Genomic DNA, 57671 nt, shown 5'->3' on the forward strand with positions numbered 1-57671 from the left:
TCGAAGGGCGATTGCGCTGCCGCCGCGACGGGCGCGAGGGCAAGGGAAGCAGCCAGGATCGTTCGGCGCAGCAGGGGCAGGATGGCCATGGGTCTGTGGTCCTCAACTGGTGCAGCGGCGGCGGCGCGCAGCGGTCTCGTTGCTGCCAAACCCGGGCAGACTGACGGACAGGCCGTAGCTGAGCGTGGGTTCGACATCGGTGGTTGCTCTAAATCTGCGGCGGGCGAAAAGATCAACCCTGACGCATTCGTTTTCATAGGCAAGGCCAAGTTCGGCAAAGTTGGTCCGTTTCGCGGTATAGTCGCGCCGGATGACCAGCTCGCTCGACCAGCTTTCGTTGATCTGGTAGTCGAGATTGGCGGCGATCTCGTTCAGATCCTTGGTCTGGTCGCTGCTGCGATCTTCGCGCTGCCAGATGTAGCTGGAACTGAGATCGAGGTCGCCATAGGTCAGCGACAGCCGGGTCTGCGACAGAGCCGGTTCAAAGTCGTTGTCCAGCAGGGTCAGGGTGCGCAGCGCCAGGTTGTTCGAAAAATCGATGTCCACCTGCGCCAGCCAGTCCGAGCGCGGCCCGCTCAGCCCCGATCCGTCCGGGAAGATATCCCAATCGTCGTAGCGGTAGATGCGCCCGCCGGTCAGGGCCAGCGTCAGGCCGTCGGTGGACTGGCGGCTCCAGCGCAGGGCCAGGTTGACGCGGCCGCCGTCCTCGTAGCGGTCCAGTCCCGGAAAGCGGTTCAGGCGGAACAGGTTGCCGGTATCCAGCGTCACGGCCCGGCTGTCGTCGTTGGGCGATCGGATCTGACCCGCGTCGGACCAGGCGAACTGGGCGACCGGTTCCAGCATGTAGGACACGCCGTCGCTGGCCGGGCTGATCATCGGCCAGGACAGGGTCACGGCGGCCTCGGGAATGAGCGCGGTCTGATAGGTGGGATAGCGGTCGTCGTTGGTGATCTGCTTGGCCTCGGCGTTCAGCCGGGTGCGCGCCTGCATCCGCAACCCGTTCCACCCGGTCCAGTCCCGCGCCCAGTCGACCCGGCCGCGCAACTGCGCCATGTCGCGGCCGATGATGTTCTCGTCGGAATCGCGCACATGGAAGTGGCCGATCAGATCCGTGTCCAGCCAGCCGCCGAGAGCGGCCGGCTGATAGCGGTGGTTCCAGCGCAGATCGCCGGACAGCACAGGTTCGTATTCATCCTCGTTGGTGGTGTCGGCGCGCAGCGACTGGTAGTGGGTGACATTGGCCCAGATCCGCTCGTCCTCGCGGGTGCGCAGCAGTGTGATGGCGCTGTCCAGACGGTCCTTCTCGGAATAGCCATAGTCGCGCAAATAGGGATCGTCCGAGGTCGTTTCGAGATCGAAATTCAGCGAGAAGTCATAGGGCACCCGGAATGCCCCGTTGACGAACAGATACCCGCGCGTCTTGCCCGGCTCGATGGAGTCCTGCGATACCGCGCCATCGACGGTGATGTTGCCATTGGCAAACGCCTGCCGGTACCGCGCCTCAAGCGTCGTGGTGTAATCGGTGGCCACATAGGGCGTCAGCTTCAGGTCGGAATGCTCGTTGATGACATAGTAATAGGGCAGCTTCAGGCCATAGCCGAATTCCGTCGTCGAATAGAACGACGGGGTCAGGAAGCCCGACACCCGGTCCTCGGTGCCATCGGGTACGCGCAGGGTGGGCAGGTAGAACACCGGCACGCCCCAGATGCGAAAGCGCGCGTGGTAGAAATAGATCTGTTTCAGCTCTTCGTCGTGGACGACGCGCTTGGCGCGGATTTCCCAAAGGGGCGCGCGGCCATCCTCGCAGGTTTCGCAGCTTGAGGCCGCCACCTGCCGCAGGTCGGAATAGCGGCCCTGCCGGCGCGCCATCTCGGCGCCGGTGATCTGCAACTGCCGGTCCAGGATCAGGCGCACGCCGCTGAGCAGGCCGGTTTCCAGATCCGCCTGCAATTCCGCCTGATCGGCCAGCAGGATCGTTCCATCGGCGTCGATGATGGTGATCGGACCGGCGACGAAAATCCGGTCCGTGGCGCGGTCATAGCGCAGGCTGTCGGCGCGCAACCGGGTGTCGCCGTGGAAGATCTCGACGTTGCCGGTGGCCACCAGCACATCCTCGCCCTCGATCTGCACCAGATCGGCGGCCAGAGAGGTCAACACCGGGGCCGCGTCCTGCTGCGCCCGCGCAGGCCCCGCCAGCCCCAGTCCGGTCAGGGTCACGACCAGCAGGGTCAGCAGGGCAGGCAGAAGGGGGCGTCGCGACACGATGCTCAACCGTCCTCGTAATGCAGCAATGTGGCCAGCGCCATGCAGATGGCGGCGGCGGGTGGCGCCCAGATGGCCACCATTACCGGCAACTGTCCACTGTCGCCCATGACCTGCGCCAGATTGCCGACGAAATGGACCCCGAAACCACACAGCACCGCGGCCAGAACCATCAGCCCGGTGCGGCCGAACCGGGTATGCCGCAAGGTGAACATCGCCCCCACCAGAACCATCGCCAGAAAGCTGAGCGGTTTGGACAGTTCCGCCTGGAACCAGACCCGGTGCGACCGGGCCGAGAACCCGGCCACATCCAGCCGGGCGATGAACTCGGGCAACTCCCAGATCGGGATCGCCGAGGGGGTGCCGAAGCTGTCACGGATCTGGTTGCGGGTCAGATCGGTGGGTACCGAGGTCGCCTGGATAGTCTGGGCCCTTGCCTCGGGATTGCCGTCGGCGTCGAAATCCCAGCGCTTGGCCTGCATCAGCACCCACGCGCCGTTGCCCAGTTCCGCCGAGGCCGCGTCGATCCGGTACAGCGGACGATCCTCGCCGTCGAAGCTGAAGAAGGACACTCCGAACAGCTTGGTGCCGTCCATATTGGCGCTTTCGGCGTGGATGGCCACCTGCTCGCCGGGGCGGCCCTGGCGCAGCCACAGGCCCTCGCGACTGACCGAGACAACGCGTTCCGAGCCGCGGATACGGTTTTCGGTTTCGTTGTATTCCTTGGAAATCGCGGCCACGATCGGGTTGCCGATGGCCACGACCACGCAGCCCAGGGCCATCGCCGCCAGCGCCGGGGCCACAAGGCTGCGGATCGCCGACCGTCCGGTGGCGCGGGTGATGACCAGTTCCGAGGTGCGCGCCAGCGAGATGAACATGGTCACCGCCGTCAACAGCACGATCAGTGACAGGATCTGATACAATACCTCGGGCAGATGCAGCAGGGCCATATAGGCCAGCATTCCGAAGCTGACCTCGCCGGTGTCGAAACGGCGGATGTGTTCCAGCAGTTCCACCAGCCACATGAACAGGGTGAACCCGGCCAGGATCACCGCGAAGGTCGTGAGGAACTTGCGGGCGAAATACAGGTGCAGGATCATGCCCGCCTCCGTCGGCGCAGCCGCGCGCCCAGGGTGCTGTCGGCCACCGCCAGCAGCATCAGGCACAGCACCGCCGCCATCAGGCAGGGCACATAGACCAGCGGCCATTTCGACGGATCGGTCTTGGCGATATCGATGGCGGCATTGTCCACCAGCTTGACCAGCACCACCAGCACGATGGCAAAGGCCACCTGCCGCCACAGGCCGAAGCGGCTGAACCCGCCCAGCATCAGCGCCGCGAAACCCACCACGGCGGCGGTGGCCGACAGCAGCGCCTGGGTGATCCGCAGATGCGCCTCGCGTTGCAGGTAGGCGGCGTTGCGCCGGGTCTGCGCCTCGATCTCGGGGGTGGGGTTCAGCAGGGTCATGGTCGACAGTTGCCGCTGGTCCAGCCGCCGCTGCGCCGGGGCGGTGGCCAGATCGCCGATGGCCACGGTGAAATCGTCGAATACCGTGGTGGCCAGCCGCCCGGTGCTGTGGGTCAGGGTCTGGGCCATGCCGTCGAACATCACCAGCCGCGGCCCGTCCTCGTGCCGCACCAGCAGGGCCTGATGGGCGCTATAGGTGGTCTCGCGCGCGGGCTCGCGGCGGTCGGTGACCAGCAGCCCCTCCAGCGTGCCATCCTGCGAGATGTCGCGGACATAGACGGTGACACCGCGCGTCGGGCTTTGAAAGGTGCCGGGCACCAGCAGCCGGGCCGAGATCGCATCGGCCAATTGGGCCTCCAGGCGGTTCAACTCGCGCGCGGCGGCGGGCACCACCAGATGCGCCAGCAGCGACATCAGCAGCAGCACGATCACCCCGAAGATTGCATAGGGCCGCACCAGCCGGAAGGCGGAATAGCCGGTCGCTTGTACCACCACCAACTCGCTGTCCGCGTGCAGGCGGTTGGTGGTATAGGCGGCGGCCACGAAGCCCGCCACCGGCAGCACGATCAACATGATGCCCGGCACGCTGAGCAGGGTCAGCTGCAGCACCAGCCCGCCGCCCTGGCCTTCGGCCAGATAGCGGTCTAGCAGGATCACCGCGCGGTTGACCCAATAGATCCCGACCAGCACCAGCGCAAAGAAGCCGAAGACCCGCATCAGCTGGGACAGGATATACCGGTCGAAACGCCCCACTCACCACCCTTTCCGTGTTCGTGTCCCCGGTCTTAACCGATCCGGCCGCAATGGAAAACTGGTCTCTGGCCATCGCGGCGCGGCACGATTACTGAAAAGGGAACAGCAACACTGGAGATGCCTCATGACCACCCCCGTCGCCATCCGGTTCGAAGAACTTGATCTGGACAGGATCGCCCTGGCCGAAGGCCGTGTCGTCGTCCTGGTGGGGGCCGAGGCCAAGCTGGATCCGGCAGCGCGCCGGGTCAACAAGCTGACCCGCGGGGCCTTGCTGCGCGCGGTCGAAAGCGCGGGCTTTGCCGATCTGAAGGCCGGGCAGGCGCTGGAAATGGGCTTTCCCGCCAATATGGCCGCGACGGCGGTGCAGGTGATCAAGCTGGATCGCAAGGCCGATGCGCTGTCGGTGCGCAAGGCCGGGGCCACCATCGCCGGGGCCAAGGATGGCAAGCCGCTGCTGATTCTGGCCGGCGCTCATCCGCGCGCCGCAGATCTGTCCTTCGGGCTGGCGCTGCGCACCTATGCCTTCACCGATCACAAGTCCGAGGCCGCACCGGAGGAAGGCGGGGTCTCGGTCATGGTGACGCGCCCCGAGGCGGTGGCCGCCGCCGCCCGCGACATGGCCGCCCGCGCGGAAGGCGTGTTCTTCACCCGCGACCTGATCAATGCGCCCGCCAACATCCTGACCACCGACGATTTCGCCGCCCGCCTTGCCGCCATGCAGGAAATCGGGCTGGACGTGGAGATTCTGGAAGAACCCGAGCTGGAAAAGCTGAGGATGCGCACCCTGCTGGCGGTCGGGCAGGGCTCGGAAAGCCCGTCCAAGGTGGTTGTGATGCGCTGGAACGGCGGGGCCGAGGGCGAACCGCCGCTGGCGCTGGTCGGCAAGGGCGTGGTCTTCGACACCGGCGGCATCAGCATCAAGCCCGCCGGCGGCATGGAGGAGATGACCGCCGACATGGGCGGCGCGGGCGTGGTGGCGGGTGTCATGCGCACGCTGGCCCTGCGCAAGGCGCGCGCCAATGTGGTGGGTCTGGTCGGGCTGGTCGAAAACATGCCCGACGGCAAGGCGATCCGCCCCGGCGATGTCATCACCTCGATGAAGGGCGACACGGTCGAGGTCATCAACACCGATGCCGAGGGGCGGCTCGTTCTGGCCGATGTGCTGTGGTACGCGCAACAGCGGTTCGAGCCGCGTAGCATCGTCGATCTGGCCACCTTGACCGGGGCGGTCATCATAGGGCTGGGCCATGCCAGGGCCGGGGTGTTTGCCAATGACGACGCGCTGGCAGGCGCCTTCCTGAAAGCCGCCGAGGCCGAGGGCGAGGGCGCCTGGCGGATGCCGCTGGACCCGGCCTATGACAAGCAGCTGAAATCCCAGATCGCTGACATGAAGAACGTCGGCGGCCGCCCGGCGGGATCGATCACCGCCGCGCAGTTCCTGCAACGGTTCATCAAGGACGGCACGCCCTGGGTGCATTTGGACATTGCCGGGGTCGCGCGGACCCCCGAGGCGACCGCCTTCGCGCCCAAGGGCGCCAGCGGCTGGGGCGTGCTGGCGCTGGACCGGCTGGTGCAGGACATGCTGGAAGACTGATGGGCGTTGTCCGCTTTTACCACCTGACCCGAAGCCCGGTCGAAAACGCGCTGGCCCGTCTGCTGGAACGCGCCATCGGCGCCGGGCTGCGGGTCGAGGTGCGCGGGCGCAGCGCCGAAAAGCTTGACTGGCTGGATCAGAACCTCTGGCTTGGGGATGAGGCCGCCTTCCTGCCCCATGGACTGGCGGGCGGACCGCAGGACGACCTGCAACCGGTGCTGCTGACCCTGTCGGAAACCCTGTCCCCCGCCACCCGCTGCCTGATGAGCATCGAGGGCGCCCCGGTGGGGGAGGGGGAGGCCGCCGCGCTGGATCGGACCTTTATCCTGTTCGATGGCGGCAATGCGGAGGCGCTTGGCCACGCCCGTGGACAATGGAAAGCCCTGACCGCCGCCGGCGCCGAGGCCGAATACTGGAGCGAGGAAAGCGGCCGCTGGGAACGCAAGCGCTGATCGCGCGGGCAGGGGGCCGTCAGCGGGTCAGCACCATTCGGTCGCCGTTGATGGTGATCTGCTCGAACCGCGACAGATAGGACATGCCCAGAAGCGAGCCCGGCATGTCGCCCCGGCTGACCTGCGCGGGCACCTTGGTTTCCACCTGTCCGGCCAGTTCGACCCGGTCCAGCCAGACCCGCGCGGTTTCGATCTGGCCGTTGGCGGTGCGGGCGCGACCCAGAAAGGCCAGCTTGCCGGTGTCGATGCCGACCTTCGCGGCATCCTCAAGGCTCAGCACCATTTCGGTAGCACCGGTATCCACCAGGAAGTTGACCGGCGCGCCGTTGATCTTCAGCGCCATGTGGAAATGCCCGTCGCGCAGCCGGTTCAGGGTGATGGTCTCGCCCTCGGCCTGCACACTCTGTTGCAGGGTACTGCCCTGCCGGATGTCCTGCCACAGCCCGGCCCCCACGGCGATGCCCAGAAAGATCAGCCCCCAAAGCACCGCGTGCCGGGTCATCTGTCCAAGGTTGCGCCGGTTCGCCACCAGCACATAGCTGCCCACCAGCAGCCCCAGAAGAATGAGATAGATCAGCGATCCGATCTGGTCAGAACCCATGTGCGCCTCCAAGCCTGCCCTTTCAGATAGGCACTGTCGCACTCGAAGTCACGTCAGGGTCAGCACCCCGAGGTCGTGCAGGCCGTCCAGCACGAATTGCACCGCCAGCGCGGCCAGCAGCATCCCCAGCAGGCGGGTGACCACCAGAATGCCGGTGCGGCCCAGAATGTGTTCGATCACGCCCGAGATCAGGAACAGCAGCAGCACCAGCCCGATGACGGCGGCCAGCACCAGATGCACCTCCAGAATGCCCAGCCAGCCCGGCGCGCCGCTGCCGGTCAGCAGGACCATCGCCGCCATCGCCCCCGGCCCGGCGATCAGCGGCGTGGCCAGCGGAAACACCGACGGGTCGTGATCGGCATCCGGGGTGCGGCCCTCGCGGCGTTCGGTGCGGCGTTCGAACAGCATGTCCACGGCGATCAGGAACAACATCAGCCCGCCCGAAATGCGGAAGGCCGGCAGCGAAATCCCCAGCCCTTCCAGCACCGCGTTGCCGAACAGGCCGAAGATTGTTAGCACCACGAAGGCGATGGCGCAGGCGCGGAAGGCGATGCTGCGGCGGCGCGCCTTGTCCATACCGCTGGTCAGCGCCAGGAACAGGGGCGACATGCCGATCGGGTCGATGACCAGAAACAGCGTCACGAAGGTGCTGAGCGCAAAGGCGAGATCCATGGGGCGGTCCTGTCCAGACGTGAGGCACGGCGCGGCGGCGGCTCAGCCCCCGGCCTTTTCCAGTTTGTCCTGTGCATCCAGCCACAGGCTTTCGGCGCGGTCCAGCGCCTCCATCACCTCGGCGTATTTCTTCTGCCAGACCTCGGCCTCGTTGATGCGCGGCGCGTCGTACAGTTCCGGGTCGGCCAGCTTGCCGGCCAGCCGGTCGCGCATCGCGTTCAGCTTGCCCAGCCGCTCCTCGCATTTGCGGACCTCGGCGCGCATGGCCATGATGCGGTCGCGCGAAGGCTTCTTCGGCGCAGGTTTCGCCGCAGCGGCCGCGGCCTTGGACTCGGGCTTCGGTTCGCCCGCCAGCAGCATCTTGCGATAGGCTTCCAGATCATCCTCATAGGGCGTCACGCGGCCATCCTTGACCAGCCACAGGCGGTCGGCCACGAGGCTGAGCAGATGCATGTCGTGGCTGACCAGGATCACCGCGCCGGAATAGGCGGCCAGCGCCTCGACCAGCGCCTCGCGGCTTTCCATGTCCAGGTGGTTGGTCGGTTCGTCGAGGATCAGCATATGCGGCGCGTCCAACGTCGCCAGCAGCAGCGACAGCCGCGCCTTCTGACCGCCCGACAGGCGCGCGACCACCGTGTCGGCCTGATCCGCGCCCAGCCCGAACCCCGCCAGTTGCGCCCGCAGCTTCGCCGGCGGGCTGCCGGGGCGCTCGCGGCGCAGGTGGTCCAGCGGGGTTTCGTCGATCTCCAGCTCGTCCAGCTGGTGCTGGGCGAAATAGCCGATGCGCAGCTTCGAGGCGCGCACGATCCGCCCCGACATCGCCGGCAGTCGGTCCGACAGCAGCTTGGCCAGCGTTGACTTGCCCTGACCGTTCTTGCCCAGCAGCGCGATGCGGTCGTCCTGATCGATCCGCAGCGACAGTTTGCGCAGCACCGGCACCTCTCCATAGCCGACCTCGGCGCCTTCCATGGCGATGATCGGCGGCGACAGTTCTTCCGGCGCGGGGAAGGAGAACGCCCGGCTTTTCGCTTCCTCGGGCGAGGCGATGGGCGTCATCTTCTCCAGCATCTTGACCCGGCTTTGCGCCTGTTTGGCCTTGCTGGCCTTGGCCTTGAAGCGATCCACGAAGGCTTGCAGATGGGCGCGCCGTGCGTCCTGTTTCTTGGACTGGGCCGCCAGCACCGCGCGCTGTTCGGCGCGCTGGCGCACGAACTGGTCGTAAGGGCCCTGGTAGAAGGTCAGCTTGCGGTTTTCCAGATGCAGAATCGCGCCCACCGCCCGGTTCAGCAGCCCGCGGTCGTGGCTGATGATGATCACCGAATGGGGATAGCGCGCCAGATAGCTTTCCAGCCAGACCGCCCCTTCAAGATCCAGATAGTTTGTCGGTTCGTCCAGCAGCAGCAGGTCGGGCTGGGCAAACAGCACCGCCGCCAGCGCCACCCGCATCCGCCAGCCGCCCGAAAAGGCCGAGCACGGCATCCGCTGTTCGGCGTCGTCGAATCCCAGCCCCTTCAGGATGGCCGAAGCGCGGCCCTCTGCCGACCAGGCGTCAATATCGGCCAGCCGGGTCTGGATGTCGGCGATGCGGGTCGGATCGCTGGCGGTCTCGGCCTCGACCAGCAGGGCGGCGCGCTCGGTATCGGCGGCCAGCACCGTGTCCAGCAGCGTGGTTTCCGAGGAGGGCACCTCCTGGGCGACGCCGCCGATGCGGGCGCGCTCGGGCAGGCTGATGCGCCCGCCTTCCAGCACCAGCTCGCCACGGATCAGGCGGAACAGCGTGGTCTTGCCGGTGCCGTTCCGGCCGACAAGGCCAACCTTGTGACCAGTGGGAATGACGGCGCTGGCCCCTTCAAACAGGGGACGGCCTTCGACGGAATACGAGATATCTTCGATGCGCAACATGAGGGGCGGTTATCACCGACGCCCGCCCGGCAAAAGGGGGGATCAGCCCCAATCTTCGGTTCCGGGCACCTGGCGCACCTGGCTCAGGGCGTGGGCGACGAAACCGGGGATGCGGCCGGGCAGGACCTCGGCCTCGGACCACAGCGCGGTCAGCGGCGCCATGTCGAAGCGATGGTCGGCCAGCACCGGCACCAGCGCGCCGCGATCCAGCGCCGGGGCCAGCGCCCATACCGGGCCGAACAGCACGCCTTCACCGCCGCAAGCGGCCTCGACCGCCGTGGACAGGGCGCCAAGGCTCAGCGCGCCGTTGCGGCGGATCGAATGCCGGCGTCCGTCGCGCCCGGTCAGGCGCAGCGGCGCGGTCATCTCGCTGCGATGGCGGAACACATGCTGGTGGCCGACCAGATCGGCGGCCTCGCGCGGGGCGCCGTGGCGCGACAGATAGCCGGGGGCGGCCACCAGCATCTGCCGGCACTCGGCCAGCTTCTGCCGTCCCAGCCCCAGCCGCCGCGCCACCGGATCGCAGGTCAGCACCAGATCGGCGCCGGTCTGATCCGGGGCGGGGGCCGGATCGCCCAGCACCAGGTCAATTTCCAGCCCCGGATGGCGGGCACGGAACGACAGCAGCCAGGCCGCCACATGGGCACGGCCAAAATCGGCCGGGGCCGCCACCCGCAGCAGCCCTTTCAGACGCTCGGGCTGCCGGGCGATCCCGGCCTCCAGCATGTCGATCTGGGCCAGCAGACGGCGCAGCGCCTCGTAATACTGGCGCCCGGCTTCGGTCGGTTCGGTCGCCCCGGTGCCGCGTTCCAGCAGACGCACGCCCAGCCGGGATTCCAGCCGGGTCAGCCGCCGCGACACCGAAGACGCCTCCAGATCCGCTTCCCGCGCAACCGCGCGCAGCGAGCCCAATTCGATGACCCTCAGAAACAGGCGTTGATCGAGATATCCGCGGGTCATTCTGCCAAACTGTTGCAATTTAGACAACAAACTGCGTCTGAGTGCTTCATTGTGCAAGAAAAAACGCAACACTTGGCGGTTCCGGCGGTGTCTGGCCCAAATTCTGGGCCGGATGCCATTCCGGGCGCAGCATGAAAGCCCGCGCCCGCCATCGCAACAGGTGACTTTTCAACCGCCCGCGCCCGTGTTAGCAGACGCGCGATTTCGTCCGGACACGGCGTCCGGCACGATCCAACCTTCTGAAGGATTTCCCAACATGGCGACCGAACGCACCCTGTCGATCATCAAACCCGACGCCACCAAGCGCAACCTGACCGGCAAGATCAACGCCAAGTTCGAAGACGCGGGCCTGCGCATTGTCGCACAGAAGCGCATTCACCTGACCAAGGCGCAGGCCGGCCAGTTCTATTCCGTGCACGCCGAACGCCCGTTTTATGACGAACTGTGCGAATTCATGGCCTCCGAGCCGGTGGTCGTGCAGGTGCTGGAAGGGGAAGGCGCCATTGCCAAGAACCGCGAAGTCATGGGCGCCACCAACCCCGCCGATGCCGCCCCCGGCACCATCCGCGCCGAATTCGCGGAATCGGTCGGTGAAAACTCGGTCCACGGTTCCGACGCACCGGAAACCGCTGCCGAGGAAATCGCCTATTTCTTCTCGGGTCTTGAACTGGTGGGCTGATCAGACCGCCTGATCACCCCGATTTCGGCGAGGGCCGCGTCCATCCGGGCGTGGCCCTTTTGCTGTTCTGGGGCGGCTTTTGCAGCTGCTTTCAGGGCGTCGAATCGTGCGCGCAGGGCGGTTTTTTCGGCACCCTGGCAGTCGTTCCACGGGCGGCCCTGCAGGCCCATCACCATGGCATAATAGGCAATGAAATGGGGGCGGTGCCCCTGCGCCAGCAGGCGTCCATAGGCGGCGTCGGGACCCAGTTCATGCAGATCCTCGGCGGACTGGATGCCCACCCTGGCAAAGGCCTCGGCCATGGCCGGGCCAAGATTGCGGATCTGGGAAATGGGGGTGGGCATGGGCGCGTCCTTTTACGCTGGGCATAGCCCGGACGCGCCCATGGGGGAAAGGGTCAGATCATGGCCCAGTCGGTGAAGACAAAGCCGGGACGCCGGCTCTCCTGGCCGGGTTTCTGCGCGGGGGTCGGGCGGGTCGGCGCGGCTGTCTTTTTCATGTCGTGTCCTTTCGATCACTCACGGTAACTGAAGCCTCAACGCCGAACATGCGGGGGATGTTCCCCGGCCTCGGGTCAGGCCGCGCCTGAGATAAGCAGAGCAGGCGCCACTCCAAGGGGCACGGGGCGAAAAAGGCTCAGATTGACGCCCAGTCACGAAACTGCACCGGCGGGCTTTGAACGGGCGCAGAAGGCGCCTGCGCGGTCGTCGGTCGCTGCGGGTCGGGCTGTGTGACAGGCGTTGCCATTGGAACCTTCCTTAATCCGTTTGTCCCATTCAATAATTACAGAGTAATATAATTACAAAATCAATGTCAATTTAGACTAATGGTTACCGTTAAGATTTCCAGTCCGGAAAGCCCGACTGTTCCACGGCCGCAACAGGTTGGGCCAAGCTTCTGACAACAAGGAATTTTGGGGGAAGGGTGTCGAGCGGAGCATGGCGCTGGACCAGGGAGGAGCATTGGGACATGCCATCTCCGTCCGACGGGATCACCTTGGCAGATTCGGGGGGCGGCGGACAATGCACTTGCAGCATCGCTCCGCTGTACAGCGGTCACCAACCTGCATTTAGGGCGCATATATTCCCATATGATGATTATTTGTGCGGTTCCGGTGCCGCCGCGCCGCCAAAGGCCATCGCGCAGGGTCGAAACCACCGGACCGGGCGCGCGGGCCGGGTCCGGTCGGGGGGGGCTTTGGCCCGCGTGCCTACAGGTTGTCCGGCTGCGACATGCCCAGAATGTGGAAGCCGCCATCGACGCGGATGATCTCGCCCGTGGTGCAGGCGCCATAGTCCGAGGCCAGGTAGACCGCGGTGCCGCCCACGGCTTCCAGCGTTGCATTCGATCGCAGCGGCGCGTTCATCTCGGTGTTGCGATAGGTCTTGCGCGCGCCGCCGATGGCCGCCCCGGCCAATGTCTTCATCGGGCCGGGCGACACTGCGTTGACGCGAATCCCGTCCGGGCCCAGGTCATTGGCCAGATAGCGCACCGCGCTTTCCAGCGCCGCCTTGGCCACGCCCATCACGTTGTAGAACGGCGTCACCCGGTTCGAGCCCTGGTAGGTCAGGGTCAGGATGGTGCCGCCTTCGGTCATCATCGGCTTGGCGCGCCGCGCCAGTTCGATCAGCGAATAGCACGAGATATTCATCGAATTCAGGAAATTGGCGCGGGTGGTGTCGGAAAACCGACCGTTCAGCTCGGCCTTGTCCGAAAACGCCACCGCATGGACCAGGAAATCCAGCCGGTCCCAGCGCGCCGACAATTGTTCGAAACAGCGATCCATCGAGGCGTCGTCGGTCACATCCACATCGACCAGAAAGTCGGAGCCCACCGATTCGGCCAATGGCGCCACGCGTTTGCCAAAGGCCTCGCCCTGATAGGTGAAGGCCAGTTCCGCGCCCTCGGCAGCCATCGCGCGGGCAATGCCCCAGGCGATGGAACGTTCGTTGGCAACCCCCAGAATGAGGCCGCGCTTTCCGGTCATCAGATCCGCCATAATTGCGTCACCCGTGGTATTTGCTCATGATGAGAGTTGCGTTGGTGCCACCGAAGCCGAAGCTGTTGGACAGAACCGTGTCCAGGTCGACGTTGTCGCGCCGCTCGGTCACGATCTCTTCGGGTTTCAGGGCGGGGTCCAGTTCGGTCACATTGGCCGAGGCCGCGATGAAGTTGTTCTCCATCATGATCAGGCTGTAGATCGCCTCGTGCACGCCGGTCGCGCCCAGCGAATGGCCGGTCAGCGACTTGGTCGAGGCGATGGGCGGGGTGTTGCCTTCGCCAAAGACCCGGCGCACCGCTTCCACCTCGGTCACATCGCCCGCAGGGGTCGAGGTGCCATGGGCGTTGATGTAGTCGATCTTGCGGTCGCCGACGGTGGCCAGCGCCTGCCGCATCGACCGTTCGCCGCCCTCACCGGACGGTGCCACCATGTCGTGGCCGTCCGAGGTCGCGCCATAGCCGGTCACTTCGGCATAGATCTTGGCGCCGCGTGCCTTGGCGTGTTCCAGTTCTTCCAGAACCACCATGCCGCCGCCGCCGCCGATGACAAACCCGTCGCGGGTGGCGTCAAACGGGCGCGAGGCGGTTTCAGGGGTGTCGTTGTACTTCGACGACATGGCGCCCATGGCGTCGAACAGGCACGACAGGGTCCAGTCGACCTCTTCGCCGCCGCCGGCAAAGACCACGTCCTGCTTGCCCATCTGGATCAGCTCCGCGCCATTGCCGATGCAATGGGCCGAGGTCGAGCAGGCCGAGGTGATGGAATAGTTCACGCCCTTGATCTTGAACGGCGTCGCCAGGCAGGCCGACACGGTGGACGACATGCAGCGGGTGACCATGAACGGCCCCATCCGCTTGGGCGCGCCCTTTTCGATCACGGTCTTGTGGGCCGAGAAGAAGTTCGACGTGGACGGTCCGCCCGATCCGGCCACCAGACCGGCGCGGTCGTTGCTGACTTGATCCTCGGTCAACCCGCTGTCCTCGATCGCCTGCTGCATCGCCAGATAGGCATAGGCGGCGGTCGGACCCATGAAGCGCAACTGGCGCTTGTCGATGGCCTCGGTCAGGTCGATCTGCGGGATGCCCGCAACCTGGCTGCGGAACCCGTGTTCGGCATAGACCTCTTCTTTGCGGATCCCGGATTTGCCGTGGTACAGGCTGTCCTTGACCTCTTCCACAGAGTTCCCGATGGGCGAGATGATCCCGATCCCGGTGATGACGACGCGGCGCATGGCGGTCTCCTTGTGGTCGGTTGTGGGCGGGTGGCTCAGCCTTCGGCGGCGGCCAGGCCCACTTTCATGTTGGTGACGGCGCAGACCAGTTCACCATCGGCCAGAACCCGGCCATCCGCCACACCCATTTTCAGGCGGCGGTCGATGACGCGGGTGAAATCCACCTCATAGGTGACCAGCGTGCGATCGGGGCGGATCATGCCCGACAGTTTCACCTCTCCGGCGCCCAGGGCAAAGCCCTGACCCTGCCAGCCGCGCCAGCCCAGGTTGAACCCGGTCAGCTGCCACAAGCCGTCCAGCATCAGGCAGCCGGGCATCACCGGGTTGCCGGGGAAATGGCAGGGGAAGAACCACAGGTCGTCGGTGATATCCAGCTCGGCGCGGATATGCCCCTTGCCGTGCTCGCCCCGGTCGGCGGACACATCGGTGATGCGGTCCATCATCAGCATCGGCGGTTCGGGCAGTTGCGCGTTGCCGGGGCCGAAAAGCTCCCCGCGCGCGCAGGCAATCAACGCCTCCTTGTCGAACGTGGTCGGATAATCGGCCATGGAAGCCTGCCCCTTCGTCGGTTTTATTGTGCTCGCCCCCATTAGCATCTGCTTTCGCCGGGTTTCAAGGGCGGCGGAGCAGCGGGCTGCCCCCTGCAGGCTTGCGATTTCAATTGAAAATAACTCGCAATGCCCTTTATAAAGGCAGCAATGACACAGACGCCGGTTCCCTCGCCCACATCACCCGCCGCACGGGCTTCCACATGGCTCAAGACCGCCGGGCTGCGCCCGACGCGGCAGCGCCTGATCCTGGCCGACCTTCTGGTTGGTGACGGGCAGGACCGCCATGTGTCCGCCGAAAGCCTGTTTGCCGAGGTTCTGGGCCGGGGCGAGCGTGTGGCGCTGGCCACGGTCTACAACACCCTGCGCGCCTTTTGCGAGGCGGGGCTGCTGCAGGAAATCACCGTCGATGGCTCGAAAAGCTATTTCGACACGCGCACCGACGATCACCCGCATTTCTACTGGGAAGACACCGCCGAACTGACGGATGCCCCCAGCGGCGAGCTTGAGATCGCGCGCCTTCCCTCGGCCCCCGAAGGGGCGCGCATCGCCAAGGTGGATGTGGTCATCCGCCTGCGCCGCGGCTGACCTTACCCTTCGGTTCCCCAATGATCCATCGCGCGGCGTGGAGCCGCTGATGATGTCCGGCCTTCTGGATGAAACGGCGACGCTGCTGGCGGCGGGGCTGGCGGTCACGCTGGGCACCAACATGGACAACCTTGTCGTGCTGACCGCGCTGGCCGGTGCGCTGGCCGATGGTGCGCGGCAGGGGCGGCGGGCGCTGTGGATCGCTGCGGCGATCGTTCTGGCCGCGGCCTGGGTCTTGTCGCTGATGGCAGCGGGCCTGCCGGTGCATCACACGCGCTGGCTGGGGCTGGTGCCGCTGGGGCTGGGGCTGTTTGCCGGTGCCCGTGCCCTGCGCGGCGGCGCGACCACCGGCGAGGCGCCGGTTGCGGCGGGTGGCTCGATGGTGGCGCTGCTGCTGGTCAACAGCACCGACACGCTGGCCACGCTGACGCCGCTGCTGGCCGAAACCGCCAGCCCGCTGCGGCTGGCCATCGTCGCGGGCATGGCATTGGGTACAGCGGTTCTGGCAGCAGTGCTGGGCCGGGTGCTGGGCCACGACCGGACGCGGGCTGCGCTGGAACGGCACGGGGCGTGGCTGGCGCCGCTCATCATGATCGGCGTCGGCCTGTACATCCTTGCCGACACCGGCACCGACATGGTCTGACCCGCCGGTCATTGCGTCGCAGGCCGGGTTTCGCTACACCGCGCCAATCCCGCATCCCCGCCAAAGGCCCGCATCCCATGTCCGACCCCCGGAAGCTTTTCATCAAGACCTACGGCTGTCAGATGAATGTCTACGACAGCGAGCGTATGGCCGAAGCCCTTGGTCCCTCGGGCTATGTCACCACCGACACGCCCGACGATGCGGACATGATCCTGCTGAACACCTGCCACATTCGCGAAAAGGCCGCCGAGAAGGTCTATTCCGAACTGGGCCGCCTGAAGGCGCTGAAGGCCGACAAGCCGGACCTGAAGATCGGCGTCGCCGGGTGCGTCGCCCAGGCGGAAGGGGCCGAGATCCTGCGCCGTCAGCCCTCGGTGGATCTGGTGGTCGGCCCGCAAAGCTATCACCGCCTGCCGGATCTGGAAGCCCGCGCCCGCAAGGGCGAGGCGGCGCTGGACACCGATTTTCCCGAGGAAGACAAGTTCGACAAGCTGGCGGACCGCCCCAAGGCCAAACGTGGCCCGACCGCCTTCTTGACCGTGCAGGAAGGTTGCGACAAGTTCTGCGCCTTCTGCGTGGTGCCCTATACCCGCGGCGCCGAGGTCAGCCGCCCCGCCGCCCGCCTGATCGCCGAGGCCGAGGATCTGGTGGCGCGCGGCGTGGCCGAAATCACCCTGCTGGGCCAGAACGTCAACGCCTACCACGGGACCGGCCCCGATGGCGGTGAATGGGGACTGGCCCGGCTGATCCGCCGTCTGGCCGAGATCGATGGGCTGGAGCGTATCCGCTTCACCACCTCGCATCCCAACGACATGGAAGACGACCTGATCGCCGCCCATGGCGATTGCCCCAAGCTGATGCCCTATCTGCATCTGCCGGTGCAATCGGGCTCGGACCGCGTCCTGAAGGCGATGAACCGCAAGCACACGGCGGCGCAGTATGTCGCGCTGATCGACCGCATCCGCGCCGCCCGTCCCGATCTGCTGCTGTCGGGCGATTTCATCGTCGGTTTCCCCGGCGAGACCGATCAGGATTTCGAGGACACGATGGAGCTGGTCCGCACCGTCGGCTACGGGCAGGCCTATTCCTTCAAGTATTCGCCGCGCCCCGGCACCCCTGCGGCCGAACGCAAGGGGCAGGTTCCCGCCGAGGTCGCCTCGGACCGCCTGCAACGGCTTCAGGCGCTGCTGACCGAGCAGCAGAAGGCCCGGCAGGACGCGATGGTCGGGCAAGAGGTCGGCGTGCTGTTCGAAAAGCCCGGACGTCTGGACGGCCAGCTTGTGGGCAAATCCGACCATCTGCACGCGGTCCATGCGCTGGCCCCCGCCGATCTGATCGGCAAGGTGGCCCGCGTCCGCATCGTCGAAAGCGCGCCGAACTCGCTGAAGGGCGCGTTGATCTGACCGGGTCGCGGGCGCGGGTTTCTGCGCCTGCACTGCCATACGCCTGCCATACCTTTTCCAGACGCTTGCCAACCGGCGGGTTTGCCGCCAATGCTGCGCCCGCATCCGCGCTGCCCACCGCACGGGCATCCGGCGCCGGGGGTGGGGAAAACCATGGCGTTGTCGTGACAAATCGCGCACTGCGCTTGCCTTGCCGCCGGGGAGTTGGCAGGCTGACCTCAGGCCCCCTGCAAGGAGACGTCTTTGACCACCAGCATGCTGACCCCGCCCACTGAAGGGGCGGAAGTTCCCGAGGTCCAGGTCGAGTTTCAAGACAACCGTCTGCTCATTGATCTTTGCGGCGAATATGACCGCAACCTCACCCAGATCGAAACCGCCCTGGGTGTTCAGATCCTCCGACGTGGCAACCAGCTTGCTGTATATGGCCCCAGGGACGCGCAGTCGCGCGGGATCGAGGTTCTGGGGGCCCTGTATCACCGTCTGGAGTCGGGCCGCCCCGTCGGCCCCGGCGACATCGACGGCGAGTTGCGGATGACCAACACCCCGGTGCCACCTGAAGAGGGCGACGGCGACCAGCTTGAGATGTTCCGCCGCGAAGAGGTCGAGATCAAGACCCGCAAGAAGACCGTCGAGCCGCGCACCGACGCCCAGAAAGCCTATGTCAAGTCCTTGTTCGACAACGAACTTGCCTTCGGCATCGGCCCGGCGGGCACCGGCAAGACCTATCTGGCCGTGGCGGTGGGCGTGTCGATGTTTATCGGCGGCTACGTGGACCGGATCGTGCTCAGCCGCCCGGCGGTCGAGGCCGGCGAGAAGCTGGGCCACCTGCCCGGCGACATGAAGGACAAGGTCGATCCTTTCATGCAGCCGCTGTACGATGCGCTGAACGATTTTCTGCCCGGCAAGCAGGTCACCAAGCTGATCGAGGAAAAGAAGATCGAGATCGCGCCGCTGGCCTTCATGCGCGGGCGCACCCTGTCCAATGCCTTCGTGGTGCTGGACGAGGCGCAGAACGCCACCACCATGCAGATGAAGATGTTCCTGACCCGTCTCGGCGAAGGTTCGCGCATGGTGGTCACCGGCGACCGCAGCCAGGTCGATCTGCCGCGCGGTGTGCAAAGCGGGCTGCGCGATGCCGAAAACCTGCTCAGCGGCGTCAAGGGCATCTCGTTCAACTACTTCACCGCCAAGGATGTGGTCCGCCACCCGCTTGTGGCCCGGATCATCGAGGCCTATGACGCTGCGGATGCCAGAAAAACCGGTTGAAACTACCCTTGATGCCGACGGATGGACCGTCCTCGATCTCGACGCCCGCGCCAATGCCGCGGCGCGCGCGGTGCTGTCGCATCTGGGCCATGGTCCGGCGGGGTTCGAGATCAGCCTGCTGGGCTGCGACGACGCCCGCATCGCCGATCTGAATGCCGAGTTTCGCGGCAAGCCCGCGCCAACCAACGTGCTGTCGTGGCCCTCGGACGATCGCGCCGCCGACACGCCCGGGGGAGCACCGCAGCCGCCGCAAGGGTTTCTGCCGGATGAGCCGATCGAACTGGGCGATGTGGCCATCGCCCTGGAAACCTGCCTGCGCGAGGCCGAAGCCGCCGGACGCCGCGCCGAAGACCACGTCACACACCTTCTCGTGCATGGTATCCTGCATCTTTTGGGGTACGATCACGAAACCGATGCAGATGCAGCCTTGATGGAAGGGCTCGAGACCACGATACTTGCGAAGCTGGGGATCGCAGACCCATATGCCGAGCAGGGTGGAACCCCTGATCAAAACGGATGAGACAATGAACGACGCAGACGGGTCCAGTCCGGAGACGGCCGACTCGCAAGACGACCAATCCAGCCGATGGGGCCTTTTGGGGCGTGTGTTCAGCCGCGCCGACCAATCCTCGGACGATCATCCTAAAAATGGCCATGCCATCGATGCAGGCGGTCCGAAGGAACGGCCCGGCCTGTCCAACTTGCGCCGCATGCAGATCTCGGATGTGGCGGTGCCCAAGGCCGAGATCACGGCGGTGCCGATGGAATGCCCGCTCAACGATCTGGTGGATCTGTTCCGCGACAGCGGCTATTCGCGGTTGCCGGTCTATGACGGGACCCTCGACAGCCCGATCGGCATGGTGCACCTGAAAGACGTGGCGCTGAAGCATGGCTTCGATTGCGACAACAGCGGCTTCGATCTGCGCGATCTGGTACGCCCGCTGATCTATGCGCCGCCCTCGATGCCCATCGGCGTGCTGCTGCAGAAGATGCAGACCCAGCGCACCCATATGGCGCTGGTGATCGACGAATACGGCGGCACCGACGGCCTGGTGACGCTGGAGGATCTGATCGAACAGGTGATCGGCGAGATCGAGGACGAGCACGACGAGGAAGAGGTTCAGCCCTGGACCGAAGAAGCGCCGGGCACCTTCGTGGCGCTGGCGCGCGCACCCCTGGACGAGTTCTCGGCGGCTATCGGTGTCGATCTGCACATGCCCGACGTGGACGAGGATATCGACACGCTGGGCGGCGTTGTCTTCCTGCTGATGGGCCGCGTCCCGGCGCGGGGCGAGGTTTTGAAGCATCCCGCCGGGGTCGAGATCGAGGTTGTCGATGCCGACCCGCGCCGGATCAAGCGGTTGCGCATTCGCACACCCAACAGCAAACCGGATGCGGGCTGAGCTTTCGGGCCGCAGGCTCTGGCTGGCACTGACGCTTTGCGGGGCGGCGGCGGCGCTGGGGCAGGCACCATTCGGCTGGCCGCTGGTGGCGCTGTTGCCGCTGGCCGGGGGTCTGGGGCTGGCCTTGCCCGCGCCGACACCCCGCGCCGGGTTCTGGCGCGGCTGGGCGCTGGCCTTCGGCTATTTCCTGGCAACCCTGCATTGGATCGTCGAGCCGTTTCTGGTGGACATTGCCCGCCACGGCTGGATGGCACCCTTCGCGCTGGTCCTGCTGGCCGGTGGCATGGCGCTGTTCTGGGGCGGGGCGGCGGCGGCTGCGGTCTGGCTGGGGCGCGGGGCCGGGCTGGGCCATCGGGTGCTGGCGCTGGCCGCCACCCTGCCATTGGCCGAAATGATCCGCGCCGTGCTGTTCACCGGGTTTCCCTGGGGGATGCTCGCCACCTTCTGGACCGACACGCCGGTGCGCATGGCTGCCGCCTGGGGCGGGCCCTATGGCCTGGTGGCACTGACGGTTCTGGCGGCCGGCGGTCTCGCGGTGCTGCTGTTCGAACGAGGGGCCGGGCTCTGGCGCGGGGCGGCGGGACCGGCCGTGCTGCTGGCGGTCTGGGTCGGCGGGGCGGCCAGCCTGCAGGCCTTACCGCCCGTGGCAGGAGATGGCCCGGTGGTGCGCGTGGTGCAGCCCAACGCGCCGCAGCACCTGAAATGGCAGCCCGACATGATCCCGGTGTTCTGGCGGCGCAAGCTGGAACTGACCGGCCAGCCCGGCACGCTGACCCCGGATGTGGTGGTCTGGCCCGAGGTGACGCTGCCCTACCTCTGGGGCAGCGAGTCCGAGGGCAATGCCCAGATCGCCCGCGCGGCGGGCGGGGCGGTGACCTTGGTGGGCGCGCAGCGGTTCGACGGGGCAGAGTTGCGCAATTCGGTCGGGGTGCTGGATGGCGAGGGTCAGCCCCTCGCGGTCTATGACAAGTTCCACCTTGTGCCCTTCGGCGAGTATTTTCCCGGCGGCGCGCTGGCCGCCCGGCTGGGGTTGGCGGGGCTGGCCACCGACATGCTGGGCGGATTTTCCTCTGGTCCGGGGCCGCAGGTGCTGGACCTGCGCGGGCAGGGGCTGGGCCGGGTGCTGCCGCTGATCTGCTATGAAGCAATCTTCCCGCGCCATGGCTTCGCCCCCGGTCCGCGCGCCGACTGGATCGTGCAGGTCACCAATGACGCGTGGTTCGGTGAATTCGCGGGACCGCAGCAGCATCTGGCGCAGGCGCGGATGCGGGCGGTCGAACAGGGCGTGCCGTTGGTGCGCGCCGCCAACACCGGCATATCGGCGGTGATCGGTCCGGCCGGCCAGATGCTGGCCGAGATCCCGTTGGGCGTGGCCGGGGTGATCGACGTGGCACTACCCGCGCCGCTGCCGCCGACCCTTTATTCCCGCACAGGGAACTGGCCGGTGCTGATCGCCGCCCTGGGCCTGACCGCCGGTCTGGGGCTGCGCCGCGTGCGAGGGGCTTGACCTTTCGCCGCCAGCCGCGCACATCCCCGGCCCATGACCGACAGCAATTCCCCCTCTGGCGCCCCGTGGCGCAATTTTTATGGCCGCCGACGTGGCAAGGGCCTGCGGGATAGCCAGAAGGGCTATCTGAACGAAGACCTCGTGGCGCTCTCGCCCGGCAAAGTGGACTGGGACGCCAACCCCGAACGCGTGCCGCTGGATCTGGACGCCATGTTCGGCGGCAAGCCGGTCTGGCTGGAGATCGGGTTCGGCGGCGGCGAGCATATGGTGCATCAGGCGGCCCAAAACCCCGATGTCGGCATCATCGGCTGCGAGCCCTATATCAACGGCGTCGCCATGCTTCTGGGCAAAATCCGCCGCGCCGGGGTCGAGAACCTGAAGGTGCATCCGGGCGATGTGCGCGACATGTTCGATGTGCTGCCCGAGGCCAGCATCTCGCGCGCCTTCCTGCTGTACCCAGACCCCTGGCCGAAAAAGCGCCATCACCGCCGCCGCTTCGTGACGCCCGAGCATCTGGACCCCCTGGCGCGGGTGCTGAAGCCCGGCGCGATCTTCCGCATCGCCACCGATATTCCCGACTACGTGAGGCAGGCGCTGGAGCAACTTATGGCACGGCCCGATTTCGAATGGCTGGCCGAAGGCCCCGAGGATTGGCGCGCGCCCTGGGACGACTGGATTTCGACCCGCTATGAGCAAAAGGCGCTGCGCGAGGGGCGCACGCCGCATTACCTGACCTTCCGGCGGGTCTGAGACCTCCACGCATCCGCTGCGTCCCCATGGACCTTGCGGCACACCGGCGCTAGGAGAAGCGCAACCAGTTTGAGAGGAGCTTTCCGATGTCGTCCCACGGACCCGCCGCCCCGATGACCGCGCACCGCGCGGGCCCGCTGACCGGAACCGCACATGTCCCCGGTGACAAGTCGATCTCGCATCGGTCGCTGATCCTTGGCGCCATGGCCGTGGGTGAAACCCGCGTGACCGGGCTGCTGGAAGGGCAGGACGTGCTGGACACCGCCAAGGCGATGCGCGCCTTCGGAGCCGAAGTGGCCCGCGATGCCGATGGCATCTGGCGGGTGCATGGGGTCGGCGTCAGCGGGTTTTCCGAACCCGAGGATGTGATCGACTGCGGCAATTCCGGCACCGGGGTGCGGCTGATCATGGGATGCATGGCGACCACGCCGATCTCGGCCACCTTCACCGGCGATGCCTCGCTGCGCAGCCGTCCCATGGGGCGGATCACCGATCCGATTGCGCTGTTCGGTGCCCGGAGTTACGGCCGCAAGGGCGGGCGTCTGCCGATGACCATCGTCGGGGCGGCCACCCCGGTGCCGGTGCGCTATGCCACGCCGATGCCATCGGCGCAGGTGAAGTCCGCCGTGCTGCTGGCCGGGCTGAATGCGCCGGGCCAGACCGTGGTGATCGAGAAGGAGGCCACCCGCGACCATTCCGAACGGATGCTGGCGGGCTTCGGGGCGGTAGTGACGACCGAGGACACCGACGAGGGGCGGGTCATCACCCTGACCGGCCAGCCCGAATTGAAACCGCAGACCATCGTGGTGCCGCGCGATCCTTCCTCGGCGGCCTTCCCGGTCTGTGCGGCGCTGATCACCGAAGGCTCGGACGTGCTGATCCCCAACATCGGCCTGAACCCGACGCGGGCGGGACTGTTCGCCACCCTGCGCGAGATGGGCGCGGATCTGACCTATGAGAACGAACGCACCGAGGGGGGCGAGCCGGTGGCCGACCTGCGCGCCCGGTTCTCGGACAGCATGCAGGGCATCGAAGTGCCGCCCGAGCGCGCACCGTCGATGATAGACGAATACCCGATCCTGTCGGTGGTGGCGGCCCTGTCCACGGGCAAGACGGTGATGCGCGGGGTCAAGGAACTGCGGGTCAAGGAAAGCGACCGGATCGACGCCATGGCGCGCGGGCTGGAAGCTTGCGGTGTGACCATCGAGGAAGACGAAGATACCTTCATCGTGCACGGCATGGGGGCGGGCGGCGTGCCCGGTGACGCGACCGCGGCCGCGCGGCTGGACCACCGCATTGCCATGTCTTTCCTGTGCCTTGGCATGGCCGCGCAGAAGCCGGTGACGGTGGATGACGCCGGGCCGATTGCAACGTCCTTCCCGATCTTCGTGCCCCTGATGCGGGAGCTGGGCGCGCGGTTGGAGGATGAAGCGGCGCGCTGACGCGCGGATTTCGTGCCTCCGGCGGGAGTATTTGTAACAAGAAAAAGTGAGCGCCGTCTCGGGAATGCTCTGGGGGAGCGTCTCAGGCGCGAACGGGCTAAGCCTCGAGCGGTTTTGGAAACGGGTCGTGGGCGCGTTTCTGCCAGCTGTCAGGGGGCCTCGGGGGCCGGGGGGGCACTGTCTCCGCCTTCGAACAATTCGGATTGGTCAGTATCGCCGGTGTCCTGACCGGGCAGGTCTGCGCCCGGTGGCGGGCGGTTGTCGAGCAGACCGGCGGCGCGCAATTCCTTGAGGCCGGGCAGGTCGCGGGCGCTTTCCAGGCTGAAGTGATCGAGGAAGGTTTCGGTGACCACGAAGGTCACCGGGCGTCCGGGGGTCATGCGGCGGCGGCCCAGACGGATCCATTCCATCTCGAGCAACTGGTCGATGGTGCCGCGGCTGACGCCGACGCCGCGGATTTCCTCGATCTCGGCGCGGGTGACCGGCTGGTGGTAGGCGATGATCGCCAGGGTTTCGATGGCCGCGCGCGACAGCTTGCGGGTTTCCAGGGTCTCGCGGCTCATCAGGAAGGCAAGGTCCGGCGCGGTGCGGAAGGCCCAGGCTTCGCCCAATTTCAGCAATTGTACGCCTCGGCCTTCGTAGCGTTTTTGCAGATGCACCAAGGCGGTGACCGGGTCGGAGCCATGGGGCAGGCGGCCGTAAAGCTCCTTCAGGGTGACCGGGGCGGCAGAGGCGAAGAGCACCGCTTCGACCATCCGCTCCTGTTCGCCCATGGGCGGGGCCGTGAACAGGCTGGGGTCGTCCTTCGGGGCGTCCTCGGTCATGGGTCATCCTTTCGGCGGCGCAGGCGGATGGGGGCGAAAGTGTCGGACTGGTCCAACTCGACCTGGCCGCGTTTGACCAGCTCCAGCGAGGCGGCAAAGGTGGCAGCCAGTGCCGAGCGGCGCTTCTTGGGATCCTCCAGCCAGCCGTCGGGCAGATAGCTGGAAAGATCCGTCCAGTCTCCGGCGAAGGCCACCAGCGGGCGCAGGCGGTCCAGCGCCTCTTCCATGGTCAGCACCGGGCCGCGGTCCAGCACAAAGGGGCGGAAGTCATCCTTGGTGCGCAGGCGGGCATAGGCCTGCATCAGATCCAGCAGCGAGGCGGTGAAGCGGGTGCGGCGCAGGCGGGCCACGCTTTCCTCCTCGCCACGGGCAAAGACATCGCGGCCCAGCCGGTCTCGGCCCATCAGCTTGGCGGCGGCTTCGCGCATGGCTTCCAGCCGCTGCAACTGAAAGGCCAGGTGGGCGGCCATATCCTCGCCCGAGGGGCCGTCGTCCTCGGGGTCGGGGGGCAACAGCAGGCGCGATTTCAGGAAGGCAAGCCAGGCGGCCATGACCAGATAGTCGGCGGCCAGTTCGATGCGCAACTCCTTGGCCTTGTCGACGAAGACCAGATATTGCTCGGCCAGCGCCAGCACCGAGATCTTGCGCAGGTCCACCTTCTGGGTGCGCGACAGGGTCAGCAGCAAGTCGAGCGGGCCTTCGAACCCATCCACATCGACGATCAGCGCCTCGGAGGCGAGGCGGGCCTCAAGCGGTGTGACGTTGTCGTCCGACGATGGGCCCGAGGGCGTCATGCGGCGGGGTCCAGCAGGGCGGTCATCTGTGCGGTCAGGGCCTCCGCGTCGGCGTCCTCGGGGGGGCGGCGCAGGGCCAATGCGGCCTCTGCGCGGGTCTGTCCCTTTGCCGAGAGGGTGCCGGAGGCTTCGGCCACCGTCTGCATCTCGGCCATCTCGCCGTTGCAGTGCAGGATGGCGTCGCAGCCGGCTGACAGGGCGGCAGTGCAGCGGTCGGCCAGCGCGCCGCCAAGGGCGCCCATGCAGATGTCGTCGGTCATCAGCAGCCCGTCAAAGCCGATCTCGTCACGGATCAGCTGGATCAGCCGGGGCGACAGGGTGGCGGGCCGGTCGGGATCGATGTCGGGAAACAGCAAATGCGCGGTCATCGCCAGCGGCAGATCGGCCAGCGGCTTGAAGGCGGCGAAATCTGTGGTGGCGAGCGTCGCCTGCGGCGTGTCCACCCGTGGCAGGGCCTTGTGACTGTCCAGCGTGGCGCGCCCGTGACCGGGCAGGTGTTTCAGAACCGGCAGCACCCCGCCCTGAAGAAAGCCGTCGGCCATGGCGCGGGCATTAATTGCCACCTGCGCGGCATCGGTGCCCAGACAGCGGTTGCGCAGGAAGGGATGGGTCTGGTCGTTGGCCACGTCGGCCGTGGGCGCGCAATTGACGTCGATGCCGACCGCGCGAAGTTCCTGCGCGATGACGCGGGCGCGCAGGGTCAGGCTGGCGGCGGCATGGGGCCCGGCCCGGTCCACCTGATCCAGCGGCGGCAGCCATTGCCGCCAATGCGGCGGCCCCATGCGCTGGACGCGTCCGCCTTCCTGGTCGATCAGCACCGGGGCGTCGCGGCCCACCGCAGAGCGCAGGTCGGCGGTCAGGGCGCGAACCTGATCGGGGGTGTCGATATTGCGGGCAAACAGGATGAAGCCCCAAGGGTCAGCCTCGCGAAAGAACGCCGCCTCGGATGGGGTCAGGGCAAACCCCGAACAGCCGAATATCGTTGCCCCCTGGGCCATGATTGCCTCCGTCATTCTGCCCGGCAGGATTGCCGTTTCCGGGCCGGGATGCAATCGCTCAGCGCGTCCGCACCGGGATGCATTCGGCGCGTTCGGCCAGAAGGGCGGCGCAGAAGTTGCGGGCGTCAGCCAGTCCCGTGAAACCATAGGCGCGCAGGCGGTAGCGGGTGGTGCCGGCAAGGGTGACAGGTTCGATCACTCGCGCCTTGGGGGCGAGGAAATCCGAAAACCTCAGGCCCAGGCGATCCCAGGCGGCGGCGGCCTCGGCCTCGGTGTCGTAGTCGCCCAGCTGCACCAGGCGCGTGCCCGAGGCGATCAGGTCGGGGTCGATTTCGCTGGTGGTGGCGACGGCGGGCAGCAGCAGGGCAATCGACGTGTCCGAGGCGGCCCGTGTCACCACGTCCTGATCGGGACGCGGCAATGGTCGCGGCGCGCCGGGGTTCTGATCCGCCTGCGGTACGGCCAGACCTTCCAGATCGGGCAGGGGCGTATCGGCATCCAGTCCCAGCACCTCGTTCAACGCACCTTGCACCGCGTCGCGCATCGAGGCGAGCGGATCGGCAGGCTCTCCGCGTGCCGTGTCCTCGGGCGCGGGGCCAACGGCCTCGGGCGCCAGCACCAGCCGTTCGGCGAGCGGTTCCTCGACGTCCTCGGAGGCGATGGCGTTGACCGAATAGCCCTGATGCGCGGCCTCAAACCCGCCGGGTTCCTCGGGGGCGACGCGCGGCGGGCCGTCCATGGCCTGGATCACCGGCACGCGGGTGATGTCGCGGGTGGCCAGATCGTAGACCCAGTATCCAAGCCCCGCGACCAGTGCGACCGAGGTCGCCGCTCCAAGCCAGCCCACAATTGCCGAAACGCCCGGTCCCTGCGGATGCGTGTCCGCCGGCCCGGAATCATAGCTGTCCGAATACGCCATCATTTGCCCCAATGTCCTGTCCGGGTCCCGAAAGCCCCGGCCTGTGCCTGCTCGCGACCCGTGGGGCGGCCGTTATCTCAGCGCATTTCCTCCACAGGCGTCACGCCAAGAATACCAAGACCGGTCGAAATAACAACGGCAACCGCCCGGGGCAGCACGATTTTTGCAGCCGTCGCCTGCGGGTCGTCCTGCAGGAAGCGCAGCGCCGGGTTGTCGTTGCCGCGGTTCCACAGCGCGTGGAATTCCGAGGCGAGGTCATAGAGGTAGAAGGCGACGCGATGCGGCTCGCTGCCCGAGGCGGCGATCTCGACCAGGCGCGGCCACTCCGCCAGCTTGCGGATCACCGCCAGTTCCGCCGGATCGGTTAGGACCGAAAGATCCTGCTGCGCCAGGTTGGCATCGGACACGTCCACGCCCATCTCGACCGCCTTGCGCAGCACCGAACAGACGCGGGCATGGGCGTATTGCACGTAGAAGACCGGGTTGTCCTTGGACTGTTCCAGCACCTTGTCGAAGTCGAATTCGAGCGGCGCGTCGTTCTTGCGGGTCAGCATCACGAAGCGGGTCACATCGGCGCCCACCTGATCGACCACATCGCGCAGGGTGACGAAGGTGCCGGCGCGTTTCGACATTTTCACCGGCTCGCCATTCTGGGTCAGCTTGACCAGCTGGATCAGCTTGACATCCAGCGGCACCTTGCCATCCGACAGGGCAGACACGGCCGCTTTCATGCGTTTGACATAGCCGCCGTGATCGGCGCCAAACACATCAACAAGCGCGTCGAAGCCTCTGGAAACCTTGTCATAATGATAGGCGATGTCCGGCGCGAAATAGGTCCAGCTGCCGTCGGATTTCTTCACCGGGCGATCCACGTCATCGCCATGGGCGGTGGATTTGAACAGGGTCTGTTCGCGCGGTTCCCAATCTTCGGGGGTCTTGCCCTTGGGCGGTTCCAGAACGCCTTCATAGATCAGACCCTTGGCGCTGAGCGTTGCCAGCGCCGCCTCGATCTTGCCGGTGCCATAGAGCGCCTTTTCCGAATAGAAATTGTCCATGGTCACGCCAAGGGCGGCCAGATCGGCGCGGATCAGATCCATCATCGCCTCGGTGGCGAAACTGCGCACCGCGTCGAGCCAGACGTCTTCACCCTTGTCGAGGTAGGCATCGCCGACCTTGTCCTTCAGCGCCTGACCCACGGCGATCAGGTAGTCGCCGGGATAGGTGCCGTCGGGAAAGGCCACCTCCTGCCCGAAGGCTTCGAGGTAGCGCAGATAGACCGAACGGGCGAGTACATCGACCTGCGCGCCGCCGTCGTTGATGTAATATTCGCGGGTCACATCGTAGCCGGCGAAGGCCAGAAGGCTGGCCAATGCGTCGCCAAAGACCGCGCCGCGAGTGTGGCCCACATGCATCGGTCCGGTGGGGTTGGCCGAGACATATTCGACGTTCACCCGCTTGCCGGTGCCAAGGGTCGAGCGGCCATAGGTGTCGCCCGCCTTGAGAATCCCAGTGACCAGACCCTGCCACTGACCGGCGGCCAGCCGCAGGTTCAGGAACCCCGGACCGGCCACTTCGGCGGTGTCGATGCGCGGATCTGCGACCAGCAGGGCGGCCAGCGCCTCGGCAATGTCGCGTGGTTTCATCTTCGCCGGTTTGGCCAGCACCATCGCCGCATTGGTGGCCATGTCCCCGTGCGCCGGATCGCGTGGCGGCTCGACCGAGACCGCGCGGCGCTCCAGCCCCTGCGGCAGAACGCCGTCGCGCTCCAGCGCGTCGAGGCTGTCCAGTACAAGGCTGCGGATCTCGTCAAAAAGGTTCATGGCTCATCTTCCCGTCGTTTGCGCGGGGTTTAGCACGGCTGACGCGAGGCGCAATCCGTCATTGGCTGGCCGGGCCGCCCAGGTATTTTGCGTGGACCTGCCGGGCGAAGCGATCGGTCATCCCGGCGATATAGTCGGCCACGATGCGGGCCAACTGAGTTTCGGTCTCGGCCTCGGCCACGTCCTTGCGCCATTGGCGCGGCATCAGTTCGGGGGTGTTCATCAGCAGCGGGAACAGATCCATCACCACCTGCGTGACCTTCTCGCGGACCACCACCACCGAAGGCGCGCGATACATGCGGTGGAACAGGAACTGGCGAATCACCGTCAGATCCTTCCAGACCCCGTCCGAGAACACGACCATGGGCCGCCCGGCATTGCGGATGTCCTGCGCGGTGGCGGGGTCCAGATCGGTCAGACGGCCGCGCGCCTGCGCAATCACATCCTCGACCAGAATGCCGAAGAACCGGCGCAACGCCTCGTGCCGCCGCCGGTAGTAGTTCAGGTCGGAAAACCTGCGGTCCACCTCGGCGAAGCAGTCCTTCAGGATCGGCATTTCGGCCAGTTCATCGGTGGAAAACAGCTCTGCCCGCAGCCCGTCGTGCAGGTCGTGGTTGTTATAGGCGATGTCGTCCGACAGGGCCGCCACCTGGGCCTCGGCACTGGCATAGGTGTTCAGTTCCAGATCGTGGCGGGCGTTGTAGTCGGCCAGCGCATAGTGCAGATCGCCGGTGACAGGCCCGTTGTGCTTGGCCAGCCCCTCCAGCGTTTCCCATGTCAGGTTCAGCCCGTCGAACTCGGCATAGTGCCGTTCCAGGCTGGTGACGATGCGCACCGCCTGCGCGTTGTGATCGAAGCCGCCATAGGGCGCCATCAGCACGTTCAGCGCATCCTCGCCGGTATGTCCGAAGGGGGGATGGCCCAGATCATGGGCCAGCGCCACCGCCTCGGTCAGGTCGGTGTCCAGCCCCAGCACCCCGGCGATGGTGCGGGCCACCTGCGCAACTTCGATGGAATGGGTCAGCCGGGTGCGGAAGTAATCGCCCTCGTGTTCGACGAAAACCTGCGTCTTGTGCTTGAGCCGCCGGAACGCGCTGGAATGGATGATCCGATCCCGATCCCGCTGGTAAGGCGAGCGGAATGTGCTCAGCCCCTCGGGGTAGAGTCGCCCCCGGCTGTGGGCCGGGTCAGAGGCATAGCTTTGGCGCATTTGGGCCCTTCGTCTTGTGGCATCCCTTGGGCGTGCATATATTTCTCATCAACCGAAGCAAATCCCCCGTGACGATATGGACCTTTCCCTGCCTCCCAAAGTGACCGACCGGGCGTTTGCGCGTCTGGCCGAGATCAACGAAACCAGCACGGCGCCCAAGGCGCTGCGGGTGGCCGTCGAAGGCGGCGGCTGCTCGGGCTTTCAATACGACATCAAGCTGGATGATCCGGCCGAGGATGACCTGGTGATCGAAAGCAGCGGTCAGCGCGTGGTGGTCGACCGGGTGTCGCTGCCGTTCCTGGAAAACGCCGTGATCGACTTTTCCGAGGAGTTGATCGGCGCCCGCTTCATCATCGAGAATCCCAATGCCACGGCCAGTTGCGGCTGCGGCACCTCGTTTTCCATGTAGAAATGCCGCTGGCGGGCAGATCCCTCAGATCTGCCGCCCGACATAGCGTGCGCAGCCGGTCAGGGCGGCGTAGTCGTCTTCCACAAGATACAGGCTGAAATCCGCCATGAACTCGCGGAACCGGCCCTTGTCGGCAAAAGCCTCGGGTAAAGTTCCTTCGACGAAGAAGGGACTGACCGCGCGGGCCAGACCGCCGATCAGATAAATGCCGCCGAAGGGCAAATGCACCAGCGCCAGATCGCCCAGCACCCGGCCCAGCAACTGGCAGAACAGCCGCATGGTGTCGCGATCGACATCGCGCACTTCGGGTTCCTGAAGGGCCGCGATCAGTTCAACCGTGGTGGCCCAGGCGGCGTCGCCGGCCACATGGGCGTGCACGGCCATCAGCCCGCGCCCCGACAGCGCCTCTTCCACCGAGGCGAATTCATGCACCGCGGCCAGTTCCATCGCCAGCGCCATCGAGGTCTCGTCCCAGACCGGCAGGCTGATATGGCCACATTCCGACGGCACCACGGTGTATTGTGCGCCTTCTCCGGCGTGCACGGGGGCGGCGTTGAAGCCGGTGCCAAGCCCCACCACCAGACGCGTCTCGTCGGTTTCCTGCGGCATGGGTTTGCCCATCAGGCAGCGCGTCGCCACGTTCTCCAGCGCGTGGCCCTGCGCTTCCAGGTCGTTGATGACATAGCCATGCGCCGCCCCGGTGGCCGCGCAGAGGCGTTCGCTGTCCATCTCCCACGCCAGGTTGGTCATGCGCCCGACGCCATTACGCACCGGGCCCGCAACCGCCACGCAGGCGGCCGTGCAAAGTGGTCGGCCCAGATCGGTCAGGTAGCGATCCAGCACTGCCTCAAGCGACGGAAACTCGGCGTTGCGGAAGCGCGCCACGCTGTGCGGCGCGGTGGCGTCCTCCTTGACCAGGGCGACGCGGGTATTGGTTCCGCCGATATCGGCGACAAGGATGGTCATGACAGATGGTCCCGGCTGATCATTATGTTTGCGCCCCAACAAGCAGGTTCCTCATCCAGTGCCAAGACTGTTTCGGGGTACGGGTCAGGGTTTCGAAATCCACATGGACCAGCCCGAAGCGCTTTTCATAGCCCAGGGCCCATTCGTAATTGTCCATAAGCGACCAGACGAAATAGCCCTTCAGCGGCACACCCTCGGCAATCGCGGTCACCGCCCGATCCATGTGCTGGGTCAGATAGTCGATGCGTTCGGGATCCTCGACCTTGCCGTCGCGCAGCACGTCCGGATTGGCCATGCCGTTCTCGGTGACATAGAGCGGCAGGTCGCCGGTATAGTCGCGCGCGGTGGCGGTCAGGAAATGCGACAGCCCGTCTGGGCAGATCTCCCAGCCCATCTGGGTCTTGGGCAGCGGGCCGTCCAACTCGTCACAGGCAGGCCAGGGGCCGTTGTTCGCGCCGATGCGCTTGCAGGTGTAATAGTTCAGCCCCAGCCAATCCAGCGGTGCCTGTATCGTGGCAAAATCGTCCTGCCAGCCTTTCGGCAGATGCGGTTCCAGTCCTTCCAGCACCAGTTCCGGATAGGTCTCCTTGAACAGGCCCGACAGGAAGAACTGGTTGTAGATCGCATCATAGCGCGCGGCGGCGGCGGCGGCCTCGGGCGAGGTGTTGGCGGGCAGCGCGTATTCGAAGTTGCAGACCGCGCCGAGGTTGGTCATGCCGTGGTCGCGCATCACCGAAATCGCCGTGCCGTGGGACACCAGCACATGGTGCATGGCGCGGGCGGCGGCGCGAATGTCGCGCAGGCCGGGGGCGTGATGGCCCATGAAATGCGACAGCCAGGCCACGCACCAGGGCTCGTTGATCGGCGCCACGCTCCACAGCCGGTCGCCCAGCCGGCGGGCGATCACATCCGCAAATTCGCCGAACCATTTGGGCATGTCGCCGTTGCGCCAGCCGCCCTGATCGGCCAGCGCCTGCGGCAGTTCCCAGTGGTACAGGGTGGCGGCGGGTTTGATGCCGCGTTCCAGCATGGCGTCGACCAGCCGGTCGTAGAAATCCAGCCCGTCGCTGTTGGGCGTGCCGCGCCCCTCGGGCAGCACCCGCGCCCAGGAGGTCGAGAACCGGTAGGCGTCGAACCCCGCGGCGGCCACCAGGTCGAGATCCGCTTCATAGCGGTGGTAATGGTCGCAGGCCCGCGCGCCATCCTCGGCGCGCACGACATTGCCGGGGGTGGCGGCGAAACTGTCCCAATGAGTCGGCCCGGCGCCGCCCTGGGCATGGCCTTCGATCTGATAGGCCGAGGTGGCGGTGCCGAAGATGAAATCTTCGGGAAACTGGCTACGTTTCAGCATGAGCGTGGGGTTCCTTGTTCAGGACGGGGCCGGAGGAGGTGCCTTGCACCAGTTCCGCCTCCATCAGCGTTTGAAGCGGGCCGCAACCCGGAGCGTCGATCAGTTGCAACAGCATTTCCAGCGCCTGTTCCCCGGCTCGCCGGACCGACGACCGGGTGGCGGTGAACATCGGCGGATCGCCGGTGTTGGGCAGATAAGTCAGCACGTCGTCATGGGTGACGATCGAGACATCGCGCCCGACCTTCAGCCCCTTCGCCTCGATCGCCCGGCGGGCACCGAAGGCCACCAGAACCGAGGCGGTCAGGATCGCGGTGGGCGCGTCCTCGGCCTCCAGCATGGCGGTTGTGGCGGCATAGCCGAAATCCTCGGTCATGGGCGCGTTCTGAATGTGCCGGGCCAGGGGCGACAGTCCGCGCGCCGCCATGCCCTGCAGGAATCCATCCTCGCGCCGGTGCGCGAAATCCATGTCGCGCAGCCCGTTCAGCAGGGCAATGCGGCTGTGGCCCAGATCCAGCAGGTGATCGGTGGCCTTGCGGAAGGCGCGGCGGTTGTCCATGTCGATCCAGGAATAGGCCGCGTCCTCGCCCGAGATGCGGCCATGCACCACGAAGGGCAGGCCCAGGTCGCGCAGCATCTTGATCCGCCAGTCCCGGATCAGCGGCGCCTGCACGATCACCCCGTCGACGCGCCCGCGCGCGGCCAGCGAGCGATAGGTTTCGGCCTCATCCTCGCCCGAGGCCAGCGACAGCATGATGTCATAGCCGCGGGCCGACAGGACATCCCCGGCGCCGGCGATGAAATCGGCGAAGATCGGGTTCACGCGTTCGTGGCGCGAGTTCACCGGCACGACCAGACCCACTGCCATGGCGCGCCCGGTGGCCAGCGACCGGGCGCGGCTGTCGGGGCGATAGCCATGGGCGGCGGCGGCTTCCAGCACCCGCGCGCGGGTGGCTTCCGAGACCTCCGGATAGCCGTTCAGGGCGCGGCTGACCGTGGTCTGGCTGAGTCCGAGCAGGCTGGAGAGATCTTTCAGGTTCATCGCGGCTTCCGTGCTATGGTCGACGGCAAGCCTAGCCGGAGTTTTCAATTTCGTCAAAGCGCTTTGAATCCATGGAGGCAATATTCGATACCGCTAACATACCTTTGTTTTCAGGATCAAACACGAAACCGTCGCCGTTGACAGATTGTGAAACTGCTTTATGACTATTCGATATCCAAAGCGCTTTGGCCTGCGATTCGAACGCAGCCCTGAAATTGCACATAGGGTGCGGCGCTTAACGACCTTGGGAGGGTTGGAATGAAGAACCGTTATTTGGCCACGGTGGCCGCTGTCGGCTTGTTTGCGGGCGCGGCCGGGGCGCAGGACCTGAAGTTCCCCGTTGGAGAGGGCGACTTCAACTGGTCCAGTTACGAGAGCTTCTCCGCCGAACATGATTATTCCGGCCAGGAAATGACGATGACCGGCCCCTGGACCGGCCTGGACAAGGAACTGGTGGAAAGCGTCATTGCCTATTTCGAGGCCGCGACCGGTGGCACCGTGAAGTATTCCGGCTCGGAAAGCTTCGAGCAGGACATCGTGGTCAGCGCGCAGGCCAACTCGGCCCCCAACATCGCGATCTTCCCGCAGCCGGGTCTGGCCGCGGATCTGGCGGCGCGCGGCTACCTGTCGGCGCTGGATGACGACACCGTGTCGTGGATCGGCGAGAACTACGCGGCCGGTCAGTCCTGGATCGATCTGGGCACCTACAACAACGCCGACGGTGCGCCCGAAACCTTTGGCTTCTTCTACAAGATCGATGTGAAGTCGCTGATCTGGTACGTGCCGGAAGCCTTCGACGAAGCCGGCTATGACGTGCCCGAAAGCCTTGAGGATCTGAAGGCGCTGACCGACCAGATCGTCGCCGACGGCGGCACCCCGTGGTGCATCGGCCTGGGCTCTGGTGCGGCGACCGGCTGGCCGGCGACCGACTGGGTCGAGGACATGATGCTGCGGACCCAATCGCCCGAGACCTATGACGCCTGGGTGCGCAACGAGATCCCGTTCAACGATCCCGCCGTGGTCGGCGCGATCGAGGAATTCGGCCATTTCGCCAGGAATGACGCCTATGTGAAGGGCGGCGCGGCCTCGGTCGCCAACACCGACTTCCGCGACAGCCCCGGCGGTCTGTTCACCTTCCCGCCGGAATGCTACATGCACAAGCAGGCCAGCTTCATCCCGACCTTCTTCCCCGAAGGCACCGAAGTGGGCGAGGACGTCGATTTCTTCTACTTCCCGGCGTATGAGAGCAAGGATCTGGGCAAGCCGGTTCTGGGAGCAGGCACCCTGTTTGCCATCACGCAGGACAGCGATATCACCCGCGGCTTCATCGACTTCCTGAAGACCCCCATCGCGCATGAAGTGTGGATGGCGCAATCGGGCTTCCTGACCCCGTTCAAGGGCGCCAATTCCGAGCTTTACGCCAACGACACGCTGAAGGCCCTGGGCGACGTTCTGTTGAACGCCACCACCTTCCGCTTCGACGCGTCTGACCTCATGCCCGGCGAGATCGGTGCCGATGCCTTCTGGAAGGGCATGGTGGCCTACACCGGCGGCGAGGATGCGACCTCGGTGGCCGATGGCATCCAGGACCGCTGGGACTCCATCAAGTAAGTCAGTCTTCGACGGGGCCGGCCTTTGGGGGCCGGTCCCAACCTTCATTTCCCGAAAGGACAGGCCATGTCCCCGCTAGTGCAAGGCGCATTGACCATATTTCTGGGGGTCGGCGGCTGTGTGGGCTATTTCTACGGCTCCAACCTGTTGATCGACAAGGTGCTGTTCCCGGCACGCGGCCCCAACATTGCCCGCAACATCAACCGGGCGAACATGATCCGGCCCTGGCTGTTCCTATTCCCGGCCATCTTCGCGGCGGGTCTGTACCTGGCCTATCCGGTGGTCGGCTCGTTCATCCGGTCGCTCTACAACCGGGCCGGCACCGACTTCGTGGGGCTGGGAAACTACACTTTCCTGATGGGCGACGACGGGTTCCGTACCGCGCTGTTCAACAATTTCCTCTGGCTTTTGTTCGTCCCCGCCGCGGCGACCGGCTTTGGCCTGCTGGCCGCCCAGCTGACCGACCGGCTGCGCTGGGGCAACATCGCCAAATCCCTGATCTTCATGCCGATGGCGATTTCCTTCGTCGGCGCCTCGCTGATCTGGAAATTCGTCTATGCCAATGACGCCGACATCGGGCTGATCAACGCGATCCGCGCCGCCCTTGGCGCCGAAAGTGCCGTGGACGTGCTGCAAACGCCGTTCTGGAACAACTTCTTCCTGATGTTCATCCTGGTCTGGATCCAGACCGGCTTTGCCATGGTGATCCTGTCCGCCGCCCTGCGCGGCATTCCCGAGGAAACCATCGAGGCGGCGATCATCGACGGTGCCAACCCGTGGCAGATCTTCTTCCGCATCAAGGCGCCGCAGATCATGGGCACCATCGTGGTGGTCTGGACGACGATCACGCTGCTGACCCTGAAGGTTTTCGACATCGTCTACACCATGACGGGCGGCAATTTCGGCACCGAGATCCTGCCCAGCTACATGATGTCCTTCATGTTCCGCGACGACGGGCGGGCGACGGCGGTGGCTTTCGTCATCATGATCCTGGTGTTGCCGGTGATGATCTGGAACATCCAACAGTCCCGCAAGGAGATGCGCTGAGATGGATAATATCGCAGGACAGAAATCCGGGCTGAGTTGGGCGGTCAACATTTCAGTGGTGGTCATGGTGGTGCTGTGGCTGATCCCGACGGTGGGGCTGCTCGTGTCGTCCTTCCGGGACCGCGACCAGATCTCGGTCTCGGGCTGGTGGCAGGCGCCGTTTTCCATCGAACAGACCTACCGGGGCCGGGTGTCCACGGACAATCCCAGCCGCGAGGGCGATCTCTATGTGCTGACCGGCAACATCTTCGAGGAAGGCGAGGCCACCGGCACGCTCAATGCCTTCGGCACCAGCGGACGCGCCCCGACCCAATATCCCGCCGGCACGGTCGCCGACCTGGGTGACGGCGCCACCCTGACCATCGCGACCAATGGCGACTATCGCTATACCACGCCCGAAGAACCCGGCGGCCGCGGGGAAAGGATCTACTTCGGGGCCGAGACACCGCCCGATTTCAGTCTTCAGAACTATCGCACGGTGCTGAGTTCCGACGGCATGGACGTGGCCTTCATCAACACGCTGACGGTCACCATCCCGGCCACCATCATCCCGATCCTGATCGCGGCCTTCGCGGCCTATGCACTGGCCTGGATGGAGTTTCCCGGACGCGGGTTGCTGATTGCCGCCGTGGTCGGGCTTCTGGTGGTGCCGCTGCAACTGGCGCTGGTGCCGCTGCTGAACCTGCACAACAAGGTCGGCATCGGGCAAAGCTTCGTCGGCATCTGGCTGGCGCACACCGGGTTCGGCCTGCCGCTGGCGATCTATCTGCTGCGCAACTACATGGTCGGCCTGCCGCGCGACATCATCGAAAGCGCCAAGGTCGATGGCGCCACCGATTTCGAGGTCTTCACCAAGATCGTCCTGCCGCTCAGCTTCCCGGCGCTGGCGTCCTTCGCGATCTTCCAGTTCCTGTGGACCTGGAACGATCTGCTGGTGGCCAAGGTGTTCCTGCCCTCGGCAGACGAAAGCAAGGTGATGACCGTCAAGATCGCCGACGACCTTCTGGGATCCCGCGGCGGGGACTGGGGCATTCTGGCGACGGCGGCCTTCGTCTCGATCGCCGTGCCGCTGGTCGTCTTCTTCACGATGCAACGATATCTGGTGCGCGGTCTGCTGGCCGGCTCCGTCAAATAGGAAGGGCTCTGTCAGATGAGCTTCATCGACTCGCAAACCGGCCACGCCGATCAATCGGCCATGCCTGTCGACAAGGACTGGTGGCGCGGGGCCGCGATCTATCAGATCTATCCCCGGTCCTTTCAGGACAGCAACAACGACGGCATCGGCGATCTGGCCGGGATCATCCACCGGCTGGACTATGTGGCGAAACTGGGCGCGGACGCGATCTGGATCTCGCCGTTCTTCAAGTCACCGATGGCGGACTTCGGCTATGATGTCAGCGACTATCGCGATGTGGATCCGATGTTCGGCTCGCTTGGGGATTTCGACGCGCTGATCGCGCGGGCGCATGATCTGGGCGTCAAGGTGCTGATCGATCTGGTGCTCAGCCACACCTCGGCCGAACATCCGTGGTTCCGCGAAAGCCGGTCCAGCCGCGACAATGCCAAGGCCAATTGGTACGTCTGGGCCGATGCCAAGCCCGACGGCTCGCCGCCCAACAACTGGCTGTCGATCTTCGGCGGCTCGGCCTGGGAATGGGACGGCGAGCGGATGCAGTACTATCTGCACAACTTCCTGACCTCGCAGCCGGACCTGAACTTTCACGAACCGCAGGTGCAGGAGCAGCTTCTGGACGTGGCCCGTTTCTGGCTGGACCGGGGCGTCGATGGCTTCCGTCTGGATACCGTTAACTTCTATGTGCACGACAAGGATTTGCGCGACAATCCTCCGCTGGCGCCGGAAGAGCGGAACGACAGCACCGCGCCGGCGGTCAACCCCTACAATTTCCAGAACCACCTGTATGACAAGAACCGCCCCGAGAACCTGGACTTCCTGCGCCGCTTCCGCGCCCTGATGGAGGAGTTCCCCGCCATCACCGCCGTGGGCGAGGTCGGCGAAAGCCAGCGCGGCATGGAAGTACAGGCCGAATATACCGAAGGCGATGACCTGCTGCACATGTGCTATGGCTTCGACTTCCTGTCGGGCGGCAAGCTCACCGGCACCAAGGTGGCCGATGTGCTTCAGCGCTTCGATGCCATTGCGCCCGACAGCTGGGCCTGCTGGGCCTATTCCAACCACGATGTGGAACGGCACGCCAGCCGCTGGGGGCTGAGCGGCGATGCCTACAGGGTCTACACCGGCCTGATGATGGCGCTGCGTGGCTCCATCTGCCTGTACCAGGGCGAGGAGCTGGGCCTGACCGAAGCCTATGTCGGCTATGAGGATCTTCAGGATCCCTACGGCAAGCGGTTCTGGCCCAAGTTCAAGGGGCGAGACGGCTGCCGCACGCCGATGCCCTGGACCGCCGGGGCCAGCAACGGCGGGTTTACCGAAGCCAAATCCTGGCTGCCCGTCGCCGCAGAACATCTTGACCTGGCGGTGCACGAGCAGGAGATCGATCCCGGCAGCACGCTGGCCTTCTACCGGGCCATGCTGGCCTTCCGCCGGGACCAGACCGCGTTGCGCAAGGGCAAGCTGGAGGTTCTGGACGCGGACGACGGGCATCTGTCCTTCCTGCGCAGCCACGGCAACCAGATGATCTTCTGCGCCTTCAACCTGACCTCGGAGGAACAGCCGCTGAACTTGCCAGATGGCGACTGGACCATTGTCCGGGATCTGCCCCTGCACCCCGAAAGCAGCGCGGACGGGCTTGTCCTGCCGCCCTATCAGGCGTGTTTCGCCCTTCGCCAGACCGATGAACCGGGAGAGTCCGAATGACCGAGCTCAAGCTGAACGACGTTGCCAAGGCCTATGGAGATGTCCAGGTCCTCAGCAACATCAACCTGGACATCACCGAGGGAGAGCTCGTCGTCTTTGTCGGTCCCTCGGGCTGCGGGAAATCCACCCTGCTGCGGATGATCGCGGGACTGGAAAAGATCACCGGCGGCACGCTGGAAATTGGCGGCCAGGTGATGAACGACATCCCGCCCGCGCAGCGCGGCATTGCCATGGTGTTCCAGTCCTACGCGCTGTACCCGCATATGACCGTGCGCGACAACATGGCCTTCGCCCTGAAGCTGGCCAAGAAAACCAAGGACGAGATTTCCGCCGCCGTCGACAAGGCCGCGCAGATCCTGCAACTGACCCCCTATCTGGATCGTCTGCCCAAGGCCCTGTCGGGCGGTCAGCGTCAGCGGGTGGCCATCGGCCGGGCCATCGTGCGCGACCCGCAGGTGTTCCTGTTCGACGAGCCGCTGTCGAACCTGGATGCCGCGCTGCGCGTGGCAACGCGGATCGAGATCGCCCAGTTGAAAGAGGCGATGCCGGATCGCACCATGATCTATGTGACCCACGATCAGGTTGAGGCGATGACTCTGGCCTCGCGCATCGTGGTGCTGGCCGGGGGTGGCATCAGCCAGGTCGGTACGCCGATGGAACTGTACCAGACCCCCGAGAACACCTTTGTCGCGCAGTTTATCGGCTCGCCCGCCATGAACCTGATGAAGGCCGAGATCGTGGCCACCGGGGAAAACACGCGGGTCAAGGTTGCCTCGGGGGCCGAGGTGGAGACCAATATTCCCTCACGCGGCGACATGATGGGCGCCACCGTCGAACTGGGCGTGCGGCCCGAGCATCTGGCCATCGCGCCGGAAGGGCAGGGGTTCCTCGACTTCGAGACGGAAATCTCGGAACGGCTGGGCGATGTGACGGTGCTGTATTCCACGGTCGATGCCGACGGCGCGCAGATGATCGCCAAGCTGCCGGGGCTGGTGCAGAGCCAGCGCGGCACCAAAGTGCGGCTGTCCGCCGAATCCGGCGACCTCCACCTGTTCCTGCACGGCAAGTCGCTGCTCTATCCCTGAGGTGCCCGCGACGGCGGACCAGGCCCACCAACAGGCCCCGCCAGAGCGATTTTTCCCAAATCCGGAAAGCCCCGACGCAGGTCGGGGCTTTCTGCTGTGCAGCGGTGGCTCTGCCGCGCGGGTCGAAACTCGGCCCGCAACGGCATCCAAGCCTTTCCTTTCGGGACGGACCGTGAAATAGGGACGTGCCAAACGACCCCTCCGGGAGATGATTATGGAGATTCGCGAGGCCCTGACCTTCGATGACGTGTTGCTGGTTCCCGCCGCCAGTTCGGTACTGCCGTCCGACGCCAACACGAAGTCCCGTGTCACCCGCTCGATCAGACTGAATGTGCCGCTGCTCAGCTCGGCCATGGACACCGTGACCGAAAGCCAGATGGCGATCACCATGGCGCAGCTTGGCGGCATGGGGGTGATCCACAAGAACCTCGATGTGGAAGAACAGGCCCGGCAGGTGCGCCGCGTGAAACGGTTCGAATCCGGCATCGTCTACAACCCCATCACCCTGACGCCCGACCAGACCCTGGCCGATGCCAAGGCGCTGCAGGAACGCTATCGCGTGACCGGGTTCCCGGTGGTGAATGGCGACGGCCGCGTGGTCGGGATCGTGACCAACCGCGATATGCGCTTTGCCAGCGACGACAGCACGCCGGTCAAGGCCATGATGACCAGCGACAACCTGGCCATGCTGCGCGAACCGGCCGAACTGGAAGAGGCCAAGAGCCTGATGAAGGCGCGCCGGATCGAGAAACTTCTGGTGGTCGATGGCAACGGCAAGCTGACCGGCCTGCTGACCCTGAAGGACACCGAACAGGCGGTGCTCAACCCAAGCGCCTGCAAGGATGATCTGGGCCGCTTGCGGGTCGCGGCGGCCAGTTCCGTGGGCGACAGCGGGTTTGCACGGTCCGAGGCGCTGATCGACGCGGGCGTGGATATCGTGGTGGTGGACACCGCCCATGGCCATTCCGCCGGCGTGATCGAGGCCGTGCGTCGGATCAAGGCGCAATCGAACCATGTTCAGGTCATCGCCGGCAACGTCGCCACCGGCGAGGCCACCCGCGCGCTGATCGACGCGGGCGCCGATGCGGTCAAGGTCGGGATCGGGCCGGGCTCGATCTGCACCACCCGCATGGTTGCCGGCGTTGGCGTGCCGCAGCTGACCGCCATCATGGATTGCGCCCGTGCCGCCAACGAAATGGACGTGCCGGTTATCGCCGACGGCGGCATCAAGTTCTCGGGCGATTTCGCCAAGGCCATCGCGGCGGGGGCCTCCTGCGCCATGGTCGGCTCGATGATCGCGGGCACTGATGAAAGCCCCGGCGAGGTCATTCTCTATCAGGGCCGCAGCTTCAAATCCTATCGCGGCATGGGTTCGCTGGGCGCCATGGCGCGCGGCTCGGCCGACCGCTATTTCCAGAAAGATGCCGCCAGCGACAAGCTGGTGCCGGAAGGGATCGAGGGCCAGGTGCCCTACAAAGGCTCGGCCAACCAGGTGATCCACCAGTTGGTGGGCGGTCTGCGCGCTGCCATGGGCTATACCGGCTGCGCCACGATCGAGGACATGCGCACAAGCTGTGAATTCGTCCGCATCACCGGTGCCGGGCTGAAGGAAAGCCATGTGCACGACGTGGTCATCACCCGCGAGGCACCGAACTACTCGGCCTGACAAGACACGCAAAAGGCGCGGGACCGATCCCGCGCCTTTCACAGGCTGTCGCAGGTCAGGCGTTGCGCCGCATGCGCATCGCGCCCAGTGTGCCTACGCCCAGCAGCATCAATGCCCCTGCGGCGGGCAAGGGCACTGCCGTCGAACCCGATGACGGGTTGGTGCCAAAGGCGATGTCCCGCAATCCGCATTTCAGGTCGGAATTGAAATCACAGGTAAAGACCGCCGAACGGGCGTTGCCCGAAATGACCAGCCCGCCGAACAACACCAGGCTGTCGCCAAAATCAGCGCGGCCGAGTTCGGTGCCGGTGCCGTTCAGACCGGAGTAGAGCACCACGTCGCCGCCGTCATAGGCATTGGTGGTCACACCGGCGCCCTGGATCGGTTTGGCAAAATTCAGCCCCACATGCGGTGTGGCGGTCCCGAAAAATCCCTGGCCATTCAGGATCAGATCATCGCTGCGCACATAGGACCGTGGGCCAAAGAAGCTGACCCCGGCAAAATCGGGGTCGATCTCGTCCACAAACTTGCCGATGTAGCTGGATGTGTCGATCACGGTGTAGCTGTTCAACGCGGCGTAGAAACTTGTGCGATCGGTGTAGGACGTCGCGGCTGCGGCCCCCGCAGACAAGATGCCCACGACCAGAAAAGAGAGTGTTCTTAACATTTTTTTCCTCCGTATATCGGCGCTCCCGAATACAGAAAATTTGGAAATTTACCTTTGGTCAACCATGTTTTGTGGCAATGGTTAGCCCGAATGGCGGGGGATTGGGATTTTTCCCTGCACAGCAGCAAAGAGCGCGGAGGGTGAACTCCGCGCTCTGGATGGTTGTCGGGTTGGGGACCGGGTCTATTCCGCCGGAACCGGGTCGGGATTCTTCGGTGTGCCCTTGATCCGCTCGCGCAGGGTCTGCAACAGGACGTAAAGCACCGGAATCACGATGATGCCGATCACCGTGGCCGCCAGCATGCCGCCGAAGACCGCGATGCCGATGGCGCGCTGGCTGGCCGCGCCCGCGCCATCCGCCAGCATCAGCGGCACGACGCCCAGCAGGAACGACAGCGCCGTCATCAGCACCGCGCGGAAGCGCAGTGCTGCGGCCTGCATGGCGGCTTCGCGGATGCTCAGCCCGGCGGCGCGCTGCTCCATGGCGAATTCCACGATCAGGATCGCGTTCTTCGCCCCAAGCCCCACCAGCATGATCATCCCGATCTGCGTATACAGGTTGATGTCGTTGCCCGTCGCCCCGACCACGGCCACGGCCCCGAACAAGGCCACGATCACCGACAACAGGATCGCGGCGGGCATGGTCCAGCTTTCGTATTGGCCGACAAGAAACAGATAGGCAAAAATCACAGCCATCACGAGGATCACCTGCACCATGCCGGCACTGTCCTGCTGCTGTTGCGCCGTTCCCGTCCATTCATAGGCATAGCCCGGTGGCAGCGCGGTGCGGGTTTCCTCTTCCAGCACGCGAATGGCATCGCCCGTGGACAGGCCGGGCGCCGGAACCGCCGTGACCGTGGCCGCCCGGAACATGTTGAACCGCGTCAACAGGGTCGGCCCCAGCACATTTTCCACGTCGATCAGGGTGCCCAGAGGCACCATCTCGCCGGTTTCCGAGCGCACGTACAGTGCGGCCAGATCCTCGACCGCGTTGCGATAGCTGCCGTCGGCCTGGATCATCACCTTGTAGACCCGACCGAACAGGTTGAAGTCATTGACGTAATACGAGCCCAGATAGGCTTGCAGCGTCAGGAAGACCTCGGAGACGGCGGTGTTCAGGGACTTGGCTTTCTCACGGTCCAGATCGACGTAGATCTGCGGCACGTTCGAGCGGAAAGTGGTATAAGCCTGTCCGATCTCGGACCGCTGGTTGGCGGCATAGACCAGTCCGCCTAGGGCCGCGGACAGTTCCTGAGGAGAGCCGCCCCCGGTCTGCTGCACCATCATCTCGACGCCGGCGCTCATCCCCAGGCCGCTGATCGGTGGCGGGTTGAAGGCGATGATGCTGGCGGCGGCCTCCTGATTGGCGATGCCGAAGATCTGGCCAATGATGCCATCGGCATGCAACGCTGGGGTCTGGCGTTCTGCCCAGTTGTCGAGGTTGACGATGATCATGCCGCCGTTCGAGCCGGAACCGTTGAGCAGCGAGAACCCGTTTACCAGCACGGTGGAAGAAACGCCGGGGATATCGAGGATCTTGTCTTCGACCCGGCTTGTCACGGTTTCGGTGCGGTTCAACGCCGCTGCATCAGGCAACTGGACATCGACGAAGACATAACCGTTGTCCTCAAGCGGCAGGAACCCCTTGGGGATGGCAGTAAACAGGCCGCCGGTGGCGATGCCCAGCCCGATGACCACCACCAGACCGACGATCGAGATCCGCACCAGTTGCCGCACCAGCCCCACATAGGCGCCGCGCCCGGCGCCGATGCCGCGTTCGAACACCGCCAGCAGGCCCTTCGGCGGGCCGGAGCGGGCCCGCAGCACGATCCCGCACAGGGCCGGCGACAGGGTCAGCGCGTTGATCGACGAGATCACAACGGCGGTCGAGATCGTGACCGCGAATTGCGAATACAGGCGCCCGGTGATGCCGGGCATGAAGGTGACCGGCACGAAGACCGCCAGCAGCACCAGCGTGGTGGCGATGACCGGCGTGGTGATCTGGCCCATGGCCTTGCGGGTCGCCTCCTTGGGGCTGAGCCCCTCTTCGGCGATGATCCGTTCGACGTTTTCCACCACCACGATGGCGTCATCCACGACGATGCCGATGGCCAGAACCAGCGCGAACAGCGAGATCGTGTTCAGCGACATGCCAAGCGCCAGCAGCAGGGCGAAAGTGCCGATCAGCGACACCGGGATCGCCACCATGGGAATGATCGTGGCGCGCCAACTGCCGAGGAAGATGAAAACCACGATCATCACCAGGGCGAAGGTCTGCAGCAGGGTGGTCTGCACATCAGCCAGAGAGGATTCCACAAAGGCGGTCGAGTTGAAGGGCACCTCGTAGACCACATCGTCGGGGAATGTGGCCGACAGGCGCTCAAGCTCGGCCAGCACCCGTTCGGACACCACCAGCGCATTGGCGCCGGGAGCCTGGTAGACGGCCAGGACCGTGGCGGGCTGGCCGTCGAAACGGCCCGAGGCGTTGTAATAACTTGCCCCGCGTTCGACCCGCGCCACATCGCGCATGCGCACGATGGCGCCGCTGTCTCCGGTGCGGATCACGATGTCGCCGAACTCCGCCGCGGTGGTCAACCGGCCCTGCGCGGTGATCGTGTACTGGAACTGCTGGTCGCCGGGCACCGGCGGGGCCCCGATCTGGCCGGCGGAAACTTCCAGGTTCTGGTCCCGGATCGCGGCGATCAGGTCGCCGGGCGTCAGACCCAGGCTCGCCATCTTGTCGGGGTCCATCCAGATCCGCATGGCATAGGCGAAATCGGTCATCACCTCGGCCTTGCCGACGCCGTTCACCCGTGCCAGCGCGTCCTTCAGGTTGATCGAGGCATAATTCGACAGGAACAACTCGTCATAGGTGCCCTCGGGCGAGGTCAGGACCGCCACCAACAGCATGTTGGTCGAGGCCTTTTGCGTCACAACCCCGTTCGAGGTCACTTCGGTGGGCAGTTGCGAGGTCGCCTGTCCGACGCGGTTCTGCACGTTGACCGAGGCGATATCGGGATCGGTGCCGACCTCGAAGGTGACATTCAGGGAATAGCTGCCATTGTCGGCCGAGGTCGACTGCATGTAGATCATGTCGTCCACGCCGTTCACCTGCGCCTCGATCGGGGCGGCGACGGTGTTTTCCACGGTCTGGGAGTTTGCGCCGGTATAGTTGGTACTGACGTTGACCACCGGCGGCGTGATGTCGGGGAACTGTTCGACCGGCAGCACCGAATAGGCGATGCCGCCCATGATCGTCAGCACCAGCGAGATGACCAGCGCCAGCTTGGGACGCTCGATGAAGACAGAGGAGAACATGGCCGTCTACTCCCCGGTGCCGGCAAGCACGGGATCGACGGGAACCCCCGGCCGGACCCGTTGCAGACCCTCGACGATCACGGCTTCGCCTTCCTGAAGGCCACGGGTCACGACGATCGAGACACCATGGGTGGCACCGGTTTCGATGTAGCGTTGCTCGACAATCTGCTGGTTGGACACCACCAGCACGAACTCGCCGCGCTGGTCGCGCTGAACGGCGGCCTGCGGCACGGTCAGGAAGGGCGTCGGTTCCTGCGCCGTGATGCTGACATTCACGAAACTGCCGTCTACCAGCAGGTTCTCGGCATTGTCGAAGATCGCGCGCACAGCGATGGTGCCGGTCGACGGGTTGACCCGGTTGTCGCGGAAGGCCAGCCGCCCGACTTCGTCAAGGACCATGCCGCCGGGCAGGGTCACATACACCGGATAGGGCGAGTTTTCGTCTTCGACGGTCGCATCATTGGCCTGCGCCTGCTGCTGCAATGAGATCATCTGCCGCTCGCTGATCGAGAAGGTGACATACATGGGCTGTAGCCGGACAAGGGTCGCCAGCGTGCCGGTGGTCGGTCCGACCAGATCGCCAACGCTGCGTTCGGTCCGGCCAATGGCGCCGTCGAAAGGCGCCACGATCCGAGTATAGCCGACATCCAGCTCCGCCTGCTTGATCGCCGCTTCCGCCGCCGCGATCTGGGCTTCGGCGACCTGCCGGTTGGCGCGCGCCACGTCCAGTTCCGACTGCGCCACCGCTTCCTTCGCCACAAGCTGAGATTTGCGGTCGAATTCGACCTGTGCCAGCGCAAGATTGGCCTTGGCCTGGGCCAGATCCGCCTGCCGGGCGGCCAGCGTGGCTTCGTATTGTTCAGGTTCGATGTGAAACAGCACGTCCCCTTCCGACACCGTCGCGCCGTTGGCCACGTTCACCTCGCGGATGAACCCGGTGACACGCGCCACCAGTTCGACCTTGTCCACCGCCTCGACCCGGCCGATAAAGGCGATGTCATCCAGGATCTCCTCGGTGACCGCCGCCGCGATCGAGACCTTCGGGGCGGGTTGGCCGCTGCCTGCGTCTTGAGCTTGGGCCACCGGAACTGCCAGCAAGGCCAGCGACAGGACCGAAATACGAAGTCCGGCAAAACGAGGGAAAGGCATGGAAACGGGTCCTTCAGGCAAGAACGGCGGGTGCCGCGTGCAACGCGGGTCGACTCGTCTCCAAGGTAGGACTATTGACGCCGCGAACACCACAGCAAACCGTGAGGCTGGCTTGGCATCCCGCGCCCGGCCCCGGATTTGTCGCAGCCCCACAGGCCCCCGGGCCTTGGCCAAAGCCCGGAGACGCGATGACCCCCGCCGCCAGAATTGCCGCAGCAATCGACATCCTTGACGACATCCTGTCCGGCACACCCGCCGAGAAAGCGCTGAAGGACTGGGCGCGCGGCCATCGGTTTGCCGGATCGAAAGACCGCGCCGCCCTGCGCGACCATGTCTTCGATGCCTTGCGCCGGCGGCGCAGTCTCGCGGCTCTGGGCGGGTCCGACACCGGCCGGGGGCTGATGATCGGTTGGGTGCGCGCCTCGGGCGCCAGGGCGGAAACGGTCTTTAACGGCGAAGGCTATGCACCGCTGGCCCTGAGCGATACCGAACGCCAAGCCGGCCAAACTCCGGCCAGCCCCGCGGAGCGGCTGGATTGCCCCGACTGGCTGTATCCTGACGTCACGGAGTCGCTGGGCGAGGCCGCCGAGCCGTGCCTTGACCTGTTGCGCCAGCGCGCGCCGGTGTATCTGCGGGTCAATCTGCGCAAGGTGACGCGGCCCGAGGCCCTGGCGCAGCTTGACCGCGAGGGGGTCGTCACCGAGCCGCACGGCCTGTCGCCTTCGGCGCTGACGGTGATCGAGGGCGCGCGCCGGATCCGCGCCAGCGCGTCCTATCTGGACGGGGCGGTCGAATTGCAGGACGCGGCCTCGCAGGCGGTGTCGGACCGGGTGCCGCTGGTGGACGGCCAGCGCTTTCTAGATTTTTGTGCCGGCGGTGGCGGAAAGACGCTGGCTGTCGGCGGGCGCGTGCAGGCGCAGTTCACGGCGCATGACGCCAATCCCGCCCGGATGAAGGATCTGCCGGCCCGCGCCGCCCGCGCCGGTTTGCCCGTGCGCTGTGTGACCCCGGATCAGCTTGCCGGCAAGGAGACTTTCGACACCGTTGTCGTCGATGCGCCCTGTTCGGGCAGTGGGTCGTGGCGGCGGGATCCGCAAGGAAAATGGGCGCTGACCGCGCCGAAACTGGCCGAGACCGTGGCCCTTCAGGCGCGGATTCTGGATCAGGCGGCGGCACATGTGGGGGTTGCGGGGCATCTTGTCTACATGACCTGCTCGTTCCTGCGACAGGAGAATTCCGGGCAGGTCGACGGATTTCTGGCCCGTCACCCGGATTGGACGCTGGTCGACAGCCGCCAGTTCCTGCCACAAGACGGCGGCGACGGCTTCTTTTTCGCCGACTTGACACGCGGCGCCTGAAATCCAACCATTCTTCCCTGCACCGGAGCCGTGCTTAATCCGGGATTAACCCCCTGCGCGGTACGAAACCCCGGTAGATTGCTGGGAGGCATCATGGCCCGTATCGCTGGTTTGTCGCAGCACGGTTTGGACGGTGTGCTGTCGTATCATCACAAGGAGCGGGTGGCCTTTGGCCTTGCGTTGGGGCTGACCGCCCTGGGCATCCTTGTCGCCAGCGGAACGCCGCGGGTGCTGCTGCTGGCGGCTGGTCTTGGCGCCGGAGTCGCGCTGGTGATCGTCAAGCTAGCCGAAGGTCTACGCGGGCGCGTCGCACGGGCGGAACTGAACCGCGTCAGCCAGTTTTTCGCCCGCGATGCGGCGGTCTGGGTGGTTACGGATTTCTCGGGGCGCGTGCTCAGGTGCAATGCCGCGGCGCGGGCGGAGCTTGGGTTGACCAAAGGGCAGATGCTGTCGGACAAGCTTGACCGCCTTTTCGCAGCCCCGGTGCGCCGGGTTGCCGAATTGCTGGACCGCGCGCGGGCCACCGGATCCTCGGCGCTCGACCGGGCCAGCCACAGCGGCAAGGTGCGCCTCGCGGCGACGCTGGCACCGGGAAACCTGGTGGTCTGGCGGCTGGAAAACCTCACTTCCCGCTCGGCCTCGGTCGGGCGCGGCGAAGTGGGCTTGCCGGTGCTGGTGGTCTGCCCGGACGGGCGGGTTCTGGGCCAGAACACGGCGATGACCGAGCTTCTGGGCCGCGAAGTGACTGTGGTGGACGAAGCCTTCGGCAAGCGTCCGCTGGTGTCGGGCGGCATGTGTCAGCTCAACGCCGAAAGTGGTCGCACGCAGGTGCGCGTGGTGGTGGTCGACGACGATGACACCGGCTGCCGCGAAGTCTTCATCCTGCCCGAGAACCTTGACGATGCCGCTGACGCGCGGAAACTGTTTGAATCCCTGCCGGTGCCGATGCTGAAACTGTCCATCGACGGCAAGATCATCTGGGCGAACCAGGGCGCCCGCAGCCTGCTGGGCCGGGAGGTGCCACCATCGACCCATTTCAACGACCTGGTCTCGGGCCTCGGTCGGCCGTTGGGCGACTGGCTGCGCGATGCCAGCAGCGGTGGCGGCCTGTCGCAGTCCGAGTTCCTGCAAGTGCGCTGCGACGACAGTCATCGCTTCGTTCAGGTTTCCCTGAAAGCCGCAGACGAGTTGGGCGAACCGGCCTTGCTGGCCGTGCTCAGCGATGCCACCGAACTCAAGACACTGGAGGCGCAATTCGTCCAGAGCCAGAAAATGCAGGCCATCGGCCAGCTTGCCGGGGGGGTTGCGCATGATTTCAACAATCTGCTGACCGCCATCTCGGGCCATTGCGACCTGCTGCTGCTGCGCCACGATGAGGGTGATCCGGACTATGGCGATCTCATCCAGATCAACCAGAACGCCAATCGTGCTGCCAGCCTGGTGGGGCAGCTTCTGGCCTTCTCACGCAAGCAGACCCTGCGCCCAGAGGTTGTTGACCTGCGTGACGCCTTGTCGGACCTCACCCATCTGCTCAGCCGGCTGGTGGGCGAGCGTGTCCGCCTGACCCTCAAGCACGATGACAAGGTGCCCGCCATCCGCGCCGACAAACGGCAGTTGGAGCAGGTCATCATGAACCTGGTGGTCAACGCCCGGGATGCCATGCCCGAGGGCGGCGAGATCCTGGTGCAGACCTCGGCGGTCACGCTGGAAACCGAATTGTGCCGCAACCGCGCGGTGATCCCCGCAGGTTCGTACGCGGTGGTCAGCGTGCAGGACGAAGGCAGCGGCATCCCCTCCAGCCAGTTGCAGAAGGTGTTCGAGCCGTTCTTCACCACCAAGAAGACCGGCGAGGGCACCGGACTGGGCCTGTCCACCGCTTACGGCATCATCAAGCAGAGCGGCGGTTTCATCTTCGCCGACAGCACGCCGGGGGTGTCCACCGTCTTCACCATCTACTTCCCGGCCTTCACCGAAACCCAGGTCTTGCCGGCACCGGTGGTCAAGGAGGCAAAGCCCGCCCCCGAAACCCATCGCGACGGGGTGGTCCTGCTGGTCGAGGACGAGGCGCCGGTGCGCGCCTTTGCGTCGCGCGCGCTGCAACTGCGTGGCTTGACCGTAATCGAAGCCGAAAGCGCCGAAGAGGCGCTGGAACTGCTGGAAGATCCCGATCTGGATGTGGATGTCTTCGTGACCGATGTGGTCATGCCCGGCATGGACGGCCCGAACTGGGTGCGCCGCGCCTTGCAGGAACGTCCCGACACGCGGGTCATTTTCGTGTCCGGCTATGCCGAGGATGCGCTGAGTGACCATGAAACCAAGATCCCCAACTCGGTCTTCCTGCCCAAACCCTTCTCGCTGGAAGCACTGACCTCGACGGTTCAGGCGCAACTGCATTGATGTTTGCCGGGTAAGAGAAAATTTACCCTCGCGCCGACACACTGGTTCTCGCGAATTTACATTGATTTGTGCGTGTTCTCTCGCCATACAGGGGAGAACAAGAGCAGAACATCTGGCAGCGTTGCCGCCCGCGCGCGGGTATGGAATAAGGATCAGGACCAATGGCTACGGCTAACCTTCTCGACCTGGGCGGATCACGGAAAATGGACAAGCAGAAAGCGCTCGATTCGGCGCTGGCGCAAATCGAGCGGCAGTTCGGCAAGGGCTCGATCATGAAGCTGGGCCAGGGCGCGGTGCAGGAGATCGAATCCACCTCGACCGGCTCGCTCGGCCTGGATATCGCCCTTGGCATCGGCGGCCTGCCGAAAGGGCGGATCGTCGAGATCTACGGCCCCGAAAGCTCGGGCAAGACCACCTTGACCCTGCATTGCGTCGCGGAAGAGCAGAAGAAGGGCGGCGTCTGCGCCTTTGTCGATGCCGAACACGCGCTGGATCCGCAGTATGCCAAGAAGCTGGGCGTCAACCTGGATGAACTGCTGATCAGCCAGCCCGACACTGGTGAGCAGGCGCTTGAGATCACCGATACGCTGGTCCGCTCCGGGGCGGTCAGCATGGTAGTGGTCGATTCGGTCGCCGCGCTGACGCCCAAGGCGGAACTGGAAGGCGACATGGGTGATCACCAGGTCGGCGCGCAGGCCCGTCTGATGAGCCAGGCGATGCGCAAGCTGACCGGTTCGATCAGCCGGTCCAACTGCATGGTGATCTTCATCAACCAGATCCGCATGAAGATCGGGGTCATGTTCGGCAGCCCGGAAACCACCTCGGGCGGCAACGCGCTGAAGTTCTACTCCTCGGTGCGTCTCGACATTCGCCGCATCGGTTCCGTCAAGGACCGCGACGAAGTGGTCGGCAACGCCACGCGTGTGAAAGTCGTCAAGAACAAGGTGGCACCGCCGTTCAAGCAGGTGGAATTCGACATCATGTATGGCGAAGGCATCTCGAAGATGGGCGAACTTCTGGATCTGGGCGTCAAGGCCGGCGTCGTCGACAAGTCCGGGTCGTGGTTCTCCTATGGGGACGAGCGGATCGGGCAGGGACGGGAGAACGCCAAGACCTATCTGCGCGAACACAGCCGTACTGCGCTGGAGATCGAGGACAAGATCCGCGCCGCCCACGGGCTGGACTTCGACATGCCGCCGGGCAGCGCCGAGGACGACGTCGTCGACAGCTGAACCGCTGTCGCACCGCGCCCCGAACCCCGGCCATCAGGTCGGGGTTTTTTCGTTTCTGGCGCTGCCAGTGGACACCCGCGCGCCGCAGGGCTAAACGGGTCCGAACTTGACCTGACAGAGACCGGATCATGGCCAGCCTGAACGATATCCGCAGCACTTTCCTGGACTACTTTGGCAACAACGGCCACGCGGTGGTGGACAGCTCTCCGCTGGTGCCACGCAACGACCCGACGCTGATGTTTACCAACGCGGGCATGGTGCAATTCAAGAACGTCTTCACCGGCGTCGAACACCGCGACTACACCCGCGCCGCGACCAGCCAGAAATGCGTGCGCGCCGGTGGCAAACACAACGATCTGGACAACGTCGGCTATACCGCACGCCACCATACCCTCTTTGAAATGCTGGGAAATTTCTCGTTCGGCGATTATTTCAAGGATGATGCCATCCCGCTGGCGTGGAACCTCCTGACACGCGAACTCGGCATCGACAAGGACAAGCTGCTGGTCACCATCTATCACACCGATGACGAGGCCGCCGAAATCTGGAAGAAGGTGGCGGGTCTGAGCGACGACCGCATCATCCGCATCCCGACGTCCGACAACTTCTGGTCCATGGGCGCCACCGGCCCTTGCGGCCCCTGCACCGAGATATTCTATGACCACGGCGATCACATCTGGGGCGGTCCTCCGGGCAGTCCGGAAGAAGACGGCGACCGGTTCATCGAGATCTGGAACCTCGTCTTCATGCAGTTCGAGCAGTTCGAGGACGGCAGCCGGGAAAACCTGCCCAAGCCGTCGATCGACACCGGCATGGGGCTGGAACGCATCGGCGCGCTGCTGCAGGGCAAGCACGACAATTACGACACCGACCTGTTCCGGGCGCTGATCGAGGGGTCGGCCAATGCCACCAGCACCGATCCCGCCGGTCCCGGCAAGGTGCATCACCGGGTGATCGCCGATCACCTGCGCTCGACTTCGTTCCTGATCGCTGACGGGGTGATGCCGTCGAACGAAGGCCGGGGCTATGTCCTGCGCCGGATCATGCGCCGCGCCATGCGCCATGCCCATCAACTGGGCGCGCAGGATCCGCTGATGTACCGGCTGGTGCCGAATCTGGTGGCGCAAATGGGGCAAGCCTATCCGGAACTGACCCGCGCCCAGGCGCTGATCGAGGAAACCCTGCTGCTGGAGGAAACCCGCTTCCGCCAGACCCTGGATCGCGGGCTGCGGCTGCTGGATGACGAACTGGCCGGTCTGCCCGAGGGCGCCGATCTGCCCGGCGAGTCGGCTTTCAAACTGTACGACACCTATGGCTTCCCGCTGGACCTGACCCAGGATGCGCTGCGCGAAAAAGGCCGGGCGGTAGACACCGACGGTTTTGACGCGGCGATGGAGGAACAGAAGGCCAAGGCCCGCGCGGCCTGGGCGGGTTCCGGCGACACCGCCGATGCGGCGATCTGGTTCGACATCGCGGAAACCCACGGCACGACGGAATTCCTGGGCTATGACACCGAAACCGCCGAGGGCCAGATCCTGGCCATCGTTCAGGACGGTGCCGCGCAAGACAAGGCCGCCAAGGGCGACGCGGTGCAGATCGTGTTGAACCAGACCCCGTTCTATGCGGAATCCGGCGGTCAGGTCGGCGACACAGGCGTGCTGAAGACCGACACGGGCAGGGCCACCATCACCGATTGCCGCAAGGTGGCCGGGGTGTTCATCCATTTCGCGGAGGTGACCGAGGGCGAGATTGCCAAGGCCACCGGCGCCGAACTGACCGTGGATCACGACCGCCGCACCAACATCCGCGCCAACCACTCGGCCACGCACCTGCTGCACGAGGCCCTGCGCGAGGCGCTGGGGGATCACGTGGCGCAGCGTGGCTCGCTGAATGCGCCGGATCGCCTGCGGTTCGACTTCAGCCACTCCAAAGCGCTGACGCTGGAAGAACTGGACCGGGTCGAGCGCGAGGTGAACGCCTTCATTCGCCAGAACGGCAAGGTCGAAACCCGGATCATGACCCCGGACGAGGCCCGCGATCTGGGCGCGCAGGCGCTGTTCGGCGAGAAATACGGCGACGAGGTGCGCGTCGTGTCCATGGGCAAGCAGGCGGGCTCGGGCAAAGGCAGCGACAAGCAGACCTATTCGCTGGAACTTTGCGGCGGTACTCATGTGCGGCAGACCGGCGACATCGGGCTTTTCGTGACGCTGGGCGACAGCGCGTCCTCGGCCGGGGTGCGCCGGATCGAGGCGCTGACCGGGGCGGCGGCCTTTGACTATCTGGCGGCACAGGATCACCGGATGGCCGAAACCGCGCTGACCCTGAAGGCCAAGCCCGAAGAGGTACCGGATCGCGTCAAGGCCCTGCTGGATGAACGCAAGGCCCTGCAGGCCGAACTGGCCGATCTGCGCCGCGACCTGGCCATGGCCGGCGGCGGGCAGGGCAACGGTCCTGCGGCAAAAGAGGTCGGCGGTGTGTCCTTCCTTGGCCAAAGTCTGTCGGGCGTGACTGGCAAGGATCTTCCGGCGCTGATCGATGCGCATAAGGCCAAGCTGGGCTCGGGCGCGGTGCTGCTGATCGCCGATACCGGCGGCAAGGCGGCCATTGCGGCGGGCGTCACCCAGGATCTGACCGGCCGGGTGTCGGCGGTGGATCTGGTCAAGACGGCGGCGCAGGCCCTTGGTGGCAAGGGCGGCGGCGGACGTCCTGACATGGCGCAGGCCGGTGGCCCGGATGCGTCCAAGGCCGATGCGGCCATCGCCGCAGTCGAATCCCTGCTGGAAGGAGGTGCCGCATGAGCACGGCATTGTGGATCGCCCATGTGGATGTGACGGACGCCGAGGCCTATGGCCGCTACGCGGCGCTCGCCACCGAGGCGATTGCCAAGCACGGCGGCGTGTTTCTGGCGCGCGGCGGCCGCTATATCCAGAAGGAAGGCGCGGATCGTCCGCGCAACGTGGTGGCGCGATTCCCCTCGCTTGAAGCGGCCGATGCCTGCTACGAATCTGCTGAATACCAGGAAGCGCTGAGCCATGCGCGCGGCGCGGCGGTGCGTGAACTGGTGATCGTCGAAGAACAGTGACCGCACGGCGCCGGTCCGGCGCCGGACTTGCGCCCTAGTTGCGCAAGATGGACGGGCCGAAGGCCTCCGTTTTCATGGCCTGTCCCAGCCAATCGGGGCGGGCCACCGGATGCGGTGCCTTCGACAGATCCAGATATCCATTGTCAGGAAGGCGAACGGGTGCGGATCCGGTCGCGGCCCCGGTGGACGCCTCGGGCAGTGTCAGACTGATTTCCGGCACATCGTTGAGCAGCGACAGCGATGCCGCCTGTCCCGCACCGGCCGCGCTGCACAGCCATACTGCGCTGGCAATAACCCGTTTCATTGCATATTCTCCCACCATTTACCCGGTCCCCGCGCGGCCCGACGCGGGGTCGACTGCCAAAGTGTCTCATGCAATGGGGGGCGGCGCACCGATGAACCGGAACCGTGCTTAACGCCGGGTTGACGGGCAAAACCCGGCCAATGCGGGCGTCATCGGGTGGCGTTGCGCTTGCCCACCCCCCCCTCGCCAAGCTATGTGAGCTACTCAGGCAGGGATCCAAGTGCAGGAGCGAAACATGCGGCGAGTGGTCGTGACAGGTCTGGGAATGGTCTCGCCGCTGGCGTGCGGCGTGGAAACTTCGTGGCAGCGGTTGCTGGCAGGACAATCGGCAGCGGGGTCCATCACCCGTTTCGATGCCAGCCATTTGGCAACCACCTATGCCTGCGAGATTCCGCTGGGAGACGGCAGCGACGGCACCTTCAACCCCGATGACTGGATGGCGCCGAAAGAGCGCCGCAAGGTGGATGACTTCATCCTCTACGGTCTGGCGGCGGCGGAAGAGGCCGTGAAGGATGCAGGCTGGACGCCTGAGGATGAGGAAAGCCGGTGCCGTACCGGCGTGATGATCGGCTCGGGCATCGGCGGGCTCAGCACCATCGCGGAAACCTCGATCGTGCTGAAAGAGCGCGGGCCGCGGCGGGTGTCGCCGTTCTTCATCCCCGCGTCGTTGATCAACCTGGTCTCGGGGCAGGTGTCGATCCGTTTCGGGTTCAAGGGCCCGAACCACGCGGTGGTGACGGCCTGCTCGACCGGGGCGCATGCCATCGGCGATGCGGCGCGGCTGATCCAGTGGGGCGATGCGGATGTGATGATCGCGGGCGGTGCCGAAAGCCCGATCTGCGATCTCGGGATCGCGGGGTTCAACGCCTGCAAGGCACTGTCGACCAAGCGCGGCAATGAGCCGGAACGGGCCAGCCGCCCCTATGACGCCGATCGGGACGGGTTCGTCATGGGCGAGGGCGCGGGCGTCGTGGTTCTGGAGGAATACGAACACGCCAAGGCGCGCGGCGCCAAGATTTATGCCGAGGTTCTGGGCTATGGCATGTCGGGCGATGCTTATCACATCACCGCCCCGTCCGAGGACGGCGACGGGGCCGAACGGTCCATGCGCGCGGCGCTGTCGCGGGCCGGTCTGGAGCCTGAGGCCATCGACTATATCAACGCACATGGCACATCGACCATGGCCGACACCATCGAGTTGGGCGCGGTCGAGCGGATGATGGGGGAGGCGGCGTCAAAGGCGACGATGAGCTCCACCAAATCCTCGATTGGTCATCTTCTGGGCGCTGCGGGCGCGGTTGAGGCGATCTTCTCGATCCTTGCCATCCGCGATCAGGTGGCACCGCCGACCATCAACCTGGACAACCCGGCGGTCGAGACAAGCCTTGATCTGGCACCCAATGCCAAGCGGGAGCGCGAGATCAACGTGGCCCTGTCAAACTCCTTCGGCTTCGGCGGCACCA

General features: G+C 65.5%; 50 protein-coding genes (2 of these 50 only partly in view). 25 read left to right on the forward strand and 25 right to left on the reverse strand.

Annotated features, from left to right (window positions below; translation table 11 throughout):
* The 4 genes in view from AB0T83_RS01135 to lptF are tightly spaced (at most 13 nt apart) and all read right to left on the reverse strand, a layout consistent with a single transcriptional unit that may run on beyond the window.
* Positions 1-89: the 5' end (the start) of a peptidylprolyl isomerase gene (locus tag AB0T83_RS01135; RefSeq protein WP_366190822.1), read on the reverse strand. The gene continues 1108 nt to the left of window position 1, outside the view; the window shows 89 of its 1197 coding nt (coding positions 1-89); the start codon lies at positions 87-89; its stop codon lies off the left edge, out of view.
* A 13-nt stretch (positions 90-102) separates the two neighbouring features.
* Entirely contained in the window at positions 103-2262 is a 2160-nt protein-coding gene (locus tag AB0T83_RS01140; protein WP_366190824.1) for an LPS-assembly protein LptD, read from the reverse strand.
* 5 nt (positions 2263-2267) lie between these two features.
* A complete protein-coding gene (gene lptG, locus AB0T83_RS01145) occupies positions 2268-3362 on the reverse strand; it encodes an LPS export ABC transporter permease LptG (RefSeq protein ID WP_366190826.1) in 1095 nt (364 codons plus the stop codon).
* Entirely contained in the window at positions 3359-4483 is a 1125-nt protein-coding gene (gene lptF, locus AB0T83_RS01150) for an LPS export ABC transporter permease LptF (protein ID WP_366190828.1), read from the reverse strand. Before lptF ends, lptG begins: the two co-directional genes overlap by 4 nt.
* A gap of 124 nt (positions 4484-4607) precedes the next feature.
* Here lptF and AB0T83_RS01155 point away from each other — a divergent pair, with 124 nt between their 5' ends.
* A complete protein-coding gene (locus AB0T83_RS01155; RefSeq protein ID WP_366190829.1) occupies positions 4608-6077 on the forward strand; it encodes a leucyl aminopeptidase in 1470 nt (489 codons plus the stop codon).
* A complete protein-coding gene (locus AB0T83_RS01160) occupies positions 6077-6529 on the forward strand; it encodes a DNA polymerase III subunit chi (RefSeq protein ID WP_366190831.1) in 453 nt (150 codons plus the stop codon). The genes AB0T83_RS01155 and AB0T83_RS01160 overlap by 1 nt, the downstream gene beginning before the upstream one ends.
* Before the next feature lie 19 nt (positions 6530-6548).
* Here AB0T83_RS01160 and AB0T83_RS01165 read toward each other — a convergent pair whose 3' ends face one another.
* The 4 genes from AB0T83_RS01165 to AB0T83_RS01180 are packed head-to-tail and all read right to left on the reverse strand — an operon-like array spanning position 6549 to position 10664.
* Positions 6549-7130 (reverse strand): retropepsin-like aspartic protease family protein, encoded by a 582-nt coding sequence (locus AB0T83_RS01165; protein ID WP_366190833.1) that lies wholly within the window; start codon positions 7128-7130, stop codon positions 6549-6551.
* Between the two features lie 48 nt (positions 7131-7178).
* Complete coding sequence (locus AB0T83_RS01170; RefSeq protein ID WP_366190835.1) at positions 7179-7802, reverse strand: MarC family protein; 624 nt, start codon at positions 7800-7802, stop codon at positions 7179-7181.
* A 42-nt stretch (positions 7803-7844) separates the two neighbouring features.
* Positions 7845-9704, reverse strand: coding sequence for an ABC-F family ATP-binding cassette domain-containing protein (locus AB0T83_RS01175; protein ID WP_366190837.1), 1860 nt, complete (start codon positions 9702-9704; stop codon positions 7845-7847).
* Between the two features lie 42 nt (positions 9705-9746).
* The gene (locus tag AB0T83_RS01180; RefSeq protein WP_366190838.1) at positions 9747-10664 is read right to left on the reverse strand and encodes a LysR family transcriptional regulator; all 918 of its coding nucleotides are present in this window, start codon (positions 10662-10664) and stop codon (positions 9747-9749) included.
* A gap of 256 nt (positions 10665-10920) precedes the next feature.
* Here AB0T83_RS01180 and ndk point away from each other — a divergent pair, with 256 nt between their 5' ends.
* Positions 10921-11343 carry a nucleoside-diphosphate kinase gene (gene ndk / locus AB0T83_RS01185; RefSeq protein ID WP_366190840.1) on the forward strand — a complete coding sequence of 141 codons (423 nt, stop codon included), beginning with the start codon at positions 10921-10923 and terminating at the stop codon, positions 11341-11343.
* Here ndk and AB0T83_RS01190 read toward each other — a convergent pair.
* From AB0T83_RS01190 to fabA, 4 genes are all read right to left on the reverse strand, one after another.
* Positions 11310-11687, reverse strand: coding sequence for a TfoX/Sxy family DNA transformation protein (locus AB0T83_RS01190; RefSeq protein ID WP_366190841.1), 378 nt, complete (start codon positions 11685-11687; stop codon positions 11310-11312). The two genes, ndk and AB0T83_RS01190, sit on opposite strands and share 34 nt — an antisense overlap.
* An 866-nt stretch (positions 11688-12553) precedes the next feature.
* A complete protein-coding gene (locus AB0T83_RS01195; RefSeq protein ID WP_366190842.1) occupies positions 12554-13342 on the reverse strand; it encodes an enoyl-ACP reductase FabI in 789 nt (262 codons plus the stop codon).
* A 7-nt stretch (positions 13343-13349) separates the two neighbouring features.
* A complete protein-coding gene (gene fabB / locus AB0T83_RS01200) occupies positions 13350-14576 on the reverse strand; it encodes a beta-ketoacyl-ACP synthase I (protein WP_366190844.1) in 1227 nt (408 codons plus the stop codon).
* A 35-nt stretch (positions 14577-14611) separates the two neighbouring features.
* Positions 14612-15124: a bifunctional 3-hydroxydecanoyl-ACP dehydratase/trans-2-decenoyl-ACP isomerase gene (gene fabA / locus AB0T83_RS01205; protein ID WP_366190846.1), complete on the reverse strand. Its 513-nt coding sequence runs from the start codon at positions 15122-15124 to the stop codon at positions 14612-14614.
* Positions 15125-15274: 150 nt separating this feature from the next.
* On the opposite strand from fabA, the gene irrA reads away from it, so the two are divergent.
* The 9 genes from irrA to aroA all read left to right on the forward strand — a co-directional run bounded on the left by irrA (position 15275) and on the right by aroA (position 24126).
* Positions 15275-15712: an iron response transcriptional regulator IrrA gene (irrA, locus tag AB0T83_RS01210; RefSeq protein WP_366190848.1), complete on the forward strand. Its 438-nt coding sequence runs from the start codon at positions 15275-15277 to the stop codon at positions 15710-15712.
* Positions 15713-15761: 49 nt separating this feature from the next.
* Positions 15762-16355, forward strand: coding sequence for a hypothetical protein (locus tag AB0T83_RS01215; RefSeq protein WP_366190849.1), 594 nt, complete (start codon positions 15762-15764; stop codon positions 16353-16355).
* 77 nt (positions 16356-16432) lie between these two features.
* Positions 16433-17758, forward strand: a complete 1326-nt coding sequence (miaB, locus tag AB0T83_RS01220; RefSeq protein WP_366190851.1) for a tRNA (N6-isopentenyl adenosine(37)-C2)-methylthiotransferase MiaB — start codon at positions 16433-16435, stop codon at positions 17756-17758.
* A gap of 243 nt (positions 17759-18001) precedes the next feature.
* Positions 18002-19024, forward strand: a complete 1023-nt coding sequence (locus AB0T83_RS01225) for a PhoH family protein (protein WP_435891129.1) — start codon at positions 18002-18004, stop codon at positions 19022-19024.
* On the forward strand, positions 19005-19544 hold the full coding sequence (ybeY, locus tag AB0T83_RS01230) for an rRNA maturation RNase YbeY (protein WP_366190853.1): 540 nt from the start codon (positions 19005-19007) through the stop codon (positions 19542-19544). Before AB0T83_RS01225 ends, ybeY begins: the two co-directional genes overlap by 20 nt.
* Before the next feature lie 4 nt (positions 19545-19548).
* Positions 19549-20427: a CBS domain-containing protein gene (locus AB0T83_RS01235; RefSeq protein ID WP_366190855.1), complete on the forward strand. Its 879-nt coding sequence runs from the start codon at positions 19549-19551 to the stop codon at positions 20425-20427.
* A complete protein-coding gene (gene lnt, locus AB0T83_RS01240; protein WP_366190857.1) occupies positions 20417-21934 on the forward strand; it encodes an apolipoprotein N-acyltransferase in 1518 nt (505 codons plus the stop codon). Before AB0T83_RS01235 ends, lnt begins: the two co-directional genes overlap by 11 nt.
* A 33-nt stretch (positions 21935-21967) precedes the next feature.
* Complete coding sequence (gene trmB / locus AB0T83_RS01245; RefSeq protein WP_366190859.1) at positions 21968-22684, forward strand: tRNA (guanosine(46)-N7)-methyltransferase TrmB; 717 nt, start codon at positions 21968-21970, stop codon at positions 22682-22684.
* A gap of 86 nt (positions 22685-22770) precedes the next feature.
* Positions 22771-24126: a 3-phosphoshikimate 1-carboxyvinyltransferase gene (aroA, locus tag AB0T83_RS01250; protein ID WP_366190860.1), complete on the forward strand. Its 1356-nt coding sequence runs from the start codon at positions 22771-22773 to the stop codon at positions 24124-24126.
* 149 nt (positions 24127-24275) lie between these two features.
* Here aroA and scpB read toward each other — a convergent pair whose 3' ends face one another.
* From scpB to AB0T83_RS01280, 6 genes are all read right to left on the reverse strand, one after another.
* Positions 24276-24950, reverse strand: coding sequence for an SMC-Scp complex subunit ScpB (gene scpB, locus AB0T83_RS01255; RefSeq protein ID WP_366190862.1), 675 nt, complete (start codon positions 24948-24950; stop codon positions 24276-24278).
* Complete coding sequence (locus AB0T83_RS01260; RefSeq protein WP_366190864.1) at positions 24947-25744, reverse strand: segregation and condensation protein A; 798 nt, start codon at positions 25742-25744, stop codon at positions 24947-24949. Before AB0T83_RS01260 ends, scpB begins: the two co-directional genes overlap by 4 nt.
* A complete protein-coding gene (locus AB0T83_RS01265; protein ID WP_366190866.1) occupies positions 25741-26757 on the reverse strand; it encodes a glycoside hydrolase family 3 N-terminal domain-containing protein in 1017 nt (338 codons plus the stop codon). The genes AB0T83_RS01260 and AB0T83_RS01265 overlap by 4 nt, the downstream gene beginning before the upstream one ends.
* A gap of 43 nt (positions 26758-26800) precedes the next feature.
* The gene (locus AB0T83_RS01270; RefSeq protein WP_366190867.1) at positions 26801-27664 is read right to left on the reverse strand and encodes an SPOR domain-containing protein; all 864 of its coding nucleotides are present in this window, start codon (positions 27662-27664) and stop codon (positions 26801-26803) included.
* Positions 27665-27738: 74 nt separating this feature from the next.
* Positions 27739-29481, reverse strand: coding sequence for an arginine--tRNA ligase (gene argS / locus AB0T83_RS01275; protein WP_366190869.1), 1743 nt, complete (start codon positions 29479-29481; stop codon positions 27739-27741).
* 58 nt (positions 29482-29539) lie between these two features.
* Entirely contained in the window at positions 29540-30691 is a 1152-nt protein-coding gene (locus AB0T83_RS01280; RefSeq protein ID WP_366190871.1) for a deoxyguanosinetriphosphate triphosphohydrolase, read from the reverse strand.
* A 76-nt stretch (positions 30692-30767) separates the two neighbouring features.
* Here AB0T83_RS01280 and AB0T83_RS01285 point away from each other — a divergent pair, with 76 nt between their 5' ends.
* Positions 30768-31100 (forward strand): HesB/IscA family protein, encoded by a 333-nt coding sequence (locus AB0T83_RS01285; protein ID WP_366190873.1) that lies wholly within the window; start codon positions 30768-30770, stop codon positions 31098-31100.
* 24 nt (positions 31101-31124) lie between these two features.
* Here the strand turns inward: AB0T83_RS01285 and AB0T83_RS01290 are convergent, their stop codons facing one another.
* Genes AB0T83_RS01290 through AB0T83_RS01300 form a run of 3 tightly spaced genes read right to left on the reverse strand, consistent with a single transcriptional unit; the run spans position 31125 to position 34456 of the window.
* On the reverse strand, positions 31125-32066 hold the full coding sequence (locus AB0T83_RS01290) for a glucokinase (RefSeq protein ID WP_366190875.1): 942 nt from the start codon (positions 32064-32066) through the stop codon (positions 31125-31127).
* Positions 32067-32088: 22 nt separating this feature from the next.
* On the reverse strand, positions 32089-33417 hold the full coding sequence (locus tag AB0T83_RS01295; protein ID WP_366190877.1) for a GH1 family beta-glucosidase: 1329 nt from the start codon (positions 33415-33417) through the stop codon (positions 32089-32091).
* Positions 33404-34456 carry a LacI family DNA-binding transcriptional regulator gene (locus tag AB0T83_RS01300; protein ID WP_366190879.1) on the reverse strand — a complete coding sequence of 351 codons (1053 nt, stop codon included), beginning with the start codon at positions 34454-34456 and terminating at the stop codon, positions 33404-33406. Before AB0T83_RS01300 ends, AB0T83_RS01295 begins: the two co-directional genes overlap by 14 nt.
* A 258-nt stretch (positions 34457-34714) precedes the next feature.
* Between AB0T83_RS01300 and AB0T83_RS01305 the strand changes: the two genes are divergently transcribed.
* The 6 genes from AB0T83_RS01305 to guaB all read left to right on the forward strand — a co-directional run bounded on the left by AB0T83_RS01305 (position 34715) and on the right by guaB (position 42701).
* Positions 34715-36067, forward strand: a complete 1353-nt coding sequence (locus AB0T83_RS01305; protein WP_366190881.1) for an ABC transporter substrate-binding protein — start codon at positions 34715-34717, stop codon at positions 36065-36067.
* A 66-nt stretch (positions 36068-36133) separates the two neighbouring features.
* Positions 36134-37114 (forward strand): carbohydrate ABC transporter permease, encoded by a 981-nt coding sequence (locus AB0T83_RS01310; protein WP_366190883.1) that lies wholly within the window; start codon positions 36134-36136, stop codon positions 37112-37114.
* A gap of 1 nt (position 37115) precedes the next feature.
* Complete coding sequence (locus tag AB0T83_RS01315; RefSeq protein WP_366190885.1) at positions 37116-38249, forward strand: carbohydrate ABC transporter permease; 1134 nt, start codon at positions 37116-37118, stop codon at positions 38247-38249.
* A gap of 15 nt (positions 38250-38264) precedes the next feature.
* Entirely contained in the window at positions 38265-39950 is a 1686-nt protein-coding gene (locus tag AB0T83_RS01320) for an alpha-glucosidase family protein (RefSeq protein ID WP_366190887.1), read from the forward strand.
* Entirely contained in the window at positions 39947-41035 is a 1089-nt protein-coding gene (locus AB0T83_RS01325; protein ID WP_366190889.1) for an ABC transporter ATP-binding protein, read from the forward strand. The genes AB0T83_RS01320 and AB0T83_RS01325 overlap by 4 nt, the downstream gene beginning before the upstream one ends.
* A gap of 214 nt (positions 41036-41249) precedes the next feature.
* Positions 41250-42701 (forward strand): IMP dehydrogenase, encoded by a 1452-nt coding sequence (guaB, locus tag AB0T83_RS01330; protein WP_366190890.1) that lies wholly within the window; start codon positions 41250-41252, stop codon positions 42699-42701.
* 55 nt (positions 42702-42756) lie between these two features.
* Here the strand turns inward: guaB and AB0T83_RS01335 are convergent, their stop codons facing one another.
* From AB0T83_RS01335 to AB0T83_RS01345, 3 genes are all read right to left on the reverse strand, one after another.
* Entirely contained in the window at positions 42757-43368 is a 612-nt protein-coding gene (locus AB0T83_RS01335) for a VPLPA-CTERM sorting domain-containing protein (RefSeq protein ID WP_366190892.1), read from the reverse strand.
* Between the two features lie 183 nt (positions 43369-43551).
* Positions 43552-46686 carry an efflux RND transporter permease subunit gene (locus AB0T83_RS01340; RefSeq protein ID WP_366190893.1) on the reverse strand — a complete coding sequence of 1045 codons (3135 nt, stop codon included), beginning with the start codon at positions 46684-46686 and terminating at the stop codon, positions 43552-43554.
* A 6-nt stretch (positions 46687-46692) separates the two neighbouring features.
* On the reverse strand, positions 46693-47835 hold the full coding sequence (locus tag AB0T83_RS01345) for an efflux RND transporter periplasmic adaptor subunit (RefSeq protein ID WP_366190895.1): 1143 nt from the start codon (positions 47833-47835) through the stop codon (positions 46693-46695).
* A 188-nt stretch (positions 47836-48023) separates the two neighbouring features.
* Between AB0T83_RS01345 and AB0T83_RS01350 the strand changes: the two genes are divergently transcribed.
* From AB0T83_RS01350 to AB0T83_RS01370, 5 genes are all read left to right on the forward strand, one after another.
* Positions 48024-49193, forward strand: coding sequence for an RsmB/NOP family class I SAM-dependent RNA methyltransferase (locus AB0T83_RS01350; protein WP_366190897.1), 1170 nt, complete (start codon positions 48024-48026; stop codon positions 49191-49193).
* Positions 49194-49286: 93 nt separating this feature from the next.
* Positions 49287-51590 (forward strand): ATP-binding response regulator, encoded by a 2304-nt coding sequence (locus tag AB0T83_RS01355; RefSeq protein WP_366190899.1) that lies wholly within the window; start codon positions 49287-49289, stop codon positions 51588-51590.
* 161 nt (positions 51591-51751) lie between these two features.
* Positions 51752-52822, forward strand: coding sequence for a recombinase RecA (recA, locus tag AB0T83_RS01360; protein WP_366190901.1), 1071 nt, complete (start codon positions 51752-51754; stop codon positions 52820-52822).
* A 128-nt stretch (positions 52823-52950) separates the two neighbouring features.
* On the forward strand, positions 52951-55620 hold the full coding sequence (gene alaS / locus AB0T83_RS01365) for an alanine--tRNA ligase (RefSeq protein WP_366190902.1): 2670 nt from the start codon (positions 52951-52953) through the stop codon (positions 55618-55620).
* Positions 55617-55904, forward strand: coding sequence for a DUF1330 domain-containing protein (locus AB0T83_RS01370; protein WP_366190903.1), 288 nt, complete (start codon positions 55617-55619; stop codon positions 55902-55904). Before alaS ends, AB0T83_RS01370 begins: the two co-directional genes overlap by 4 nt.
* Before the next feature lie 34 nt (positions 55905-55938).
* On the opposite strand, the gene AB0T83_RS01375 is transcribed toward AB0T83_RS01370, so the two are convergent.
* Positions 55939-56208: a hypothetical protein gene (locus tag AB0T83_RS01375; RefSeq protein ID WP_366190905.1), complete on the reverse strand. Its 270-nt coding sequence runs from the start codon at positions 56206-56208 to the stop codon at positions 55939-55941.
* Between the two features lie 235 nt (positions 56209-56443).
* Here AB0T83_RS01375 and fabF point away from each other — a divergent pair, with 235 nt between their 5' ends.
* Positions 56444-57671, forward strand: partial view of a beta-ketoacyl-ACP synthase II gene (gene fabF, locus AB0T83_RS01380; RefSeq protein ID WP_366190907.1) — the 5' portion only. Its footprint extends 35 nt past the window's final position; the window shows 1228 of its 1263 coding nt (coding positions 1-1228); its start codon is at positions 56444-56446; the stop codon falls past the right edge of the window.

The sequence above is a fragment of the Meridianimarinicoccus marinus genome (genome assembly GCF_040689105.1).
Classification (GTDB): Bacteria; Pseudomonadota; Alphaproteobacteria; order Rhodobacterales; family Rhodobacteraceae; genus Meridianimarinicoccus; species Meridianimarinicoccus marinus.

Coding starts and splice junctions, on each gene's coding strand:
- AB0T83_RS01195 (WP_366190842.1), bottom strand. CDS start 13,342: ATGGCGGATCTGATGACCGGAAAGCGCGGCCTCATTCTGGGGGTTGCC.
- ybeY (WP_366190853.1), top strand. CDS start 19,005: ATGCCAGAAAAACCGGTTGAAACTACCCTTGATGCCGACGGATGGACC.
- irrA (WP_366190848.1), top strand. CDS start 15,275: ATGACACAGACGCCGGTTCCCTCGCCCACATCACCCGCCGCACGGGCT.
- AB0T83_RS01295 (WP_366190877.1), bottom strand. CDS start 33,417: ATGCTGAAACGTAGCCAGTTTCCCGAAGATTTCATCTTCGGCACCGCC.
- AB0T83_RS01190 (WP_366190841.1), bottom strand. CDS start 11,687: ATGCCCACCCCCATTTCCCAGATCCGCAATCTTGGCCCGGCCATGGCC.
- ndk (WP_366190840.1), top strand. CDS start 10,921: ATGGCGACCGAACGCACCCTGTCGATCATCAAACCCGACGCCACCAAG.
- AB0T83_RS01165 (WP_366190833.1), bottom strand. CDS start 7,130: ATGGGTTCTGACCAGATCGGATCGCTGATCTATCTCATTCTTCTGGGG.
- AB0T83_RS01170 (WP_366190835.1), bottom strand. CDS start 7,802: ATGGATCTCGCCTTTGCGCTCAGCACCTTCGTGACGCTGTTTCTGGTC.
- recA (WP_366190901.1), top strand. CDS start 51,752: ATGGCTACGGCTAACCTTCTCGACCTGGGCGGATCACGGAAAATGGAC.
- miaB (WP_366190851.1), top strand. CDS start 16,433: ATGTCCGACCCCCGGAAGCTTTTCATCAAGACCTACGGCTGTCAGATG.
- AB0T83_RS01315 (WP_366190885.1), top strand. CDS start 37,116: ATGGATAATATCGCAGGACAGAAATCCGGGCTGAGTTGGGCGGTCAAC.
- lnt (WP_366190857.1), top strand. CDS start 20,417: ATGCGGGCTGAGCTTTCGGGCCGCAGGCTCTGGCTGGCACTGACGCTT.
- trmB (WP_366190859.1), top strand. CDS start 21,968: ATGACCGACAGCAATTCCCCCTCTGGCGCCCCGTGGCGCAATTTTTAT.
- argS (WP_366190869.1), bottom strand. CDS start 29,481: ATGAACCTTTTTGACGAGATCCGCAGCCTTGTACTGGACAGCCTCGAC.
- AB0T83_RS01175 (WP_366190837.1), bottom strand. CDS start 9,704: ATGTTGCGCATCGAAGATATCTCGTATTCCGTCGAAGGCCGTCCCCTG.
- AB0T83_RS01215 (WP_366190849.1), top strand. CDS start 15,762: ATGATGTCCGGCCTTCTGGATGAAACGGCGACGCTGCTGGCGGCGGGG.
- guaB (WP_366190890.1), top strand. CDS start 41,250: ATGGAGATTCGCGAGGCCCTGACCTTCGATGACGTGTTGCTGGTTCCC.
- AB0T83_RS01300 (WP_366190879.1), bottom strand. CDS start 34,456: ATGAACCTGAAAGATCTCTCCAGCCTGCTCGGACTCAGCCAGACCACG.
- AB0T83_RS01340 (WP_366190893.1), bottom strand. CDS start 46,686: ATGTTCTCCTCTGTCTTCATCGAGCGTCCCAAGCTGGCGCTGGTCATC.
- AB0T83_RS01305 (WP_366190881.1), top strand. CDS start 34,715: ATGAAGAACCGTTATTTGGCCACGGTGGCCGCTGTCGGCTTGTTTGCG.
- AB0T83_RS01325 (WP_366190889.1), top strand. CDS start 39,947: ATGACCGAGCTCAAGCTGAACGACGTTGCCAAGGCCTATGGAGATGTC.
- AB0T83_RS01335 (WP_366190892.1), bottom strand. CDS start 43,368: ATGTTAAGAACACTCTCTTTTCTGGTCGTGGGCATCTTGTCTGCGGGG.
- AB0T83_RS01310 (WP_366190883.1), top strand. CDS start 36,134: ATGTCCCCGCTAGTGCAAGGCGCATTGACCATATTTCTGGGGGTCGGC.
- AB0T83_RS01260 (WP_366190864.1), bottom strand. CDS start 25,744: ATGACGCCCTCGGGCCCATCGTCGGACGACAACGTCACACCGCTTGAG.
- AB0T83_RS01270 (WP_366190867.1), bottom strand. CDS start 27,664: ATGATGGCGTATTCGGACAGCTATGATTCCGGGCCGGCGGACACGCAT.
- AB0T83_RS01355 (WP_366190899.1), top strand. CDS start 49,287: ATGGCCCGTATCGCTGGTTTGTCGCAGCACGGTTTGGACGGTGTGCTG.
- AB0T83_RS01370 (WP_366190903.1), top strand. CDS start 55,617: ATGAGCACGGCATTGTGGATCGCCCATGTGGATGTGACGGACGCCGAG.
- AB0T83_RS01280 (WP_366190871.1), bottom strand. CDS start 30,691: ATGCGCCAAAGCTATGCCTCTGACCCGGCCCACAGCCGGGGGCGACTC.
- AB0T83_RS01160 (WP_366190831.1), top strand. CDS start 6,077: ATGGGCGTTGTCCGCTTTTACCACCTGACCCGAAGCCCGGTCGAAAAC.
- AB0T83_RS01290 (WP_366190875.1), bottom strand. CDS start 32,066: ATGACCATCCTTGTCGCCGATATCGGCGGAACCAATACCCGCGTCGCC.
- alaS (WP_366190902.1), top strand. CDS start 52,951: ATGGCCAGCCTGAACGATATCCGCAGCACTTTCCTGGACTACTTTGGC.
- AB0T83_RS01345 (WP_366190895.1), bottom strand. CDS start 47,835: ATGCCTTTCCCTCGTTTTGCCGGACTTCGTATTTCGGTCCTGTCGCTG.
- AB0T83_RS01320 (WP_366190887.1), top strand. CDS start 38,265: ATGAGCTTCATCGACTCGCAAACCGGCCACGCCGATCAATCGGCCATG.
- scpB (WP_366190862.1), bottom strand. CDS start 24,950: ATGACCGAGGACGCCCCGAAGGACGACCCCAGCCTGTTCACGGCCCCG.
- AB0T83_RS01155 (WP_366190829.1), top strand. CDS start 4,608: ATGACCACCCCCGTCGCCATCCGGTTCGAAGAACTTGATCTGGACAGG.
- fabB (WP_366190844.1), bottom strand. CDS start 14,576: ATGCGCCGCGTCGTCATCACCGGGATCGGGATCATCTCGCCCATCGGG.
- AB0T83_RS01235 (WP_366190855.1), top strand. CDS start 19,549: ATGAACGACGCAGACGGGTCCAGTCCGGAGACGGCCGACTCGCAAGAC.
- lptG (WP_366190826.1), bottom strand. CDS start 3,362: ATGATCCTGCACCTGTATTTCGCCCGCAAGTTCCTCACGACCTTCGCG.
- AB0T83_RS01375 (WP_366190905.1), bottom strand. CDS start 56,208: ATGAAACGGGTTATTGCCAGCGCAGTATGGCTGTGCAGCGCGGCCGGT.
- fabA (WP_366190846.1), bottom strand. CDS start 15,124: ATGGCCGATTATCCGACCACGTTCGACAAGGAGGCGTTGATTGCCTGC.
- AB0T83_RS01285 (WP_366190873.1), top strand. CDS start 30,768: ATGGACCTTTCCCTGCCTCCCAAAGTGACCGACCGGGCGTTTGCGCGT.
- aroA (WP_366190860.1), top strand. CDS start 22,771: ATGTCGTCCCACGGACCCGCCGCCCCGATGACCGCGCACCGCGCGGGC.
- AB0T83_RS01265 (WP_366190866.1), bottom strand. CDS start 26,757: ATGACGGAGGCAATCATGGCCCAGGGGGCAACGATATTCGGCTGTTCG.
- AB0T83_RS01180 (WP_366190838.1), bottom strand. CDS start 10,664: ATGACCCGCGGATATCTCGATCAACGCCTGTTTCTGAGGGTCATCGAA.
- AB0T83_RS01350 (WP_366190897.1), top strand. CDS start 48,024: ATGACCCCCGCCGCCAGAATTGCCGCAGCAATCGACATCCTTGACGAC.